Source organism: Roseomonas sp. BN140053 (assembly GCF_047690175.1).
Lineage (GTDB): Bacteria > Pseudomonadota > Alphaproteobacteria > Acetobacterales > Acetobacteraceae > Roseomonas.
Map to the genome: position 1 here is coordinate 1 of NZ_JBLLEB010000012.1, position 56,681 is coordinate 56,681.

43 protein-coding genes (1 of these 43 running past the window's edge) are annotated in these 56,681 nt (G+C 73.9%); 22 read left to right on the forward strand and 21 right to left on the reverse strand.

Annotated features, from left to right (window positions below):
* Positions 1-238 precede the first annotated feature (238 nt).
* The gene (locus ACLIBK_RS13035) at positions 239-958 is read right to left on the reverse strand and encodes a hypothetical protein (RefSeq protein ID WP_415387697.1); all 720 of its coding nucleotides are present in this window, start codon (positions 956-958) and stop codon (positions 239-241) included.
* A 383-nt stretch (positions 959-1,341) separates the two neighbouring features.
* Between ACLIBK_RS13035 and ACLIBK_RS13040 the strand changes: the two genes are divergently transcribed.
* A complete protein-coding gene (locus ACLIBK_RS13040; protein WP_415387698.1) occupies positions 1,342-2,916 on the forward strand; it encodes a winged helix-turn-helix domain-containing protein in 1,575 nt (524 codons plus the stop codon).
* Between the two features lie 210 nt (positions 2,917-3,126).
* Here ACLIBK_RS13040 and ACLIBK_RS13045 read toward each other — a convergent pair whose 3' ends face one another.
* Positions 3,127-4,884, reverse strand: coding sequence for a trigger factor (locus ACLIBK_RS13045; protein WP_415387699.1), 1,758 nt, complete (start codon positions 4,882-4,884; stop codon positions 3,127-3,129).
* 297 nt (positions 4,885-5,181) lie between these two features.
* On the opposite strand from ACLIBK_RS13045, the gene ACLIBK_RS13050 reads away from it, so the two are divergent.
* The 3 genes from ACLIBK_RS13050 (at position 5,182) to glgA (ending at position 11,766) form a co-directional block, all read left to right on the forward strand.
* Entirely contained in the window at positions 5,182-8,670 is a 3,489-nt protein-coding gene (locus ACLIBK_RS13050; RefSeq protein ID WP_415387700.1) for a PAS domain-containing protein, read from the forward strand.
* 364 nt (positions 8,671-9,034) lie between these two features.
* Positions 9,035-10,303 carry a glucose-1-phosphate adenylyltransferase gene (gene glgC / locus ACLIBK_RS13055; RefSeq protein ID WP_415387701.1) on the forward strand — a complete coding sequence of 423 codons (1,269 nt, stop codon included), beginning with the start codon at positions 9,035-9,037 and terminating at the stop codon, positions 10,301-10,303.
* Positions 10,300-11,766 (forward strand): glycogen synthase GlgA, encoded by a 1,467-nt coding sequence (glgA, locus tag ACLIBK_RS13060; protein ID WP_415387702.1) that lies wholly within the window; start codon positions 10,300-10,302, stop codon positions 11,764-11,766. Before glgC ends, glgA begins: the two co-directional genes overlap by 4 nt.
* A 28-nt stretch (positions 11,767-11,794) precedes the next feature.
* Here the strand turns inward: glgA and ACLIBK_RS13065 are convergent, their stop codons facing one another.
* Positions 11,795-12,838, reverse strand: a complete 1,044-nt coding sequence (locus ACLIBK_RS13065; RefSeq protein ID WP_415387703.1) for a Bug family tripartite tricarboxylate transporter substrate binding protein — start codon at positions 12,836-12,838, stop codon at positions 11,795-11,797.
* Positions 12,839-13,212: 374 nt separating this feature from the next.
* Between ACLIBK_RS13065 and ACLIBK_RS13070 the strand changes: the two genes are divergently transcribed.
* Positions 13,213-14,247: a ketopantoate reductase family protein gene (locus tag ACLIBK_RS13070; protein WP_415387704.1), complete on the forward strand. Its 1,035-nt coding sequence runs from the start codon at positions 13,213-13,215 to the stop codon at positions 14,245-14,247.
* 105 nt (positions 14,248-14,352) lie between these two features.
* On the opposite strand, the gene ACLIBK_RS13075 is transcribed toward ACLIBK_RS13070, so the two are convergent.
* Positions 14,353-15,684: an aspartate aminotransferase family protein gene (locus ACLIBK_RS13075; protein WP_415387705.1), complete on the reverse strand. Its 1,332-nt coding sequence runs from the start codon at positions 15,682-15,684 to the stop codon at positions 14,353-14,355.
* 420 nt (positions 15,685-16,104) lie between these two features.
* Here ACLIBK_RS13075 and ACLIBK_RS13080 point away from each other — a divergent pair, with 420 nt between their 5' ends.
* The 5 genes from ACLIBK_RS13080 to ACLIBK_RS13100 all read left to right on the forward strand — a co-directional run bounded on the left by ACLIBK_RS13080 (position 16,105) and on the right by ACLIBK_RS13100 (position 20,124).
* Positions 16,105-16,668 (forward strand): NifU family protein, encoded by a 564-nt coding sequence (locus tag ACLIBK_RS13080; RefSeq protein WP_415387706.1) that lies wholly within the window; start codon positions 16,105-16,107, stop codon positions 16,666-16,668.
* A 424-nt stretch (positions 16,669-17,092) separates the two neighbouring features.
* Positions 17,093-17,881, forward strand: coding sequence for an imidazole glycerol phosphate synthase subunit HisF (gene hisF / locus ACLIBK_RS13085; protein WP_415387797.1), 789 nt, complete (start codon positions 17,093-17,095; stop codon positions 17,879-17,881).
* A gap of 5 nt (positions 17,882-17,886) precedes the next feature.
* Positions 17,887-18,432 carry a phosphoribosyl-ATP diphosphatase gene (locus ACLIBK_RS13090; protein ID WP_415387707.1) on the forward strand — a complete coding sequence of 182 codons (546 nt, stop codon included), beginning with the start codon at positions 17,887-17,889 and terminating at the stop codon, positions 18,430-18,432.
* 435 nt (positions 18,433-18,867) lie between these two features.
* Positions 18,868-19,251, forward strand: a complete 384-nt coding sequence (locus ACLIBK_RS13095; protein ID WP_415387708.1) for a histidine triad nucleotide-binding protein — start codon at positions 18,868-18,870, stop codon at positions 19,249-19,251.
* Positions 19,252-19,266: 15 nt separating this feature from the next.
* Positions 19,267-20,124, forward strand: coding sequence for a SirB1 family protein (locus ACLIBK_RS13100; protein ID WP_415387709.1), 858 nt, complete (start codon positions 19,267-19,269; stop codon positions 20,122-20,124).
* Positions 20,125-20,198: 74 nt separating this feature from the next.
* On the opposite strand, the gene ACLIBK_RS13105 is transcribed toward ACLIBK_RS13100, so the two are convergent.
* Positions 20,199-20,858, reverse strand: coding sequence for an exopolysaccharide biosynthesis protein (locus ACLIBK_RS13105; protein ID WP_415387710.1), 660 nt, complete (start codon positions 20,856-20,858; stop codon positions 20,199-20,201).
* 181 nt (positions 20,859-21,039) lie between these two features.
* Positions 21,040-21,510, reverse strand: coding sequence for an Lrp/AsnC family transcriptional regulator (locus ACLIBK_RS13110; protein ID WP_415387711.1), 471 nt, complete (start codon positions 21,508-21,510; stop codon positions 21,040-21,042).
* Between the two features lie 110 nt (positions 21,511-21,620).
* Between ACLIBK_RS13110 and ACLIBK_RS13115 the strand changes: the two genes are divergently transcribed.
* Positions 21,621-22,616: a tripartite tricarboxylate transporter substrate binding protein gene (locus ACLIBK_RS13115; protein ID WP_415387712.1), complete on the forward strand. Its 996-nt coding sequence runs from the start codon at positions 21,621-21,623 to the stop codon at positions 22,614-22,616.
* Between the two features lie 463 nt (positions 22,617-23,079).
* Positions 23,080-25,260: a YjbH domain-containing protein gene (locus tag ACLIBK_RS13120; RefSeq protein ID WP_415387713.1), complete on the forward strand. Its 2,181-nt coding sequence runs from the start codon at positions 23,080-23,082 to the stop codon at positions 25,258-25,260.
* A gap of 403 nt (positions 25,261-25,663) precedes the next feature.
* Here ACLIBK_RS13120 and ACLIBK_RS13125 read toward each other — a convergent pair whose 3' ends face one another.
* The 4 genes from ACLIBK_RS13125 to ACLIBK_RS13140 form a co-directional block, all read right to left on the reverse strand.
* Entirely contained in the window at positions 25,664-27,694 is a 2,031-nt protein-coding gene (locus tag ACLIBK_RS13125) for an AI-2E family transporter (RefSeq protein ID WP_415387714.1), read from the reverse strand.
* A gap of 174 nt (positions 27,695-27,868) precedes the next feature.
* Positions 27,869-28,528 carry a Maf family protein gene (locus tag ACLIBK_RS13130; RefSeq protein ID WP_415387715.1) on the reverse strand — a complete coding sequence of 220 codons (660 nt, stop codon included), beginning with the start codon at positions 28,526-28,528 and terminating at the stop codon, positions 27,869-27,871.
* Positions 28,525-28,731: a hypothetical protein gene (locus tag ACLIBK_RS13135; RefSeq protein WP_415387716.1), complete on the reverse strand. Its 207-nt coding sequence runs from the start codon at positions 28,729-28,731 to the stop codon at positions 28,525-28,527. Before ACLIBK_RS13135 ends, ACLIBK_RS13130 begins: the two co-directional genes overlap by 4 nt.
* Positions 28,732-29,219: 488 nt before the next feature.
* Complete coding sequence (locus ACLIBK_RS13140; protein ID WP_415387717.1) at positions 29,220-30,119, reverse strand: pyruvate, water dikinase regulatory protein; 900 nt, start codon at positions 30,117-30,119, stop codon at positions 29,220-29,222.
* A gap of 337 nt (positions 30,120-30,456) precedes the next feature.
* Here ACLIBK_RS13140 and hemE point away from each other — a divergent pair, with 337 nt between their 5' ends.
* Positions 30,457-31,503 (forward strand): uroporphyrinogen decarboxylase, encoded by a 1,047-nt coding sequence (gene hemE / locus ACLIBK_RS13145; RefSeq protein ID WP_415387718.1) that lies wholly within the window; start codon positions 30,457-30,459, stop codon positions 31,501-31,503.
* Between the two features lie 338 nt (positions 31,504-31,841).
* Here hemE and ACLIBK_RS13150 read toward each other — a convergent pair whose 3' ends face one another.
* Positions 31,842-33,098, reverse strand: coding sequence for an alpha/beta fold hydrolase (locus tag ACLIBK_RS13150; RefSeq protein WP_415387719.1), 1,257 nt, complete (start codon positions 33,096-33,098; stop codon positions 31,842-31,844).
* A 611-nt stretch (positions 33,099-33,709) separates the two neighbouring features.
* Between ACLIBK_RS13150 and phaR the strand changes: the two genes are divergently transcribed.
* The 5 genes from phaR to holA all read left to right on the forward strand — a co-directional run bounded on the left by phaR (position 33,710) and on the right by holA (position 39,765).
* Positions 33,710-34,333, forward strand: a complete 624-nt coding sequence (gene phaR, locus ACLIBK_RS13155; RefSeq protein WP_415387720.1) for a polyhydroxyalkanoate synthesis repressor PhaR — start codon at positions 33,710-33,712, stop codon at positions 34,331-34,333.
* Between the two features lie 139 nt (positions 34,334-34,472).
* Entirely contained in the window at positions 34,473-34,937 is a 465-nt protein-coding gene (locus ACLIBK_RS13160; RefSeq protein ID WP_415387721.1) for a hypothetical protein, read from the forward strand.
* A gap of 456 nt (positions 34,938-35,393) precedes the next feature.
* Positions 35,394-37,970 carry a leucine--tRNA ligase gene (leuS, locus tag ACLIBK_RS13165; protein ID WP_415387722.1) on the forward strand — a complete coding sequence of 859 codons (2,577 nt, stop codon included), beginning with the start codon at positions 35,394-35,396 and terminating at the stop codon, positions 37,968-37,970.
* Between the two features lie 13 nt (positions 37,971-37,983).
* On the forward strand, positions 37,984-38,715 hold the full coding sequence (gene lptE, locus ACLIBK_RS13170; RefSeq protein ID WP_415387723.1) for an LPS assembly lipoprotein LptE: 732 nt from the start codon (positions 37,984-37,986) through the stop codon (positions 38,713-38,715).
* 12 nt (positions 38,716-38,727) lie between these two features.
* Complete coding sequence (gene holA / locus ACLIBK_RS13175; RefSeq protein ID WP_415387724.1) at positions 38,728-39,765, forward strand: DNA polymerase III subunit delta; 1,038 nt, start codon at positions 38,728-38,730, stop codon at positions 39,763-39,765.
* Positions 39,766-40,026: 261 nt separating this feature from the next.
* Here holA and ACLIBK_RS13180 read toward each other — a convergent pair whose 3' ends face one another.
* From ACLIBK_RS13180 to mnmE, 6 genes are all read right to left on the reverse strand, one after another.
* Complete coding sequence (locus tag ACLIBK_RS13180) at positions 40,027-40,860, reverse strand: ParB/RepB/Spo0J family partition protein (protein ID WP_415387798.1); 834 nt, start codon at positions 40,858-40,860, stop codon at positions 40,027-40,029.
* Between the two features lie 23 nt (positions 40,861-40,883).
* Positions 40,884-41,684, reverse strand: coding sequence for a ParA family protein (locus ACLIBK_RS13185; RefSeq protein ID WP_415387799.1), 801 nt, complete (start codon positions 41,682-41,684; stop codon positions 40,884-40,886).
* Positions 41,685-41,751: 67 nt separating this feature from the next.
* Positions 41,752-42,345, reverse strand: coding sequence for a 16S rRNA (guanine(527)-N(7))-methyltransferase RsmG (rsmG, locus tag ACLIBK_RS13190; protein WP_415387725.1), 594 nt, complete (start codon positions 42,343-42,345; stop codon positions 41,752-41,754).
* Positions 42,342-44,216, reverse strand: coding sequence for a tRNA uridine-5-carboxymethylaminomethyl(34) synthesis enzyme MnmG (mnmG, locus tag ACLIBK_RS13195; RefSeq protein WP_415387800.1), 1,875 nt, complete (start codon positions 44,214-44,216; stop codon positions 42,342-42,344). The genes rsmG and mnmG overlap by 4 nt, the downstream gene beginning before the upstream one ends.
* A gap of 483 nt (positions 44,217-44,699) precedes the next feature.
* Positions 44,700-45,728: an aldo/keto reductase gene (locus ACLIBK_RS13200; protein WP_415387726.1), complete on the reverse strand. Its 1,029-nt coding sequence runs from the start codon at positions 45,726-45,728 to the stop codon at positions 44,700-44,702.
* Between the two features lie 118 nt (positions 45,729-45,846).
* Complete coding sequence (gene mnmE / locus ACLIBK_RS13205; protein ID WP_415387727.1) at positions 45,847-47,163, reverse strand: tRNA uridine-5-carboxymethylaminomethyl(34) synthesis GTPase MnmE; 1,317 nt, start codon at positions 47,161-47,163, stop codon at positions 45,847-45,849.
* A 215-nt stretch (positions 47,164-47,378) separates the two neighbouring features.
* Here mnmE and ACLIBK_RS13210 point away from each other — a divergent pair, with 215 nt between their 5' ends.
* The gene (locus ACLIBK_RS13210) at positions 47,379-49,400 is read left to right on the forward strand and encodes a thioredoxin domain-containing protein (RefSeq protein ID WP_415387728.1); all 2,022 of its coding nucleotides are present in this window, start codon (positions 47,379-47,381) and stop codon (positions 49,398-49,400) included.
* 386 nt (positions 49,401-49,786) lie between these two features.
* Here the strand turns inward: ACLIBK_RS13210 and ACLIBK_RS13215 are convergent, their stop codons facing one another.
* Positions 49,787-50,821 (reverse strand): LLM class flavin-dependent oxidoreductase, encoded by a 1,035-nt coding sequence (locus ACLIBK_RS13215; RefSeq protein ID WP_415387729.1) that lies wholly within the window; start codon positions 50,819-50,821, stop codon positions 49,787-49,789.
* Between the two features lie 196 nt (positions 50,822-51,017).
* Here ACLIBK_RS13215 and ACLIBK_RS13220 point away from each other — a divergent pair, with 196 nt between their 5' ends.
* Positions 51,018-51,452 carry a CBS domain-containing protein gene (locus ACLIBK_RS13220; RefSeq protein WP_415387730.1) on the forward strand — a complete coding sequence of 145 codons (435 nt, stop codon included), beginning with the start codon at positions 51,018-51,020 and terminating at the stop codon, positions 51,450-51,452.
* Between the two features lie 118 nt (positions 51,453-51,570).
* On the opposite strand, the gene ACLIBK_RS13225 is transcribed toward ACLIBK_RS13220, so the two are convergent.
* Positions 51,571-52,095, reverse strand: coding sequence for a hypothetical protein (locus tag ACLIBK_RS13225; protein ID WP_415387731.1), 525 nt, complete (start codon positions 52,093-52,095; stop codon positions 51,571-51,573).
* A 189-nt stretch (positions 52,096-52,284) separates the two neighbouring features.
* Here ACLIBK_RS13225 and ACLIBK_RS13230 point away from each other — a divergent pair, with 189 nt between their 5' ends.
* Positions 52,285-53,718, forward strand: coding sequence for a TAXI family TRAP transporter solute-binding subunit (locus ACLIBK_RS13230; protein WP_415387732.1), 1,434 nt, complete (start codon positions 52,285-52,287; stop codon positions 53,716-53,718).
* Positions 53,719-53,847: 129 nt separating this feature from the next.
* On the forward strand, positions 53,848-54,324 hold the full coding sequence (mscL, locus tag ACLIBK_RS13235) for a large-conductance mechanosensitive channel protein MscL (RefSeq protein WP_415387733.1): 477 nt from the start codon (positions 53,848-53,850) through the stop codon (positions 54,322-54,324).
* Between the two features lie 209 nt (positions 54,325-54,533).
* On the opposite strand, the gene ACLIBK_RS13240 is transcribed toward mscL, so the two are convergent.
* A complete protein-coding gene (locus ACLIBK_RS13240) occupies positions 54,534-55,499 on the reverse strand; it encodes a Bug family tripartite tricarboxylate transporter substrate binding protein (protein ID WP_415387734.1) in 966 nt (321 codons plus the stop codon).
* A 32-nt stretch (positions 55,500-55,531) separates the two neighbouring features.
* Positions 55,532-56,681 carry the 3' portion of a CocE/NonD family hydrolase gene (locus tag ACLIBK_RS13245; RefSeq protein ID WP_415387735.1) on the reverse strand. Its footprint extends 536 nt past the window's final position, so only the last 1,150 of its 1,686 coding nucleotides appear in the window; its start codon lies off the right edge, out of view; its stop codon occupies positions 55,532-55,534.

Genomic DNA, 56,681 nt, shown 5'->3' on the forward strand with positions numbered 1-56,681 from the left:
ACCCGCGTGATCTCCTGCCCCTCCGCCAACCGCGCGAGGATGCGCGAGCTCAGCTCCGGCAACAGGGTGCGGGTCAGGATGACCTCGATGTTGCGCGCCCCACTGTCCACGTCACGGCATCGGAGGCGCTGAAGCGGCGTGCGGCATTCACTCCTGCCGCGCCGGGAGTGGCTGATCCTGTCCCCTGGCCAATGCCCGGTATGGGATCGGCCAGGCTTTCGGTGCCGACGGCGTCACACTAGTCGTCGAGGCTGTCCCAGACCTGCGCCCGTGCCCGTGCATCGAGAAGCGCCCCGCCCGCAGTCCGGAATATGCTCGTCACCGCGGGCGCAGCCCACGGGAGCGGCACCTTCGGCTTCACGCTCACGCCGTTCCGGTAAACGGCGCTCGAGGTCGAGGACCCGTGCCGGGCGTCCCGCTTTGCCCACAGAGCCAGGTTGGAAACCTGCTCTGCGGGAAGGGTGCCGGACTGGAAGAGCTCCCGAACGAGCTGCTCCCAGCTGATCTTCGTCCCCCCCATGGACAGGGCCAGCCGTTTGACGTTCAGCGGCGTCCAGATCGCACTATGCCGCTGATACACGCCTCCGGCGCTCGATCCCGCCTTGAGGACCCGAGCCACCGCCGCGGAGCAGTTCTCCCGCAGCATCCGGTACCTTTTGAACTCCGTTTTCGTGTGCTTCCATTCGGCCCGCATCGCGTCCTGGTTCAGGTTGGACAGCTTGATGACGTGGTCCGGTGCGTAGCCCTCGTTCGCCAGGTCTTTCCTGATGCACGCTTCCGTCGTCGAGCCGACCCCCGTGCCGAACAGGCCCCCGCCCGCGCCCTCGGGCCAGAAGCTGACGTAGTTGTTCTGGTTGAGCCAGGACCAGTCGTCGTCGATGCTCATCGACGCGTGCCCGGGATAGGAGTGGCCGGCGACGGTCACCATGTTGTTGTTCCAGATCAGCACGGTCGTCATCGTCACATCCCTTTGTGGCTCGGCACAGAGACTGGTGACGGTGCTTCGGGACCGTTCCGCCGTGCCGCTCTTCGGTGACGCAGTGAAACCACGGAGGCGCGCCGCAGGTCCTGAGAGAGAAACGAAATCGGCCGGAAACTTCGCCCGCCGCGCGGTTCGGAACTCGTTCGCCGGGCGCCCCTTTCCGGCGCGGGCGTGACGCCGTCCGTCCGGCGCCGGGTGCCTGCCATCACGGGCGGGGGCGATCTGCCGGGCGAAGCCGGCTCACCTACAGGGCCCCGGGAGAGTGATGGCGGCGGCGGGCCGAAGGGGGCACTCACAACGGGGTGACTTCGCGGCGGCGGCGTGCGACGGTTTTTTCGGAAGTCTTCGGAAGTCTTCGGATGGCCAGCACAGCAGCGGCGTCGGGCGGGGAGCGGGTGGTGGACGAGAGCGCCTACCACTTCGATGCTTTCCGCCTGGACCCCCGGCGCGGCGTGCTGGAAGCGGAGGACGGCACCGTCCTGCCGCTGCGGCCCCGCAGCTACGAGCTGCTGCGCCACATGCTGGACCGCCCGCACGAGCTGCTGCGGCGGGAGGCCCTGCTGGAAGCGCTGTGGCCCGGCCTGGCCGTCACCGATGACAGCCTGACCCAGTGCATCAGCGAATTGCGCCAGGCGTTCGGCAGCCGCGGCTCGGCGGTGCTGCGGACCCTGCCGCGCCGCGGCTACGTGCTGGCCGCGAATGTGCGCCGGGAAGCGCCGCCGGCCGATCCGCCCACGGCGCCGGCGGCCGCGCGCCCTACCCCCACGCTCGCTGCCGCGCCGGGCCGCGACCTGTTGGTAATCGAGGCGCTCGAGCCGGCTTCAGCGGATGCGGCGGGGCAGCAGCTGGCCCGGGCGCTGGGGGCGGAATTGCTGGTGACCCTCAGCCGGTCTGAGATCATGCGGGTGCTCACCCGGCGGCCGGTGCCGGCGCCGGCCGACTGCTACCGCCTGTGCGGCGCGATGCTGCGCGCCGGCGAGGAACCGTTGCTGTCCCTGGTGCTGGAGGATGCCGAGACCAGCCGGGTCCTCTGGGCCGACCGGGTGGCCCTGCCCGCGGGAAGCGGGCGCGACGACGCCCTGGCGGTGCTGCTCGCCCGGCTGGAGATGCACGTCACGGGCGAGGCGCTGCACCGCGCCCGGCACAAGGCGCCGGAGGCGAGGCGGCCGCACGACTTCATCCTGCTGGGGCGGGAGCTGCACGAGCGCGGCGGCGAGGCGAACACGCTGGAAGCCCGGCAGCACTTCCTGCGCGCGATCGCCATGGATCCCAGCATCGCCGTGGCGCACGCCTTTCACGCGTTCACCGTGATACGCTTCCTCACCCATGGCTGGGGTGGGGGGGACCGCGACGTGCAGTGCCGGCTGGCGCTGGACATCGCGCAGCGCGCCGTGGAGCTGGAGCCGCGCTCCGCCCTGTGCCAGTCGGCGCTGGCCTTCGCGCTGCTGCATCTCGGGCGATGGGAGGAGGCGGTGGAGGCGGCGCGGGCCTCGCTGCGGCTGAGCAGCCTGTCCGCCATCGGCACCCGCACCGCCTGCGCGGAGGTGCTGGCGGCGAGCGGCGAAGCGGCCGAGGCGGCCGCGGCGCTGCAGGCCGCCATCGCGCTGGACCCCTTCTGCCCGCCGCGGTCGCGCGCCGTGCTGGGCCGTGCCCTGCTACTGAGCGGGCGGCGCGAGGAAGCGCTGGCCGAGTTGCACCGCGCCGATGCCCGCCTGCCCGACTACGCGCCCTGCCTGCGCTCCATGGTGGTGGCGGCAGTGGAACTGGGGCGGATGGAGGAAGCGCGGGACGCGCTGGCGCGGCTGCGCCGGCTCCAGCCCAACTGGCTGCCCAACAACCGGCAGGCGCTGGCCTTCCTGCGCGACGAGCGCGACCTGGAGCGTTTCGTCGCGGCCTTCGAGGCCTGCGCCGACGCGGTGAACCCGGCCAGCTGAACGGCCCCGGCAGGTCCGCGGAGCGTCATGGCACCGGGCCGGCGTCCTGGGCCGGCGGAGCAAGAAAGGCCGGGGGAGTGAACTCCCCCAGGCCCCCTCCTTCTTTCGGGAGTTTGGGGGAGTGGAACTCCCCCAAACTCCCGAAAATAGAAGGGGGTCCGGGGGGATACTTCCCCCCGGCTTGCCGTGTCTGATCGCGCCTCGGCGGCCTCAGTCCTGCTCCATCCCGGGCAGCGCCACGCCGTTCTCGGCCAGCAGGCGGTCCAGCAGCGCGGCATGGCGGCGTTCCGGCGCGGTTTCGGCGGCCGAGGGTTCCGCGTCGCCTGGCTGGCGCAGCGCGGCCAGGAGCAGGTCGGCGCGCACCGCGCGCTCGGCGCGGGCGGGCAGGGCGGCGTGCAGCGCCTCGGGGCTGCTGTTGCGTTCCTCGGGCAGCAGTCGCCCGGCGGCGAGGCGCGCGTCCAGCGCGGCCCGCAGCGGCGCATGGGCGGCGTCCACCAGCACCTGCGGCACGGCGAAGGGGCCGGCGCGTTGCAGCAGTTCCTCCACCAGCGCCGCGCGCAGCCGGTCCGCCTGCGCGTCGCGCAGCTGCGCCGAAAGGCCGCGGCGCAGGGCGGCGAGGTCGGGATGGCCGAGCCGCCGCGCCAGAGCATCGTCGGCCGGACCGGGCTGGCGGAGCTGGCGCAGCACCGCCCGCACCCGCGCCTCGCCGCGCGGCTGGCCGGGCACGGGGGGCAGCACGGTGTCATGCACCAGCACGGCGCCGACCCGCAGCCCTTCCAGCCGTTCCAGCAGCCCGGGCGGCAGATCGGGCGAGGCCTCCGGCTCGCCCAGCCGCGCCAGCACCCGGCCGCGCCGCAGGGCGGGGTCCGGCTCGCCCTCCGCCGTGTCGCCGGCATGGCTCAGGCGGGCGCCACCCAGGCGCAGGGTGAAGGCGACCTCCCCCTCGTCGCGCGGGCGCAGCCGCAGCACGGGGTGAACGCCCGTGGTGCCCGGGGCGGCCACGGTGAACTGGGCGGCGAAGGGCTGCGCCAGCAGGGCGCCGGGGCCGGGGTTGGGCAGCATCGCCGCCAGCCGGTCCAGCAGCGTGCCATCGGCGCCACGCTGTTCCAGCACCACGGAAGCGCGCATGCCCTCGGGCAACTGGCCGGCCGGCAGGCTCCAGTAGCCTTCGAAGCGCAGCCGGTCGCCCGGTTGCGCCGGCACCTCGCCGGCCCGTTCCAGCGCCAGCTGCGGCGACACCTGGGGGGATACCCGGCCCTCGAAGCGGAAATCGACGCAGGGCAGGCCGCCTTCCACCCCGCTGCCGGCGACCCGCGCCAGCCCTTCCTTGCGCCAGGCCAGGGCCCAGCGCGCCGGCACCTGGTTGCGCGCGGCGATGGCGCCCTCGCCGTCGGGGTTGCGCAGCAGGTTTTCGGGCCGCAGCAGCCGCACCGCCGAAACCTCCAGCAGCGCGGCGTCGCCGGGGGCGGCGGCGTGGTCGGGCGGCAGCACGCGTTCCGGCGCAAAGGCGCGGCGCAGCGGCAGCAGGGCGGCGTCCAGGGCTTCCGCCATCCCCTGCCCCGCCGCGGCCGCCGCGGCGGCGAGCGCGGGGGCGAGGCCGTCCAGGGCGGGAAGCGGCACCTCGGGCAGCAGGTCGAAGGAGAAGCGGGCGCGCACCTCGTCCTCCGGCCCCGGGGGGAGGAATTCCAGCCGGGGCGGCTCGGCCGGGCGCAGCTTCTGGGTGCGGATGACCTGCTGCGCCGCGTCCAGCGCCATGGCGCGCGCCGCGGCGTCGCGGACGCCGTGCCCGAAGCGCGCAGCCAGGGCGGCGGGGTCTTCCGGCGGCGCCCCGGCGGGCAGGTTGCCGCGCAGGCGCTGCAGCTGCCGCTCGGCCGCGGCGGCGAGAACGGGGGCGGGGATCAGCAGCACGAAGCTGCGCTCCAGCCCGTTCGGGGGCAGGGGAAGAATGGTGGCGCGGGTCGGGGTCATACCGTGCTGTTCGATGGGGGCCCCGCGGCGGCGGCCGCAGCGCCGGGGCGGTGCGGCCGCCGCCGCGGGGCGGGGCTGCGGGGCCGCGCACGCGGCCCGGCGCGCCGGCGAAGCGCCGCGCATCCCGGAACCAGCGCACCCGGCAAAGATGCCGCAACGTCCCGCGTGTTCCGCTCCCCCGCAAGTCCCGGGAAGGGCCGTGGGAGCGGGACGCGCCGCGCGTTTGCGGTTATGGAGGCGGGAAGGAACCGGGCGCCGCTGGCCGGGGCCGGGTGCTGGGGATGAACAGGGCGTTCCATGCCGTTCGAGCTTGGCTCCGTCGCGACGGGTGGCGGCCCGGCTGGGCCGCCGGGGCAGGGCGTCGCCGCGCCGGGCCGAGCGGTGCTGCCGGGCGGCGGTGAGGCGCCGCCGGGTCGTGGTCATGGGCTGCCGGGTGGCAACGAAGCATTGTTGAATTGCGACGGAACGCTGCCGGGCGGCAGCGAGACGCTGCCAAGCGGCAGCGAGACGCTGCCGGGGGTGCCGACGCTGCGCGGGCGCCTGCTGCTGCTGGTCGCCTGCATCGCCATTCCCTTCGCGCTGTTTATCGCCTGGTCGCTGCAGGACGCCTACCGCCGGGACCATGCCCGCGCCGCGGCGGATCTGCTGACCACCGTGCGCGCCCTGGCAGCGGCGCCGGACGCGGAATTCGCCCTGGCCGAGGCGCGGCTGCGCGGGCTGCTCGACGTGGCGGCGCAGCTCGCGGCGGTTGGCGCCACCGCCGCCGATCCGGGCAACGGCACTGTGGCCGGTGCGGGCGACCTTTCGCGGGACGACCCTCCATCGGGCGATCTGCCCCCGGCCGATCTGCCCCCAGGCGATCCCGCGCGCTTCCTGGACCGCGCGCGGCGCGCCGGAGCGGCTTCCGGTTCCGCCATCGCCCTGTATGCCGCCGACGGGCGGGTGCTGGCCGCCACCGGGCCGCTGCCGGAGGGTGGTGCCCCGCCAGGGCGGCCGCTGCGGGCCCGGCCCACCGGGCTGGTGGATGGGCGGGTGGGGCTGTGGCTGCCGGTGCCCGGCAGCAGCGGCGCGACGCTGGGGCTGTGGCTGCCGCCGGACCGGCTGGGCGAGGCGATGCGTGAGCGGCAGCTGCCGCCGGGATGGGTGGCGGCGGTGCTGGACGCCGAGGGCCGGGTGGTCGGCCGCACCCGGCGGGCGGCCGAGCTGGTGGGCCGCCCCGCCCTGCCGGAGGTGCGCGACGGCCTGGCGCAGCGCGGCGAGGGCTTCCTGGCCGGGCTGCGCAACCAGGACAACGAGGTGTCGCTGCTGGCCTTTGCGCGGTCGCCGAACAGCGGCTACGCCGTGGTGGCTTCCGTGCCGCAGGCCCGCTTCGGCGCGGCGCTGGTGGCCGACCTGACGCGCGCCGGCGCCGTGGCGCTCACGCTGTTGCTGGGCGGGGTGGTGGGGGCGCTGGTGCTGGCGCGGCGGGTGCGCACCGCCCTGGCCGCCCTGGCCGACCAGGCGCGGGCGGGCTCGGCCGTGCCGGCGGCCACCGGGCTGCGCGAGGTCGCCACCGTGTCCGTGGCCCTGGCCGCCGCGGCGCGCGACCGGGCGGCGGCGGCGGCGGCGCTGCGGGCGCAGGAGGAGCGCTACCGCGCCCTGGTGGAAACCAGCAGCGAGTTCGTGTGGCTGGCCGACCCGGAGGGCCGGTTGCTGCCCGAAGGCGCCGCCGCCTGGGCGCGGCTGACCGGCCAGGACCCTGCCTCGCTGGTGGGGCGCGGCTGGTTCGAGGCCCTGCACCCGGAGGAGCGCGGCGTGGCGGACGCGCTGTGGCGCGCCGCGCTGCAGGCGCGGCGGCCGGTGGCGGGGGAATGGCGTGCCCGGCGCGCCGCGTCCGGCGGGAGCGGGGGCGCGGGCGGCGCGGAGGGTGCCGGGGCGGCGGGCGGCCCGGACGGGGCCGGTACCCGGGACGGGTCCGGTTTCTTGGGCGAGCCCGGCACGCCAGGCGCCGCCCGGGCCGCCGCGCCGGAGCCCGGCCCGGCGGCGGCGCCCGCCGAGGCGCCTTGGGACGGCAACGGTCCCGCCGCGCCGGCCGACCGCGTAGCTTGGCTGTCCGTGCGCGCCGTGCCGCTGTTCGACGCCGCCGGGGCGGTGCGGGAATGGATCGGCCTGTCGGCGGACGTCACGGCGGCGCGGGTCGCCTCGCGCGCCCTGGCCGAGAGCGAAACCCGGCTGCGGCTGGCGCTGGACGGCGGCGGGCTGGGCACCTGGGACTACGACCCCGTGTCCGGCCGCGGCCTCTGGTCGCCCGGCATGGCGGCGATGCTGGGCCTGCCGGCGGTGGAGCGGTTTTCCGAGCGGCGCGGCCTGGCGGCCGTGCACCCCGAGGACCGCGAGCGGCTGCGCGCGGCGCTGGCCGCCGCGGTGGAGCACGGCGACAGCCTGGCGGCCGAGCTGCGCGCCGCGCGCCCCGCCGCCGATGGCGGGCCGGTCTGGCTGGAGCTGCGCGCCCGCGTGCTGCGCGACGAGGACGGGCGCGCCACCCGGCTGGTGGGCGTGGTGCGCGACGTCACCGAGCGCGAACGCGCGGCCGAGGCGCTGCGCAACCGCGAGGCGGAGCTGGAGCGGCTGGTGGCCGAGCGCAGCGCCGCGCTGCTGGAAAGCGAGAACAAGCTGGCGCAGGCGCAGAAGATGGAAGCGCTGGGGCGGCTGGCCGGCGGCGTGGCGCACGACGTCAACAACGTGCTGCAGGCGGTGCTGGGCGGCGCCCGGCTAATCGCCGCCCGCGCCACCGACACCGAGCGCGTGGGCCGGCTGGCGGCGCTGGTGGCCGAACAGGCCGAGCGCGGCGCCGCCGTGACGCGCCGGCTGCTGGGCTTCGCCCGCCGCGGCGAGCTGCGCGCCGAGCCGCAGGAGGTCCCTGCCCTGCTGGACGGCCTGCGCGAGGTGCTGGGCCACACGCTGGGCAGCGCCGTGAGCGTGGCGGTGCAGGCGCCCGCCGAACTGCCGCCGGTGCTGGCCGACCGGGCGCAGCTGGAAACCGTGTTGGTGAACCTGGCGGTCAATGCCCGCGACGCCATGCCCGGCGGCGGCCGCGTGCTGCTGGCGGCGGAAGCGGCGCCCTTCGGCGCTTCGCCGCCGGCGGAGCTGCGCCCCGGCCGCTACCTGCGGCTGTTCGTGGCAGACACCGGCACCGGCATGGCGCCCGCCGTGCTGGCGCGCGTCACCGAGCCCTTCTTCACCACCAAGGGCGAGGGCACCGGGCTGGGCCTGGCCATGGCGCGCGGCTTCGCCGAACAGTCCGGCGGCGCGCTGGGCATCAGCAGCGCGCCGGGCAGCGGCACCACCGTGTCGCTCTGGCTGCCGGTGGCCGAGGCGGCGGCACCGGCTGCGGCGGTCACGGCCCCGGCGGGTGCGGCCGCCGCCGCGCGGCTGCTGCTGGTGGACGACGAGCCGGCGGTGCGCGCGGTGCTGGCCGGCGGGCTGGAAGAGCGCGGCCACGTCGTCAGCGTGGCGGGCAGCCCGGCCGCCGCGCTGTCCATGCTGCGCGCGGGCGTGGCGGCCGAGGTGCTGGTCACCGACCTGTCCATGCCCGGCGGCATGGACGGGCTGGGGCTGCTGGCCGCCGCGCGGGACCTGCGCCCCGGCCTGCCCGGCATCCTCGTCACCGGCTATGCCGACGAGGCCACGGGCGCCGCGGTGGACGACGCCGCGGCGACGACGCCCACCGCGCTGCTGCGCAAGCCCATCTCCTCCGAGGCGCTGGCCGCCGCCGTGGCCGGCCTGCTGGCCGCGCCGCCGCCGTGAGCCGCCGCGCGGCGCCCGGCCGGCCCCCTGCCCCGAACCTTGGCCCCAACCCTGGCCCGAGCCTTGGCCGCGGCCTTCTTGTTCGGGTCACGCAACTGCGGCCGCCCCTGGCGCGTCGGGATGGCGTGGCCGCGCTTCCGCAGAGAACCGGCCCGCACCGCGCGGCGTGCCGCCTGCCACCCTCGCGCCGGTGCCGACTGGGCGATGCGCCTCCCTCCCATCCCCGGCGCGGGGGCGGGGCGGGGCGTAGACCCCGCGCCGGGGTTCCCGGCGGGCCGGCCGTGCCGCGCCCGCCCGGGGCCGCCGCTTCGACGACCGGCCCGCGTGGCCGGAGCAACAACCCCCCGCAGGAGGTCGCCGTTCCATGTCCCTGAAGCCGCAGGCCGGCTCGCCCCTCGCCCGCTACGCCATGGCCTACGTGCTGGCCGGCGGGCGCGGTTCCCGGCTGATGGAGCTGACCGACCGCCGCGCCAAGCCGGCGGTGTTCTTCGGCGCCAAGTCGCGCATCATCGACTTCGCGCTGAGCAACGCGCTGAACTCGGGCATCCGGCGGATCGGGGTCGCGACTCAGTACAAGGCGCATTCGCTGATCCGCCACCTGCAGCGCGGCTGGAACTTCCTGCGCCCCGAGCGCAACGAGAGCTTCGACATCCTGCCGGCCAGCCAGCGCGTGTCGGAAACCGAATGGTACGCCGGCACGGCGGACGCGGTGTTCCAGAACCTCGACATCATCGAGAGCTACGGGCCGCGCTACATGGTGATCCTGGCCGGCGACCACGTGTACAAGATGGACTACGAGACCATGCTGCGGCAGCACGTCGACAGCGGCGCCGAGGTCACGGTGGGCTGCATCGAGGTGCCCCGCGCCGAGGCCAGCGCCTTCGGCGTGATGCATATCGACGAGAGCGACCGCATCCTGTCCTTCCTGGAAAAGCCGGTGGACCCGCCTTCCATGCCGGGGCGGCCGGACACCGCACTGGCCTCCATGGGCATCTACGTCTTCGACACCAAGTTCCTGGCGGCCGAGCTGCGGCGGGATGCGGCGAACCCGCACTCCTCGCGCGATTTCGGCAAGGACATCATCCCGCTGATCGTGGAGCGTGGCACGGCGGTGGCGCACCGCTTCACGGAATCCTGCGTGCGCTCGGGCGACCAGGCCGAAGCCTATTGGCGCGACGTCGGCACGGTGGACGCCTATTGGCAGGCCAACATCGACCTGACGGACGTGGTGCCGGCGCTGGACCTGTATGACCGCGACTGGCCGATCTGGACCTACAGCGAGGTGACGCCGCCGGCGAAGTTCGTGTTCGACGATGCCGACCGGCGCGGCTTCGCGGTGGATTCCCTGGTGTCGGGCGGCTGCATCGTGTCGGGCTCGCATGTCCGCCGCTCGCTGCTCTTCTCCAACGTGCGCGTGCATTCCTTCTGCGAGCTGGAAGGGGCGGTGCTGATGCCCGGGGTGGACGTCGCCCGCCACATCCGGCTGCGCAACGTGGTGGTGGACAGCGGCGTGCACCTGCCGGCCGGCCTGGTGGTGGGCGAGGACCCGGAGGAGGACGCGCGGCGCTTCCGGCGTTCCGAGAAGGGCGTCTGCCTGATCACGCAGCCGATGATCGACGCGCTGCGGGCATGACGGCGCTTCCGGTTCTCGCCGTCGCGTCGGAGGCATATCCGCTGGTCAAGACCGGCGGGCTGGCCGACGTGGTGGGCGCCCTGCCCGCGGCGCTCGCCGCCGAGGGCGTGGCGGTGCGCACGCTGCTGCCGGGCTACCCGGCGGTGCTGCGCGCGCTGCGCGACGCGGAGGTGGCGGCGGAGTTGGGGCCGCTGGCCGGCGGTCCGGCAACACTGCTGGCCGGGCGGGCCGAGGCGGAAGGCGGCGCCATGGCGCTGCTGGTGCTGGACGCGCCGCACCTCTTCGCGCGCGAGGGCGGCCCCTATGCCGGGCCGGACGGGCGGGACTGGCCGGACAACCCGCAGCGCTTCGCGGCGCTGTGCCGCGTGGCGGCGCGGATCGGCAAGGGCCTGCTGCCGAACTTCGTGCCGGAGGTGGTGCACGCGCATGACTGGCAGGCCGGGCTGGTGCCGGCCTATCTGCGCTACGGGGGCGCGGGCGCCCGCCCCGGCACGGTGGTGACGGTGCACAACCTGGCCTTCCAGGGCAGCTTCCCGCGCGCGCTGCTGGCGGAGCTGGAACTGCCGCCCGAGGCCTGGTCGATCGACGGGGTGGAGTATTACGGCGCCATCGGCTTCCTCAAGGCCGGGCTGCGCCTGGCCGACCGCGTCACTACCGTGTCCCCCACCTATGCCGCCGAGATCACCACCGCCGAGGGCGGCATGGGGCTGGAAGGTCTGCTGCGCGCCCGCGGGAGCGAGCTGTCCGGCATCCTCAACGGGCTCGACACCGCCGTGTGGGACCCGGGGCGGGACCCGCACCTCGCCGCGCCCTTCGACACCCGGCGCCTGAAGGCGCGCGAGGCGAACCGCGCGGCGCTGCGCGGCGCCTTCGGGCTGGACGACACCCCCGACGCGCCGGTGCTGGGCGTGGTCAGCCGGCTGACCTGGCAGAAGGGCATGGACCTCGTGCTGGAGGCGCTGCCCGACCTGCTCGGCCACGGCATGCGGCTAGCGCTGCTGGGCAGCGGCGACCGGGCGCTGGAAGCCGGCTTCTCCGAGGCGGCGGCCGCGCATCCCGGCCGCGTCGGCGTACGGCTGGGCTACGACGAGGCCTTGGCGCACGCCATCCAGGGCGGCTGTGACGCGCTGCTGGTGCCCTCCCGCTTCGAGCCCTGCGGCCTGACCCAGCTGTCCGCGCTGCGCTACGGCGCCCTGCCGGTGGTGGCGCGCGTCGGCGGGCTGGCCGACACGGTGATCGACTGCAACACCGTGGCGCTGGCCGCCGGCGTCGGCACCGGGCTGCAATTCGCCCCCACCACCGCCCCGGCGCTGCGGGCGGCGCTGGCCCGCTTGGCGGCGCTGTGGCGCGACCCGAAGGCGTGGCAGCGGGCGCAGCGCAACGGCATGGCCGCCGATCTCGGCTGGACACAGCCGGCCCGGCGCTACGCGGCGCTGTTCCAGGAGGTCCGCTCCGGGGGGTAGCGCCCGCGCAGCCCGGCCGCGCGGCCCGTCACTGCGGCTGGACGCCGGCCTCCCGCAGCACCACGGCCCAGCGGTCCATCTCGGCATCCACGAAGCGGCGCGCTTCGGCCGGCGTGTTGGCCAGGATCCGCTCGGCGCCGAGCTCGGCGAAGCGCTGCCGCAAGGGCCCTTCGGCCATCACGGCGGCGATCTCCCGCTGCAGCCGCTCCACGATCGGCGCCGGCGTGGCCGCGGGGGCGAGCAGGCCCTGCCACACGCTGAAGGTGGCGGCGGGGAAGCCGGCCTCGGCGATGGTGGGCACGTCCGGCATCAGCGCGGAGCGCTGCGCGGAGGACACCGCCAGCGCGCGGGCCTGCCCGGCCTGGGCGATCGGAAAGGCCGAGGGGCCGGCGGTGTAGAGCATGGCCAGGCGCCCGCTCAGCAGGTCCTGGGTCGCGTTGCCGGTGCCGCGATAGGGGATCTCCTCCATCCGCAGCCCGGAGGCGTGAAGGAACAGCAGGCTGACCAGTTGCAGCGCCCCGCCCGTGCCGGTGCTGCCATAGGCGTACTGGCCGGGCTTGGCCCGGAGCAGCTCCACGAACTCGGCCATGTTGTGGGCCGGCAGGTCGTTGGGCACCAGCAGCACCATCGGCCCCTCGGCCACGATGGTGACCGGCGCGAGGTCGCGCTGCGGGTCGTAGTCCAGGCGCGCGTAGAGGGAGCGGTTCACCGCGTGCCCGGTGTTGGTGAACAGGAAGGTGGTGCCGTCGGGGGGTGCCTTGGCCACGGCGGAAGCGCCGATGTTGCCCCCTGCGCCGGTGCGGTTCTCCACCACGAAGCGCTGCGGCAGGCGCTGCGACAGGGCCTCGCAGATCAGCCGGGCGATGATGTCCGTGGGACCGCCCGCCGCGTAGGGCATGATCACCCGCACCGGGCGGGACGGCCAATCGGCCGCCGCGGTTCCGCCCGTGGCCTGGGCGCGGGCCGGGCCGGCCGCGGCGAGAGGCCCCAGCAGGGCGGCGCCGAGCGCGGCGGAGAGCGCCGCGCGGCGCTTCGAAACCGCGAAAGGGTGCGGCGGAATGGTGGATGTCACGGGCTTCGGTTTCCTTCCCCGGCCGCCTCGCCGGCACGGGCCGGCCGGTGGCCTGTGTTCCACGCGGCAGGGCATGTCCGGCGCCGCGCCGGCCGCCGCGGGTGGAGCGCGGGCACGAGCCGGCGAGGCGTGGCCAGCCCCGGCTTGCGGCCGGGATGGCCGCGCGTCCTTGCCCGACCCGCCGCCTCCCTCGCTTGACCGAAAGCGCAACAACCTCAAACATACGTTTGATTGCGTCAAGTTTGTTCCGCCTCCGCGACCGTTCCGGGTACCGAGCCCGGGGTCGGTTCGGGCAGGAGGCGGCGCCGCGGCCGGCATCGCGGCGCCGCGACGGGGCGGGACCTCGCGGCAGGGATAGGGAAAAGGGTCCGGAAATGGCCGACACGAGGATCGCGGTGCTCGGCACCGGCGCCAATGGCAGTTGCGTGGCCGCCGACCTGTGTAATGCCGGGCTCGACGTGTCGCTCTTCGACCAGTGGCCAGCGCATGTCGAGGCGATGCGCGCCAAGGGGCTGCGGATCACCCTGCGGCAGGGCGAGGTGCATGCGGCGGTGCGCGCCCATCACCTCTGCGACCTGGCGGCGCTGAACCCGCGCTTCGACGTCGTGTTCCTGGTCACCAAGGCCTACGACACGCGCTGGCACGCCGAGCTGATCCGGCCCTATCTGAAGGAGGACGGCTTCGTGGTGGGGCTGCAGAACGCCATGACGGCGGAGGCGATCGCCGAGGTGGTCGGGCCGTCGCGGACGCTGGGCTGCGTGGTGGAGCTGTCCTCCTGGTGCTTCACCCCCGGCGAGGTGAAGCGCAACACCGCGCCCGGCAAGACCTGGTTCGGGCTGGGCAGCTTCCACCCCTCCACCGCCGGGCGGGAGGAGGAGGTGGCGGCGGTGCTGCGCCATGCCGGCAAGGTGGAGCTGGTGGAGGACGTGCTGTCGGCGAAGTTCATGAAGCTGGTGGTCAACTCCATGACGCTGGCCACCATGGCGATGATCGGCGGCGACCTGGCCGAGGCGCATCCCGCGGGCATGCGGGAGCTGATGCTGGCGCTGGGCACGGAATCCCTGGCGGTCGGCCGGGCGCTGGGCCGCCCGGTCGTGCCGATCTTCGGGCTGAGCCGCGAGCAGGTGGAAGGGTCCAACGACCTGCTGATGACGCTGGTGGAGAAGCTCAACCGCGACATCGGCCCGGGCCGCGGCGCCAACACCACCCTGCAGGACCACCTCAAAGGACGGCTGAGCGAGGTGGACATGATCAACGGGCTGATCGCCGCGGAGGGTCGCCGCCACGGCATCCCGACGCCGGCCAACGACGCCATGGTCGAGGTGACCCGGCGCATCCATGCCGGCGCGATGAAGCCGGACATGGCCAACATGGCGGTGGCGCTGGAACTGGCCGGCCTGCGCCTCTGAACCTCGCCGCGGCCTTCCCCGGACGGCCGGACGCCCGGCGGGACCGCAGCGCGCGGGCGAGCCGGGATCGTGCCCCGCACCGGCCCGCGTGGCGGTTCTCGCGGATCAGGCCGGGACGGCGCGGATCGCCTCGTCCAGCGTGCCGAAGAGCCGGTCGATCTGCGGCTTCTCCACGATCAGCGGCGGCGAGAGGGCGACGATGTCGCCGGTGACGCGCACCAGGACGCCGTTGTCGAAGCAGCGGCGGAACACCTCGGTGGCGCGGGCGCCGGGGGCACCGGGGCGGGGGGCCAGCTCGATGCCGGCGATCAGGCCGAAGTTTCGCACGTCCACCACGTCGGGGGCGGCGCGCAGGGCGTGGGCGGCGTCCTGCCAGTAAGGCTCGACCGCGCGGGCGCGGCCGGGCAGGTCCTCGGCGCGGTGCAGCTCTAGCGTGGCGATGGCGGCGGCGGAAGCGAGGGGGTGGCCGGAATAGGTGTAGCCGTGGAACAGCTCGATGCCCGCGGGCGAGCCCTCCACGATCGTGCGGAAGATCTCCTCGGAGGCCGCGACGGCGCCCATCGGCACGGCGGCGTTGGTCAGGCCCTTGGCCATGGTCAGGATGTCCGGCGTGACGCCCAGGCGTTCGGCGCCGAAGGGGGTGCCGAGGCGGCCGAAGCCGGTGATCACCTCGTCGAAGATCAGCAGGATGCCGTGCCGGGTGCAGAGCTCGCGCAGGCGTTCAAGGTAGCCCAGGGGCGGCACCAGCACGCCGGTGGAGCCGGCCACGGGTTCCACCATCACCGCCGCGATCGTGTCGGCGCCGTGCAGCGTGACCAGGGCTTCCAGGGCGTCGGCCAGTTCCGCGCCGTGGGGCGGCTGACCGCGGGAAAAGGCGTTCTGCGCCGGCAGGTGCGTGTGGGGGAGGTGGTCCACGTAGGGCAGCATGGCGCCGAACTGCTTGCGGTTGCCGCCGATGCCGCCCACGGACATGCCGCCGAAGCCGACGCCGTGATAGCCGCGCTCGCGCCCGATCAGCCGCACGCGCTGCCCCTGGCCGCGGGCGCGATGGTAGGCGAGGGCGATCTTGAGGGCAGTGTCGGCGCTCTCGCTGCCGGAATTGGTGAAGAAGATGCGGTCCATCCCCGCGGGCGTCAGCTCCGCCACGCGGGCGGCGGCCTCGAAGGCGATGGGATGGCCGAGCTGGAAGGTGGGGGCGAAGTCCAGGATGGCGGCCTGCTTCTGGATGGCTTCCGTGATCTCGCGGCGGCCGTGGCCAGCGTTGCAGCACCACAGCCCGGCGGTGCCGTCCAGGATCTCGCGCCCTTCGGGGGTGAAGTAGGACATGCCCTCGGCCCGGGCGAGCAGGCGGGGATGCGACTTGAAGTAGCGGTTGTCCGAGAAGGGCATCCAGAAGGCGTCGAGGTCGTTGGGTCGGGGAATGCGGATCTCGTTCATCGGCGGAGGCACCACGGGTTGCGGCGGCACGATGGGCGAGGGCGGGGCGGCGGGCAATGCAGCGGAGCGGCGGCGTCTCAGGAGGGGGAGAAAGAATTCTCCCCCTCCCGAACCCTCCCCCTCATCTTTTTTCGGGAGTGCTGCCGCGGTCTGGTCTGCGACGTGGAGTGCGCCGGAGGGCTTAGCCCTCCGGCGACTGAGCCCGCCTGCTCGCGGCACCGTGGAGGGGTGATTTTTTCCTCGCAGGACCGGACGTGTCCGCCACGTCCGCGGCAGCACCTCGAAAGAAGATGAGGGAGGGTACGGGAGGGAGAATGCATTCTCCCTCCCGGGCCACCCGCGCCGACCGGCGCGCATCAGCCCTGCGCCGGTTGCGCCGGCGGGGCGGCGGCGCCACATGCCCGCCGAGAGGGCCACCGAATGTTCATCGAGACCGAACCCACCCCCAATCCCGCCACCCTGAAGTTCCTGCCCGGGCAGGACGTGATGGGCAGCCGCGGCACGGCGGATTTCAGCGATGCCGCGGCCGCGATGCGCTCGCCACTGGCCGAGCGCATCTTCCAGCTGGACGGCGTGTCGCGCGTGTTCCTGGGCGCCGACTTCGTCACCGTGACCAAGTCCGAGGACGTGGAGTGGCAGTCGCTCAAGCCGATGGTGCTGGGCGCGATCATGGAGCACGCCCTGGCCGGCCGCCCCGTGCTGGCCGAGGACGCCGCCGAGGAAGCGGAGGAGGACACCGATCCCGCCGATGCCGAGGTGGTGGCGCAGATCAAGGACCTGCTCGACACCCGCGTGCGTCCGGCGGTGGCCGGCGACGGCGGCGACATCGTGTTCCGCGGCTTCCGCGACGGGGTGGTGCGGCTGCACATGCAGGGCGCTTGTTCCGGCTGCCCGTCCTCCCGCGCCACGCTGAAGCACGGGGTGGAAACGATGCTGCGCCACTACGTGCCCGAGGTGGTGTCGGTGGAGCAGGTCGAGGCCTGATCCACCCTTGCCGGGAAGGGGCGGTTGGCCCTTTTCCGGCTGCCGGCTTTTCTGGCCGGCGGCTTGCCGGGCTGGTGGCTTTCCCTGCCAGCGGTTTTCGCAGGGTCCAGCATTCGCGGCGTCCGGCTTCCCCGGCTCCTGGTTTTATCCGGCTGCCGGCGTTTCCCGCCGAGGGTTTTGGTGGTTCTGCGGGCGTCCGGCGTTCCCGGCCGTCGCCGCCCCTTGCGCCCGGCGCGGGCAGCCGCGCACCCGTGACCCTGCATCGGTGATTCCGCGGACGCTGCGCGCCGCGGGGGTCACAGCCTGCGGGATCGTGACGTTGTCCGGTTCCGCCGTGGCGGTGGAACCTTGCTTGCCTGCTTGACCCCCGGGGAAATCGAGCGCATCGCGGAAAGCCTCGAATCCCTGGTTCCCGGAGCCCGTTCTGCTCGCATTGCGTGTGATCCCCTGCCTGGACGTGAAGGACGGACGCGTCGTGAAGGGCGTGAACTTCGTGTCCCTGCGCGATGCCGGCGATCCCGTGGAACAGGCCCGGCTCTACGACGCCGAGGGCGCGGACGAGATCACCTTTCTCGACATCGGCGCGACGCATGAGAACCGCGGCACCATGCTGGACGTGGTGTCGCGCACCGCGGCGCAGGTGTTCATTCCCCTGACCGTGGGCGGCGGCGTGCGTTCGGTCGAGGATGTGCGCGGGCTGCTGCTGGCAGGGGCCGACAAGATCTCCATCAACTCCGCCGCGGTGGCCGACCCGGACCTGGTGCGCCAGGCGGCGGAAGCCTTCGGCTCGCAGGCCATCGTGGTGGCGGTGGATGCGCGCTCGGCGGGCCCCGGGCGGTGGGAAGTCTTCACCCATGGCGGGCGGCGCGGCACCGGCATCGACGCGGTGGACTGGTGCCAGCGCGTCGCCTCGCTGGGTGCGGGGGAACTGCTGCTGACCTCCATGGACCGCGACGGCACCAAGTCCGGCTTCGACCTCGACCTGCTGCGCGCGGTGCGGGCAGCGGTGCGGCTGCCCCTCGTGGCCTCCGGCGGCGTGGGGGAGGTGGGCCACTTCGTGGAGGGCGCGCGCACCGGGGCGACCGGGTTGCTGGCGGCCAGCGTGTTCCATTACGGCGAGATGCGCATCGCCGAGGCCAAGGCGGCGCTGTCCGCCGCCGGCCTGCCGGTGCGCCCCGCCACTGAAAGTCCCGGCGCGGGGGAGGCGGCCTGAGCAGCATGGCCAAGGATCTGAAGCGGGCCGGCAAGGCCACCAAGACCAAGAAGAAGGAACCCGTCGCCAAAGCTCGGGCGGTGCGGCTGCCCTTGCCCGAAGGCGTACCGGCGGTGCCGGCCAAGCCGAGCAAGCGCGCCCGCGTGGCCGAGAGCCAGCACCTGGCACCCCTGGATCTCGCGAGCGGACCGGCGGAGGCCGTCATCCTGGACCGGCTGTGGCGGACCATTGAGCAGCGCCGGCTGACCGGCGACGTCCATGTTTCGCATTCCGCCCGGCTGCTGGCGCGCGGCACCGCCAAGGTCGCCCAGAAGCTGGGCGAGGAAGCGGTGGAATGCGTGATCGAGGCGACGCTGGGCAACCGCGAGGCCACGGTGCTGGAAAGCGCCGACGTGCTGTATCACCTGCTGCTGGTCTGGGTGGATGCCGGCATCCGGCCCGAACAGGTCTGGGCAGAGCTGGTGCGGCGCGAAGGCATCAGCGGCATCGTGGAAAAAGCGTCCCGCCCCAAAGGCATCGTCCGCGCAGCGCGCACCACCAAGCTGCCCTGACCCGCGGCCAGCCCTTGGCGCCGGGCTGGGTTCTGCCGTTCGGGTGGGACGGGGGTTCTGGGTATTCGGGCCGTGGCCAAGGGGGCTCTGCCCCCTTGGAGCCCCCGCGAGGAGCTTAGGCTCCTCGACCTCATGAGTGCCTCCGGCGGGGGCGGGTTGGCCCACGTCGTCCCAGTAGACCGCCCTGTCCCAACCCGCCCCCGCCGGAGGCACTCAACGCGGGGTCCGGGGAGTTCGTAACTCCCCGGCGGGGTCCAGGGGCAGCGCCCCTGGCCAACGTCGGAAAACCAGGAATCCCCGCCCTACCGGAACGGCGAAGCCCGGCCCGAAGCCAGGGACAAGGCTGGTGGGTGGGTGGATGCGGGTGGTTCCCCCTTGCGCGGCAGCGTGGCGCGCCGCACGAAGGCGGCGCGGCTTGCGGGAGGAGTTCAGTTCATGCCGGTATCCGGCCTGCCACCCTATGACGAGGGGAACATCTTTGCCCGCATCCTGCGCGGCGAGATCCCGGCCAAGCGCGTGCACGAGGACGAGTGGGCGCTGGCCTTTCACGACATCGCGCCGCAGGCGCCGGTGCATGTGCTGGTGATCCCCAAGGGTCCCTACGTGTCGCTGGCGGATTTCACGGCCCAGGCCAGCGATGCGGAGATCGGCGGTTTCTGGCGGGCGGTGGGCAAGGTGGCCCGCGACCTCGGGCTGGAGGAGAAGGGGTTCCGCACGCTCAGCAACATGGGCTTCGATGGCGGGCAGGAAGTGCCGCACTTCCACGTCCACCTCTTCGCCGGCCGCCCGCTGGGCCGCATGGTTTCGCCGGCCGGCTGATTGCGCTCACCCAGGATGAGCGAACCTTTCACGGGCGCCGCCGAGGCGCGGGCGGCACTGGACGCGGCGGGCAAGCTGCCCGACCCGGAGCTGGACATCGCCGGCGTGGCACTGCAGTTCGCCCGGCTCGACGCGCCGGAGGCCGACTGGCTGGCCACCCGGCGCCACCTGTCCGACCTGGCGCGGGAAGCGGTGGCGGCCGCGGCGGCGGATCCGGAGGCCGATGGCGGCGACCCGCAGGCGCGGCGGGCCGTGCTGGCGCGGGTGATCCATGGCTGGGGCGGCTATGCCGGCGACACCGAGAGCTACGACGCGCCCGAGAACGCCAACCTGATCCGGGTGGTCGAGCGTCGGCGCGGCCTGCCCGTGGCGCTGGGCATCCTGTGGCTGCACGCGGCCGAGGCGGCGGGCTGGGGCGCGCACGGCATCGACTTCCCCGGGCATTTCCTGCTGGGGATCGAGGGCGCGCGAAGCCAGTCGGTGATCGACCCGTTCAGCGGCGGCACGGCACTGGCCGCGCCCGAGCTGCGGGCGCTGCTCAAGCGCGTGTCCGGCGGCCGGGCGGAGCTGCGGCCCGGCCTGCTGGCGCCGATGGACCGGCGCTCCGTGCTGCTGCGGCTGCAAACCAACATCCGCCTGCGCCGGATGTCGGGGGGAGATCTTGCGGGCGCGCTGACCTGCACGGAGGACATGCTGCGCCTGGCGCCGGATGCCTCCGGCCTGTGGCGCGAGGCAGGGATCATGAACCAGCGCTTGGACCGGATCGGGGCGGCGCTGAACTGCCTCAACCGGTTCCTGGAATTGGTGCCGAGTGGTGCGACGGCCGAGCAGGTTCGCGAGCTGATCGAGGAACTGCGGCAGCGGCTGAACTAGCGCTTCCGGCCAAACTCCCGAAGAAGGACGGGGGTCCGGGGGAATTCCTTCCCCCGGCTTTCTTTCCCCCTTCCTCAAAGCACGTAGTTCAACCCTTGCCAGCCCAGCCACACCATGCACAGCAGCATGGCGGTGCCGATCGCGCAGCCCAGCGCGGTGAGGGCGATGCCCCAGCCGATGACCTTGTTGTCGTGCTCCACCACGCCGAGCGCCATGACGATGCAGCCGAAGGCGGGCGGGCCGTTGGTGCCGGGGCCGGGCAGGATCAGCAGCAGCGCGACGTAGACCGCCAGCCAGCCCACGATGCGGTCCCCGGCGCGGGAAGCGAACCAGCCCGGGCGCGGCCGCACGTAGCGCTCGATGCGGCCCAGCCAGCGGGAGGAGCCGCTGGCCAGGCGCAGCAGGTCTGTCCGCTTCATGGACTGCCGCGCCATGAAGTCCGGCAGGGTCGGGGTGCGCCGCCCCAGGCCCATCTGCAGCCCCAGCAGCAGGATCGGCAGGCCGAACACCACCGAGGCCGCGGGCAGCAGCGCCGGCAGGCAGAGCATCAGCAGCAGCAGGCCGAAGGCGCGGTCGTCGAAGGCGGCGGCCATCTCGCCCAGGGTGATGCGCTCGCCCGGGCAGGTGGCGGCGACCTCGGCCACGAGGCGGGAGATCGGGGCGCCGGCCTGGTGCTCGGGGGTGACCGCGGCGGGCAGGGGGGCCGAAAGCACGGAAGGGCGGGAACCATCCATCCTGGGCGGGATCTCCTCGGCTGGGTCGCGGCGGGAAGCCTGGCCGCGGGGGAGCGACGGCGGATGGAGCGCGCACACAGGCGCCGAACGGGGTCGCTCGGCCAGATCGGTACCCTAGTAGCTTGAATCCCGGTGAGGGAGCGTGGAATCGGGCAACCAAGTGTTTCGCGGGGGAAGCGGGTCAGATCGGCAGGGCGGTGGTGGCCTTGACCCGTTCCATGGCGAAGCGGCCGGTGACCTTGCGCAGGGAGGGCACGGCGGCGACGAAGCGGCGGTAGAACTCGTCGTAGGCAGCCATGTCCGGCACCACCACGCGCAGCAGGTAGTCCACGTCGCCGCCCAGGCGCCAGCATTCCGCCACCTCCGGCATGTCCGCCACCACGCGGGCGAAGCGCCCGATCCATTCGGCGGAATGCTCGCCGGTTTCCAGCGCCACGAAGACCGAGACGCCCAGGCCCACCCGCGCCGGGTCCAGCAAGGCGACGCGGGCGGTGATCACGCCCTCCGCCTCCATGCGGCGGATGCGCTTCCAGCAGGGGGTGGCGGTGAGCCCGACCTGGGCGGCGATCTCGGCCAGGGACAGCGAGGCGTCAGCCTGCAGCAGCCGCAGGATGGCGCGGTCGAGATGGTCCAGCTCGGGCGTCGCGGTCATCCAGCAGGTTCCTTTCCGTTCCCGCCGGTCCTGTAGCATGGTTTTCTTTCGCTTGCGCGATATCGCGGGCTGGGGAGAAAACCTTGCCAAAATCCCGGGAATCCCTGCTCATGCCCGCCTTGCTTCGACGATCCCTGCTCGCCGCCCTGCTGCCCGCCGCGCTGCCGCCGCTGCTGCCCGCCCGCGCCGCCCTGGCCCAGCCCGAGGCTGCCTGGCCGGACCGGCCGGTGCGGCTGATCATCCCCGTGGCGCCGGGCGGCAGCCTGGACATCGTGGGCCGCGTGCTGGCCAAGCGGCTCACCGCCACGCTCGGCCATCCCGTGGTGGCGGAGAACATGGCGGGGGCGGGCAGCAACCTCGCCTTCGAATACGTCGCCCGCGCCCGGCCGGACGGCTACACGCTGCTGGTCGGCTCCGACGTGCTGGCGATCAACCCGGCGCTGTACCCGCGCGTCGGCTATGACCCCGCCCGCGACTTCGTCGGCGTGGCCGAGGCGGTGCGCGCGCCGCAGGTGCTGGTGGTGCGCGACGGGCTGGAAGCGCGCGACCTCGGCGGCTTCCTGGCGCTGGCGCGGGAAGCCGAAGGGCGGATCACGATGGCCTCGCAGGGCAATGGCAGCCTCGGCCACCTCGCGGGGGCGCTGCTGAGCCGTGCCTCGGGGGCGGGCTGGACGCATGTGCCCTATCGCGGCGGCGGGCCGGCGGTGGTGGACCTGGTGGGCGGCCACGTGGACGCGCTGCTGGTGACGCTGCCGGCGGCGATCGAGCAGATCCGCGCCGGCCGCATCCGCGCCCTGGCCGTGACCTCCGCCGCGCGCGACCCGGCCCTGCCGGGCGTGCCGACGGTGGCCGAGAGCGGCTTTCCCGGCTTCGAGGTGGTGACCTGGCAGGGCATCGTCGCCCCCGCCGGCACGCCGGCGCCGATCGTGTCGCGGCTGGCGGCGGAGATCGCCCGGGCGCTGGCGCTGCCGGAGGTGGGCGACCAGCTGCGTGCCCAGGCCCTCCAGGTGACCGGCACGGGCGCCGACGCCTTCACGGCGCTGATCCGCGCCGAGGCGGCGCGCTGGCCGGAGGTGGTGCGCGCGTCCGGGGCGCGGGTGGACTGAGGCGGGGACGCCGGTCGCCGGGAGGGGGAGAAGGAATTCTCCCCCTCCCGGACCCTCCCCCTCATCTTTTTTCGGGAGGCTGCCGCCGTCGGGGTTGAGACGTCGGGTGCGCCGGAGGGCTGGGCCCTCCGGCGACGGCGATGGCAGCCCGTGCAGCGTGCAATGAACGTTTTTTTGGCTTGAAGCGCCCCACGTCTCAACCCCGACGGCGGCAGCCTCCTGAAATAAGATGAGGGTGGGTCCGGGAGAGAGAATTCCTTCTCCCTCCCGGTGCCGCCCGCGCTCAGCGGCCCGGCGCGGGGGCGGACCGTGACATGATGAGCGCATCGGTGGGCGAGCCGTTCCTCGCGGTTCTGGACAGAGCTTGTGTTCGGCCGTCACCCATGCGGGACTTCGCCGCAACCTGTTCCCGGCGCACGTGCTCCCTCGCATCCTCCTTCCCGCCCTCCTGCTCGGAGGCTGCTTGGGCCTGCGCCCCGCGCTGGCGGAGGAGGTGCCGGCCACGGGCAGCGATTTCGGCGGCGTCGGGCTGATCGAGACCCGCAACGCCCGGCTGCGGGAGGACGGCACGCTGGAAGCGGGCGCGTCGCTGCGCCACCAGCGGCGCTTCTTCTTCCTCAACTTCCAGGCCCTCCCTTTCCTGGAGGGCACCTTCCGCCTCAGCGAGCGGCTGAACGGCACCACCGGCAGCGGCACCACCACCGACCGCGCGCTGGACCTGAAGCTGCGGCTGCTGGCGGAGGGCGAGTGGAACCCGGCGCTCGCGATCGGGCTGCAGGACCTGATCGGCACCGGCATCTATGCCGGGGAATACCTCGTGGCCTCCAAGCGGTGGAACCGCTTCGACCTCAGCCTCGGGCTGGGCTGGGGGCGGCTGGGCACGGGGGAGGACCTGCGCAACCCGCTGGCCGCCCTGTCGGGGCGGTTCGAGGACCGCCGGCGCTCGGTGGGGCGGGGCGGCACGCTGCGGACGGACCTGTTCGGCGGCGGCTCGGTGTCGCTGTTCGGGGGGGTGGAATACTCGATCCCCGCGCTGGACACGCCCTTCGGGGTGGTGGACGGGCTGCGCGCCAAGCTGGAATGGTCGGGCGACGACCTGCGCGACGAGCGCGGCGGCTACCCGGCCCGCACCGAGGGGCTGCGCGGCCGGGCGGCGACGCGGCTGAACGCCGGGCTGCAATGGTCGAACGACACCATCGATGCCGGGGTCAGCTTCGTGCACGGCACGGACCTGCTGTTCCGCGTGTCGTTCCGCCTGGACCCCGCCGACCCGCCGCGCGTGCCGCGCCCGCCGCCGCCGGCGCTCGCCGCCCAGCCCGTGGCGGCGGGGCAGGGCAGGCCGTCCGGGTCCGCTGGGGGCTACGGGCAGGCAGGCCTGTCCGGGCTGTCAGGGCCGGTCGCGGGGGGCACGCTCGTTCCCGGCCGCGCCGCGGCGGAAGCCGGCGCCGAGGCCACCCTGCCGCAGCGCCTGTTCGCGGCGCTGACGGCGGCCGGCTTCCGCCCGCTCGCCGTGGCGCTGGACGGGGCGGAAGCGCGCATCGCCGTGGCGGACGGGCCGTTCCGCACCCTGGCGCAGGTCGCCGCCCGGGTGGCGCGCGCCGCCGAGCCGATCCTGCCGCCGCAGGCGCGGGCGCTGCGGGTGTCCTGGTGGCTGGGCGGTGCCGAGGTCGCCCAGGTGCTGGCGCCGCGCGACAGCCTGCTGGGCCCGGCGCGCGGCACCGGCAGCCCGGAGGAAGCCTTCGCCGACACCGTGCTGCTGCCCGCCACCGGCGAAGGCTGGCCCGGCGAGGTGCGAGCGCCCGACACCGCCTTCACCTACGCCCTGGAACCGCGGCTGGCGCTGATCCTGGGCGACCCGTCCCGCACCATGCGTTGGCAGGCCGGGGCGGCGGCGGGGGCGCGGCTGCAGTTGGGCGCCGGCTTCGGCCTGGCGGGGGCGGTGCAGCAGGTGCTGGCCGGCAACCTGGACGAGGGCCTGCCCTCCGACAGCCGGTTGCCGCACGTGCGCAGCGACTACGCGCTCTATGCCCGCGACGGGAAGACTTCGATCCCCGCCCTGTATGCCGAGCGGATCTGGAACCTCGCCCCGGATGTCTTCGCCCGCGCCACTGCCGGGCTGCTGGAGCCGATGTTCGGCGGCGTTTCGACCGAGGCGCTGTGGCGCCCGAGCGGTGCCTCCTGGGCGGTGGGGCTGGACCTGAACTGGGTGCGGCAGCGCGACACGGACGGGCGCTTCGGCTTCCGGAACTATTCCGTCACCACCGGGCACGCCTCGCTCTACGCCGACCTGCCGGTGTGGAACCTCTACGCCGTGCTGCGCGCCGGCCGCTACCTGGCCGGGGACTGGGGCGCCACGCTGGAACTGGGCCGGCGCTTCGACAGCGGCATCGAGGTCGGCGGCTTCGCCACCCTGACGGACGTGCCGTTTTCCCGCTTCGGCGAAGGCTCCTTCGACAAGGGGATCTATGTCCGCTTCCCGCTGGACCTGCTGGGCGCCAACAGCCGCGCCGTGGGCCAGGCGCTGATCCGCCCGGTGCAGCGCGACGGCGGCCAGCGCCTGGCGGTGGACAACCCGCTGTGGACCGTCACCCGCGACGGCCGCGCCGACGCCCTGCGCCGCGGTGTGTCCGGCTTTGCGGAGTGATGCGCCCGCCGGACGCGAACCCCCGCCGGGCCGGCCTGCCGCGGGACGCCGTGGTTGCTGTGCCGGGGAGTGGGTTCGCGTTCGGGGTGGCTTCGGTGGAGCCTGGCTGTTCGGGCCTGGGCCAGAGGGGCCCTGCCCCTCTGGACACCCCGCGAGGAGCTTAGGCTCCTCGACCTCATGAGTGCCTCCGGCGGGGGCGGGCTCGGACAAGGTTTGTCCGGGTGGCCTAACCTCGGCCATCCCCCGCCCCCGCCGGAGGCACTCAACGTGGGGTCCGGGGAGTTTAAACTCCCCGGCGGGGTCCAGGGGCAGCGCCCCTGGCCAACGTCGGAACACCCAGGACCAACCAGGGCCACCCGAACGCGAACCCACCCCCCGGTACAAGGACCGCAGCGGAACCGCGTCAGGCCGGCGACCAGGCGGAGCCCGCGTCCGGCAGGGTGGAGCGCGGCTCCGGGACCGGCTCGGGCGCCGGGGCCGGGGCGGGTTGCGGGGCGTCGGCGCGGGCGGTGGTCAGCCAGGCTTCGGCGGCGTCGCGCAGGGAGGTGACGCAGTGGTCGGGGGCTTCGCCGTCGCACAGGGCAGAGAGCAGGGGGCCGCCGCGGTCGCCGCCCCAGGCGCCCACCATCAGCACGGCGCCGGGGAAGCGGCGGCGCAGGCGGCGCAGGGCATAGCGGGCGCTGGCGGCGCTGCTGCCGCCTTCCAGCAGGGACAGGCAGACGCCGCGCACGGCCGCCCCGCCGCGGGTGGCCAGGGCGGGGTCGCGCAGGGCCTCGTTGGGCAGCACGGCGGTGCCGAGCCCGTGCTGCGCCAGCACCTGCGCCAGCATGGCGGCGGCCTGGGCGTCGAAGCGGCCGCGCCCGGCCAGGCACAGCACTGCGCCGGGCTGCTGCCAGGACGGGGCAGGGCCGACCGGCGGGGCCGCGACGCCGCGCATCTCCGAGGGGTCGCCGGGCTCGGGGGCCACGGGGCCCTCGCCCAGCACCGGCTCCGCCACGTCCTCGTGCTCGGACAGCTCGTCCAGCAGGTTGTCCACGCGCTCGCGCACCGCGTCCATGCGGGCCTGGTCCAGCGCGTCGCGCGCGGCGTCGGCCTGCGCCAGGGCGAGGCCGGGCAGCGCGACCTCGTCGTAATAGGCGGCCAGGGGGGCGGCGCGCAGCTGGGTTTCGGCCTGCTCGGTCAAACCGTCGCCGTCGCCGGCCAGGGCGCGCTGATAGAAGGCTTCGGGCGGTTTCAGGGCTTCGCGGTCGCCCAGCATCACGTCGAGGAATTCCAGCTGGTCGACGTGGCGGCCCAGCACCACCAGCCCCACGGTCAGCGGGGTCGCCAGCAGCATGCCCAGCGGGCCCCAAAGCCAGGCCCAGAAGGCGGTGGCCAGCAGCACCGCCACGGGGGACAGGCCGGTGCTGTGGCCGTAGATCATCGGCTCCACCGCGTTGCCCATCAGCGGCTCGGCCACCAGGAACAGCGCCAGGGTCCAGAGCAGCGTGGTCCAGCCGGGGTCCACCGCCATGGCCAGCAGGATGGGGAAGGCCGCGGCGATGAAGCCGCCCACGAAGGGCACGAAGCGCATCAGCCCGGCCAGGATGCCCCAGAGCAGCGGCGAGGGGATGCCGATCAGCCACAGGCCCAGCGTGATCCCCAGGCCGAAGCCGGTGTTCACCACCGTTTGCGCCAGGAAGTAGCGGCTGAGCCGGTCGGCCGCGTCGTCCAGCGCCGCGGTGGTGCGCTGCAGGTCGCGCGAGCCCATCAGCTTGATCAGCCGGTCGCGCATGTCTTCCCGGTACAGCAGTAGGAAGATCACGAAGACGATCACGATGCCCAGCTTGGCCACCGGGCCGAGCAGCGGCTCGATCACGCGCTGCAGCAGTTCCAGCGTGCCGGGGTCGGGCTGGCGGACCTCCACGGGAAAGGGCCGCGCCTCGTTGGCGGGCAGGGCCGGTAGGGCTTCGGGCTGTTCCCGCTGCGACAGGCTCTGGCCGAGGTCGTGCAGCAGGTTGGCGAAGCGCCCGACCATGCCCGAGCCGCCGGTGAGGTCGTCGATCTTGCGGCTCACCGTGGCCTGGTAGCGCGGCAGCTCCATGGCCAGTTCGGCCATCTGCTTGCCCATTACCAGCCCGATCGCTGCCAGCAGCCCGAAGGCCAGCGCTGCCGTGACCAGCACCGCCGCCACCCGCGGCACGTGCACCCGCCGCAGCTGCCGCACCGCCGGGGCCAGCACGAAGCAGAGCAGCGCCGCCAGCACCAGCGGCACCAGCAGTTCTCGCGCGAAGTACAGCACCGCCACCACGGCGGCCGCGGCGTAAAGCACGCCGAAGCCCGAGCCGGGCACGCCGGCGGGGGACACGTGCACCTGGGAGTTCAGCTTCACGCGCCGCAGGCTGACGGGAAAGGGCATCGGGGTCCTGCGGCTGGCGTCCGGGAAGCGGGGCATGCGGGGGGGTCCTGGGCGCCGGGCAATCCCCACCATGCACCGCGGGCACCGGGGCCCACGGCGAATGGTCAACGCAAGCTGCCGTGAGGAAGTTCCGGCCCGGGTGTCACGCCGCTTCGCGCAGGGGCGCGCCGCCCGCCCTGCGGCGAAGGGCGCCGCTACCGCGGCCGTTCCTCAGCGCAGCAGCACGCCGTGCTGGCGGAGGAAGTCCAGCAGGGGCAGCAGCGGCAGGCCGAGGATGGCGGCCTGCTCACCCTCCACGCGGTTGAACAGTTGCGCGCCCAGCCCTTCCAGCCGGTAGGCGCCGACGGAATGCAGCAGCGCCTCACCCTCGGCCTCCAGGTAGCGGTCCAGGAAGGCGTCGGAGAAGTCGCGCATCACCAGCCGCGGCGTGGCGAGGTGGTGCCAGATCCGGGCGCCGTTGCGCCAGCACAGCAGCGCCGTGTGCAGCCGGTGCTCCCGGTTGCGCAGGGTCTGCAGGTGCGCCCGGGCTTCGGCGAGGTCGCGCGGCTTGTCGAACCAGCGCTCCTCGCCGTCGACCTGGCAGGTGAGGAGCTGGTCGGCGCCGATCACCAGCGCGTCCTCCGCGCCGTTGCGCGCCAGCCGGTCGGCGATCCGGCGGGCCTTGGCCTCCGCCAGCAGCAGGGCGGCCTCGCCGGAGGGGAAGCCCTCGGCGCGGGCGCTGGCCTTGAGGCTTTCCTCGTCCACCGCGGCCGGCAGTGCCTCGAAGCGCAGGCCGGCGGCGCGCAGCACCGCCGTCCGCGCGGCGGAGGCGCTGGCCAGCACCAGCGCCGGCCGTTCTGCCTGCACCGGCGGGACCGCTGCGCCGCTCACCCCTGCGGCTGCACCGTCGGGGGATTGGCCGGGTGCGGCGTGCTCGGCGCCACCTCGGGCGGCGAGGCCGGGCTGTCCGGCAGGGTGCCCGGGCGCGGGTCGGAGGGGATCTGCGGGGTCGGCGCCGGCGGGCTGGCCGGCGGGATCTCGGGCGCCGTGGGGCTGTTGGGGATGGTCGGGGTCGGCTGAGTCGGGTCGGACATGCGGCCTGCGCTCCTGCTGGCGGGCGGTGCAACACACACCCGCCCGCGCCTGCCGGTTCAAGCCCCGGCGTGCCACGAGGTTGCGCACCCCCCGCCCAACCCATGCCCCCGGACACCCTCCCGCCCCGGGCGGATCACCGCCGTCCTGGGTGCCGCTGCTTCGCCGGGGCTGGGTGAGACGGGTGGTCCTGAAGTGTTCGGGCCTGGGCCAGAGGGGCTCTGCCCCTCTGAACACCCCGCCAGGAGCTTAGGCTCCTGGACCTTATGGGTGCCTCCGGCGGGGGCGGGTTGGACAGTGCTGTCCATCATGGCTGCCGTCGGCCATCCCGCCCCCGCCGGAGGCACTCAAAGTGGGGTCCGGGGAGTTTAAACTCCCCGGCGGGGTCCAGGGGCAGCGCCCCTGGCCAACGTCCGAACACCCAGGAACCGACCGACACCCACCGGCCCGAGCGAAGCAGCGGCACCCGGAACGGCGATGGCCGACCGGGTCAGGGGGAGTCGGGCTGGGCCAGGGCGGTGGCGGCCGGGTCGCGGGGCGGGGTGAGGGTGGCGGGGCGGGCGCGGCGGGCGTGCCAAGCTTCCTTGAGTTGGAGGACGGTGGCGGCGGTTTCCTCGATGGAGCGGCGGGTGACGTCGATCACGGGCCAGCCATGGGCGGTGCAGAGACGGCGGGCGGCCAGGATCTCGGCCTTCACTGCATCCTGGTCGACGTAGTCGGTGGCGTCCTGGCGCATGCCGACGGCGCCGATCAGGCGCAGGCGGTGGCGGCGGATCTCGATCAGGGCGGCGACGTCGATGGTCAGGCCCACCACCGGGCAGGGCGGGTCCTCCAGCTCGGTGGGCAGGGGAGCACCGGGGACGATGGGGACGTTGGCTGCCTTGATGCCGCGGTTGGCCAGATAGAAGCAGGTCGGCGTCTTGGAGGAGCGGGACACGCCGACGATGCAGACATCGGCCTCGTGGATGCCGGCGGTGCCCTGGCCGTCGTCGTGCGCCAGGACGTAGTGCATGGCGTCGATGCGGCGGAAATAGTCGGCGTCCAGCACGTGCTGGGCGCCGCGCTTCTCCTTGGCGCTCTCGCCGATCTCGGCCTGCAGCAGGTCCAGCATGGGGTCCAGCACCGACAGCGAGCGTACCCCGAGTTTGCCGATGAACTCCTCCAGGGAATGCCGGATCGAGCGGTCGGCGATGGTGTAGAGCACCGGCCCCGGCTCCGCCTGAATGCCTTCCAGCACCTGTTCCAGCTGGAAGCGCGAGCGCACCAGGAACCACCGATGCTGGATGGCGTGCGGGTCCTCGAAGCGGGCGAGGGTGGCGCGCGTCATGGAGCTGAGCGTTTCCCCGGTGCTGTCGGACACGAGGTGCAGGTTGATGGCGCGTGGGGGCATGGCGGTGTCCTGGCGGTTCCCGGGGGCAGGATAGGCTGGGGAGGATAACGGGGAAGACTGGGGGAGTCGGGGAAAACTCCGGGGCCTGACTCCGGGCCTGGGAGAGTCGGGGACGGTGAGTCACCTGCCGTTCCATCCGGGAGAACCGGCGGCGTGACTCAGGCCGATGCGGGGGCTGAGTCAGGGACTCGCTGACTCCGCGCCGAGTCACGGCATTTCCCGATCTGTGGATAACCCGGGTCTGAGTCTGTGGGCGGGCTGCGTCCTCGTTATCCACAGGCCCCCTTAACCACCACAGACTCTTCTCTGACTCATATCTTTGAGTGAGAAGGGCGCCATGGACACGCCGGACAAGCCGATCCTTCGTACCCTTGCCGGTGAGTCCGTGTGGCCGCCACCGATGTGGCTGATGCGCCAGGCCGGGCGGTACCTGCCCGAATACCGTGAGGTGCGCGCCCAAGCGGGGGACTTCATCGCCCTGTGCACTAACCCGGAACTGGCGGCGGAGGTGACTCTGCAGCCCCTGCGCCGCTACGGCTTCGACGCGGCCATCCTGTTCTCCGACATCCTGATGGTGCCCTGGGCCATGGGCCAGCCGCTGCGCTTCGCCGAAGGCGAGGGGCCGTTGCTGGAACCCGTGCGCGACGCGGCCAGCATTGGGGCGCTGCGGGTGACGGGAGTCGCGGAACGCGCGGCGCCGATCTTCGAGACCGTGGCCCGGGTGCGCGCCCTGCTGGACGTGCAGCACCAGCGCAGCGCCCTGATCGGCTTCGCCGGATCGCCCTGGACGGTGGCCTGCTACATGGTGGAGGGGCGCGGCGGCGGCGAGTTCGCGCAGGCCCGGCGGCTGGCCTACAGCGACCCTGCCCTGTTCGGCCGACTCATCCGCTCGCTCACCGACGCCACGGCGGAATACCTGCTGGGCCAGGTGGAGGCCGGCGCCGAGGTGCTGATGCTGTTCGACAGCTGGGCCGGGCTGCTGCCGCCGGCGCAGTTCCGCCGCTGGGTGATCGAGCCCACGGCCGAGCTGGTGCGCCGGCTGCGCAAGCGGCTGCCGGCGGGCTTCCCGATCATCGGCTTTCCCCGGCTCGCCGGGCCGCTGCTGGTGGAATACGCCCAGCGCACGGGCGTGCAGGCGGTGGGGCTGGACACCGCCATGGACCCGCGCTGGGCCGCCGCCAACCTGCCGCCCAACCTGGCGCTGCAGGGCAACCTGGACCCCCAGGCCCTGGTGTCCGGCGGCCCCGCCCTGGAAGCCGAGGCGCGCGCCCTGCTCGCCGCGCTGCGCGGCCGCCCGTTCATCTTCAACCTCGGCCACGGCATCGTCCCGCCGACTCCCCCCGAGCACGTCGCCGCCCTGGTCCGCCTCGTGCGGACCGGCTGAGGCGGCGGCGCGGGAGGCTTTCCGGGACTGGAAGCCGCGGCTTCGGGGGGCGGTGCGCTAAGTGGCCCGCAGGGGGCGCCGCCCCCTGCACCCCAGGCAAAGGCGAAGCCTTTGCCCGCGCCGGGGACCTCGTAGGTCCCCGTACCCCGCCGTGAGTTGGAGTTGGTGGACAGGTGGGGCACTTCGCGGGCGCAGCCGCCGCGAAGTGCCCCACCTGTCCACCAACTCCGTTCTTTTACGAATGGGAGGTCCAGGAACATCAGTTTCCCGGCGGGGGAGCGCGAGGGGGCAGAGCCCCCTCGTGAGCCACCCAGAGCCACGCCCCCGAAGCCACGGCGTCAGCCCTGCGGAGACTCCCGGGACACCGCCGTGGCCCAGGCCAGCAGGGGTTGCCAGAGGGCGGTTTCGGCGGTGGAGCCGGCGGCCATGCCGATGTGGCCGGCGGGGGCGTCGTGCAGGACGGCGCGGGGCAGGCGGGCGGCCAGGGCGCGGGCGCTGTCGGGGGGGACGATGCGGTCGCGGTGGGGAATGGCCAGGAAGCTGGGGCCGGGCCAGTCGGCGGGGTCCACGACGCGGCCGGCGACGCGCCAGCGCAGGCGGGCGGGGGTGTTCTCGCCGTACCAGCCGGCCAGGGTTTCGCGGGCCACGGGGGCGGGCAGGGGGATGCCGTCGTTGAGCCAGTCCTCCAGCGCCACGAACAGGGTTGTGCGAGGAGAAGCCGGGTCCAGGCGGGGGAAGCCACGGAACTTGCGCGACACGCCGAAGGGGTCGAGGCCGGAAAACAGCGCCTGCAGCGCTTCCACGGGCAGGGTGCCGGTGGCGGCCAGGGCGGGCTCCAGCGCGGGCAGCAGGGCGGCCAGGGCGCGCGAGCGGGCCTCGGCGCCGTCGGCCCAGAAGTCCCAGGGGGTGGCGAGCAGGGCCAGGCCGCGCACCAGCTCGGGGCGGCGGATCGCCGCGGCCAGGGTCAGCAGCCCGCCCATGCAGTAGCCGGCCAGGATCACCGGCCCGCCCGTGGCGGCCTGGGCGGCAGCCAGGGCGCGTTCCAGCCGGCCGGCGATGAAGCCGGTCAGGTCCATGCCGCGCTCGGCCTCGCCGGGGCTGTCCCAATCCAGCAGCAGGGGGTGCGTGCCCTGGGCGGCGAACCAGCGCAGCAGGGAATGGCCGGGCAGCAGGTCCAGCACCCGCGCCCGGTTCACCAGGGACGGCACGAAGAGGATCGCCGGGCCGGTGGCGCCGGAAGCATGGTCCAGCAGGCGGGTCGTGCCTTCCGCCCAGAGGGTCGGGGGCGCAGGCGGCGGCGGGGGGCCTTCGGGGTGGCGGCGATAGGCGGCGATGCCGGCGATCAGGGCCGCGTTGTCGGCGCCCAGGCGGCGGCTGACCGCCTCGCGCAGTTCAGCGGCGCTTGAGCCGGACGCGTCGAGCCGGGCGAGCAGGCGCTGCGCTTCCGCCCGTCCTGCCCTCGAGATCGGCCAGCCGGCGCTCCAGCTCGGCCAAGCGGCGGAGGAGGGCGGCAGGCTCGCCAGCGCCGCCCAGCCCCGCAGCCCCGCCAGGCCCAGGTGCAGCGGCAGCGGGCGGGGTCCGCGACGCGGGGTCATGCGCCCCCGCCTCCGGCGCGGCGGCCCAGGGGGCAGGGCCCGGGGGAGAAGCGGGGTGAAATGGGCCAGGAAAGGCGCCAGCAGGCGGGGCGGGCGGGAAGCCGGCAAAGGCACCGGGGGTAAATTCCGGGAACGGCCCCGCGGCGGTGCCGGGGAAGGCGCCTGGAAAGGCGCCGGGGAAGCCGGCAGGAAAGGTGCCCGGCGGCCAGGGCGAGGGCGGCAGGCCGGCGGCGGGCTGCGCCGCAGCGGCCGCGGCCAGGGCGGGAGCGGCCGCCCAGGCGTTCAACAGCCGCAGCAGCTCGGGGTCCGCCGCCCATCCCGCGATCTCCGACTGCCACAGCGCGATCCAATCTTCCGCCAAACGATCCAGCGTGCCGTCGGGCGCGCCATCTCCCGGGACCTCCGCCATGTCGCTCCTTCCGCAGCGTGAGTCTTTCGCAGTGCGGCAAGGGAGGGCTAGCATGATCCCGCAACGGCAGGGAGGCCGTCCCATGGCGGACAACACGAAGGTGACGCCGACCCCTGGGGCGACGCCCGGGACGACGGCGGACGCGACCCCCGGGGCAACCTCCGGATCGGGCCCCAACGCGGCTTCCGGGGCCGGGACGGGGATGGCTGGCGGAACGGAGGGTGCCGAGGCCACCCCCGCCGGTCCGCCGGTGGTGGTAAAGAAATACGCCAACCGCCGCCTCTACAACACCGAGAGCAGCTCCTACGTCACGCTGGACGACCTGGCGGGGATGATTCGGCGCGGCCGCGACTTCGTGGTGTTCGACGCCAAGTCCGGCGACGACATCACGCGTTCCGTGCTGACGCAGATCATCGTCGAGGAGGAGAGCAAGGGCCGCAACCTGCTGCCGACCTCCTTTCTGCGGCAGCTGATCGGGCTGTACGGCGACAGCCTGCAGTCGGTGGTGCCGCGCTACCTGGAAATGGCGATGGGCGGCTTCGCGCAGCAGCAGGAACAGATGCGCAAATCCGCCGCGGCGCTGGGGGTGGGCGGGCTCAACCCCTTCGTGGCGGCGGCGGCGCCCTTTTCCAACCTGGAGGAGCTGGGCAAGCAGAACATGGCGATGATGGAACGCGCCATGAGCCTGTTCAGCCCCTTTCCCGCCGCCGCATCCCCCAGCCGCCCGGAGGAGCCCGCCCCACCCACCGAGGTGGAGTTGCTGCGCGAGGAGCTGGACATGCTCAAGCGCGAGTTGGCCGGGCTGCGCAAGACCGGCAAGGGCTGAAGGCGGGAGCGCGGGACCCGCCGCCACGGGCCGGGAGGGCCGCACCGCGGCGGATTGGCCGGATGCTGCTGCCGGGGGAGCCTGGAACGATGCGCGGCCGAGATGGCTTCGCTGCGGCCGGTGTTGCGGGGGAGTGGGCATGGAGGACGACGCCGCTCTCATCATCGCCCTCACGATGATGTTTGCCGTGATCCCGCTTTCCGGCGGGTTGGCGCTGTGGCTGATCCTGCGGGCACGGCGGAAGTCGGATGCGCCGCCCTCGCGCGAGATGGACGGCACCGTCACCTTTCCCGTGCGCGGCCTGCTGCGCGGCGGCCGCTTCCTCGGCTACAGCAAGAACAACCTGAGCGCGCGCTTCGCGGTGGCGCCCGACGGGTTGCGCTTCAAGATATTCCGCTTCGACCACTGGCCCTTTGCCGAAATCGCGCAGGTGGACGCGCCCTGGAACCCCTTCTCCACCCGCATCGCCTTTCATGCGCGCAGCGGCGCGACGCTGTTCGTGGACGTGGCGGGCGAGGCCCGGGGGCGCGAACTGCTGCGGCTGCTGCCGGCGGGCCTGGTGCTGACACCGCGCGCCCTCGCGCTGCGGGACAGCGGGCCGTGAAGCGGGGAGCGCACCCTGGGCCGGTACGCGAAGCGATGGGCATGATGGATGGAAGCCCGATCCGGGTGGCTGCCCAGGAGGGAGAGAAAGAATTCTCCCCCTCCCGGACCCTCCCCCTCATCTTTCTTCGTCCTCGCTGCCGCGGTCGGGACTGACACCTCGGGCGCGCCGGAGGGCCGTGCCCTCCGGCGACGGCGGCATCAGCGCGCGCTGACAGCTCAAAATCTCTCCTGGCCGCAGGGCGGCGGAGGTATCCACCCCGACCCGGCAGCTCCCGAAAAAAGATGAGGGTGGGTTCGGGAGGGAGAATTCCTTCTCCCTCCCGGAGCAACGCGCGCCGCCTTACCCGGCCGGTCGCGCAGGGCGGCGCATGCGGCCCCCGCGCCTGCGCCCTTCCCAGCCACCCCCGCGCGGCCTAATTCTGGCCGGAAACGCTTTCCTCAGCCGAACCGAGTGATGAACGACACCATCCCGCCTGCCCGCTACGATTTCGCCGAGGCCGAGCCGCGCTGGCAGGCCGAGTGGGAGCGGCGCGCCTGCTTCGCCGTGCCCGACGTGCCCGACGGCAGCAAGCCCAAGAGCTACGTGCTGGAGATGTTTCCCTACCCCTCCGGCAAGATCCACATGGGGCATGTGCGCAACTACACGCTGGGCGACGTGATCGCGCGGCATAAGCGCGCCACCGGGCATCTGGTGATGCACCCGATGGGCTGGGACGCCTTCGGCCTGCCGGCGGAGAACGCGGCGCGCGAGCGCGGCGTGCATCCAGGGAAGTGGACCTACGACAACATCGCCGCGATGCGCGCCGAGCTGAAGCGCATGGGGCTGAGCATCGAGTGGGCGCGCGAGTTCGCCACCTGCGACCCGGAATACTACGGGCAGCAGCAGTCGCTGTTCCTGGACTTCTGGGCGGCCGGGTTGGTGGAGCGCAAGGAGAGCTGGGTCAACTGGGACCCGGTGGACGGCACGGTGCTGGCCAACGAGCAGGTGATCGACGGCCGCGGCTGGCGCTCCGGCGCGCCGGTCGAGAAGAAGTCGCTGAGCCAGTGGTTCCTGAGCATCACCAAGTTTGCGCCCGAGCTGCTGGAAGCGCTGAACGGCTTGGACCGCTGGCCCGAGCGCGTGCGCACCATGCAGGCCAATTGGATCGGCCGTTCCGAGGGCGCGCGGGTGCGCTTCCCGCTGGTCGAAGCGGTGGACGGCCTCGACGAGGTGGAGGTCTTCACCACTCGCCCCGACACGCTGTTCGGCATGAGCTTCCTGGCCGTCGCCGCCGAGCACCCGCTGGCCGCGGCCGCGGCGGCGCGCAGCGAGGACGCCGCGACCTTCGTGGCGGAGTGCCGGGCGATGGGCACTTCCGAGGCCAATATCGAGCAGGCGGAGAAGCGCGGCTTCGACACCGGCTTCCGCGTCGCGCATCCCTTCATCGAGGGTGCCAGCTTCCCGGTCTGGATCGCCAACTTCGTGCTGATGGAATACGGCACCGGCTCTCTGTTCGGCTGCCCCGCGCACGACCAGCGCGACCTGGACTTCGCGCGCAAGTACGGGCTGCCCGTGCCGCCCGTGGTGCTGCCCGCCGGCGCCGATCCCGCCAACTTCGCCGTCGGCGACACGGCTTTCACCGAGGACGGCACGCTGTTCAACTCGCGCTTCCTGGACGGGCTGGACGTGGCGAGCGGCAAGCGCGCGGCGATCGAGGCGCTGGAGGGCAAGGGCGCCGGCACGGGGGTGGTGAACTGGCGCCTGCGCGACTGGGGCGTGTCGCGCCAGCGCTACTGGGGCTGCCCGATCCCGGCGATCCACTGCGAGGCCTGCGGCGTAGTGCCGGTGCCCAAGGAGCAGCTGCCGGTGAAGCTGCCCGACGACGTGGACTTTTCGCGTCCCGGCAACCCGCTGGACCACCACCCGACGTGGAAGCACGTGGACTGCCCGCGCTGCGGCGCGGCGGCGCGGCGGGAAACCGACACCTTCGACACCTTCGTGGACAGTTCCTGGTACTACGCGCGCTTCTGCTCGCCGCGTGCCGACGTGCCCGTGGTGAAGGCGGCGGTGGATGCCTGGCTGCCGGTGGACCAGTATATCGGCGGCATCGAGCACGCGATCCTGCACCTGCTGTATTCGCGCTTCTTCGCCCGCGCCATGCGCGAGACCGGGCACCTGTCGGTGTCCGAGCCCTTCGCCGGGCTGTTCACCCAGGGGATGGTGCAGCACGCCTCGTACAAGGGGGCCGACGGGCGCTGGCTCTACCCGGAGGAGGTGGAGTTCCGCGACGGCGGCGCCGTGCACCGCACCACCGGCGAGGCCGTGACCACCGGCCGCGTCGAGGCGATGTCCAAGAGCAAGCGCAACACCATCGACCCCGGCGCCATCATCGGCCGCTACGGCGCCGACACGGCGCGCTGGTTCATCCTGTCCGACAACCCGCCGGAGCGGGACATGGAATGGTCGGAGAACGGCGTCGCCGGCGCCCACCGCTTCGTGCAGCGGCTGTGGCGGCTGGTGCAGGGTGCGCTGCCGACGCTGGGCGAGGGCGCGGGCTTCACCGAGGCGGGACGGCCGCTGCGGCAGGCGACGCACCGCACGATCGCCGCGGTCACGGAAGCGCTGGGCTCCTTCGCCTTCAACGTCGCCGTGGCGCGGCTGCACGAGCTGGCCAACGCCGTGGAGGAAGCGCGCGACGCCGACCCGGCGGCGCGGCGCGAGGCGCTGGAGATGCTGGCGCGGCTGATCGCCCCGGCCATGCCGCACCTGGCGGAGGAGCTGTGGTCCCTGCTGCGGCCCGGCAGCGACCGGCTGGTGGCGGAGCTGGACTGGCCGGAGGCGGATCCCGCGCTGCTGGTCGTGGACAGCGTGACGATCGCCGTGCAGGTGCTGGGCAAGCTGCGCGCCACCATCTCCGTGCCCGCCGGCGCCGACGAGGCCACGGTGCTGGCCATCGCGGAAGCGGAGGAGAACGTGCAGCGCGCCCTGGCCGGCAAGACCGTCCGCAAGCGCATCCACGTGCCGGGGCGCGTGGTCAACTTCGTCGTCTGAGGGAGGGCGTGGCATGAGCGAGCCGGTGCGCGGAGCCGTAGGGCGGGGATACGGGGCGCGGGGGCGGGACGCCTGGGCGCGCCGCGGCCTGCTGGCGGTGCTGGCGGTGTCCGTCGCGGGCTGCGGCTTCCAGCCGCTGCACGCGCCCGGCGGCGGCGGTGAGCGCAGCGCGGCCGCCGGCGTCGCCTCGGCCGACCTGGCGGCGGTGCGGGTGGGGCTGATCCCCGAGCGCAACGGCCAGCTGCTGCGCCGCGCCCTGCAGCAGCAGCTGGAAAGCGGCGGAACCGGCACGGCGGCGCGCTACAGCCTCAGCGCCAGCCTGCAGGCCGGGGTGGAGATGCAGGGCTTCCTGCGCAGCGGCACGCCCACCCGGCAGCGCATCACCTTCACCGCGCCCTGGTCGCTCTCCACGCTGTCGGTGCCGCCGGTGGTGGTGGCCAGCGGCACGGAGCGCGCCTTCGACGCCGCCAACATCCCCGACAACCAGTTCTTCGCCGCCGATGTCAGCACGGAAGCGGCGCAGCAGCGGCTGGTGCAGCAGCTCGCGGCCGACATCGTGGAGAAGGTGGCGGTGGCCCTGTCCGCCGCCCCGGCAGCGCCGCAGGCCGCCGCCGTGCCGCAGCCGGTCCCCGGGGGTGCGGCCCCGCGCGCTGCGCCCGGCAGCGCCGCGCCGCGCGCCGCCGCCGATGGCGCCCCCGCCGCGCCGGCGGGTGGCCCCGCGCTGCCCGGCCGCGGGCCGGCCTGACCGCGCCGCGGCGTGCCGAAGCTGGAGCCGCGGCGACTCGCGGCCTTCCTGCGCGACCCTGGTAAGGCGCGGCTGGTGCTGTTCTTCGGCGATGATCCCGGCCTGGCGCGCGAGCGGGCCGACGCGCTGCGCGCCGCCGTGGTGGGCAGCGACGACCCGTTCCGCGTCGCCGACCTGGCGCGCGACCAGGCGCAGCGCCCGGGCGTGCTGGCCGGCGAGGCCGCCGCCCTGGCGATGACCGGCGGCCGCCGCTTCGTGCGGGTGCGCGATGCCACGGACGCCCTGGCCCCTGCGGCGCGCGAGGTGCTGGCCGGCCCCGGCGAAGCGCTGGTGGTGCTGGAAGCGGGCGAGTTGCCGCGGACCTCCAAGCTGCGCGCCCTGGCGGAAGGTCCGGGCGATGCCGTGGCGGTGGAGTGCTGGCGCGAGCGCGGTGCCGAGCTGGGGGTCAGCATCGCCGCCATCCTGCGCGAGCAGGGGGTGGAGCGGGTGGAACCCGCGGCGCTGGAATGGCTGGTGGAGCATGGCGGCGAGGACCGCCGCATGCTGCGCCGGGAGCTGGAGAAGCTGGCGCTCTACGTCGGCGCCGGCAATGCGGTGGGCGAGGAGGACGTGCTCGCCTGCCTGGACGACAGCGAGAGCGGCGACCTCGGCACCGCGCTGATGGCGGCCACCACCGGCGACCTGTCCCGCACCGACCGTGCCCTGCAGGCCGCCTTCACCGAGGGCACCCACCCCGTGGCCGCCCTGCGCGGCGCGCTGCGCCACGTCCAGCGCCTGCACTTGGCCGCCCTGGCCGTGGCGCAGGGGCAGCCCCCCGGCACCGCCATGCAGGCGCTGCGCCCGCCCGTGTTCTTCCGCGACAAGCCCGCCTTCGAGCGCGCCCTGCGCCTGTGGCGCCCCGACGCCCTGGCCGAGGCCGGCGCCGCCCTGCTGCGCACCGAGGTGCGCGTGAAGTCCGGCGGCACCGGCAAGCCCGTCCCCGACGTCGCCGTGGCGCGCGAGGCGCTGATGGCACTGGCACGTCGGGCGGCGGTGTTGGGGCGGCGGTAGCGCTGGTGGCCCGCAGGGGGCGCCGCCCCCTGCACCCCAGGCAAAGGCGGAGCCTTTGCCCGCGCCGGGGACCTCGTAGGTCCCCGGACCCCGCCGTGAGTTGGCGCTGGTGGATGGGGAGTGCTCCACGACGGCGAAGCCGCGTCGTGGAGCACTCCCCATCCACCAGCGCCACACTTTTACGAATGGGAGGTCCAGGAACATCAGGTTCCTGGCGGGGGAGCGCGAGGGGGCAGAGCCCCCTCGTGAGGCCACCCGGCGCTACGCCTTCCAACGCACCGGCGCGACCGGCGGCATCAGCAGCTGCACGAGGCCGTCGAGCTGGTCGAGGTCGCGCCAGGACACCACGAGCTGGCCGCCGCGGCCGGCGCGTTTGAGGACGACGCGCAGGCCGAGGCGTTCGGAGAGTTGCCTCTCCAGGTCACGGGTTTCCGGGTCCTGGGCACGGGCGGCGGCGGGCTTGGCGGCGGCGGCGGCCAGGGCCTCGGTCTGGCGGACGTTGAGGCCGCGGGTGATGACCTGCTCGGCCAGCTTGAGCGGGTTTTCGGCGGTGAGCAGGGCGCGGGCATGGCCGGCGGACAGGCTGCCGCGGGACAGCAGGTCGCGCACGCGCGGCGGCAGGTTGAGCAGGCGCAGCGTGTTGGCGACGTGGGAGCGGCTCTTGCCCACGGCCTGGCCCAGGGCTTCCTGGCGCAGGCCGAACTCCTCCGTCAGGCGGTGGTACCCTTGGGCCTCCTCCAGCGGATTGAGGTCCTCGCGCTGCAGGTTCTCCACCAGGCCCGCGGCCATGGCGGCGCGGTCGTCGAGGTCGCGTACTACCACGGGGACCTCGTGCAGCTTGGCCTGCTGCGCGGCGCGCCAGCGGCGCTCGCCGCCGATGATCTGCCAGGTGCCGGCCCCGCCCGGCTTGGGGCGCACCAGGATGGGCTGCAGGACGCCGTGCTCGCGGATGGAGGCGGCGAGCTCGGCCAGGGCTTCGGGCTCCATCGGGCCGCGCGGCTGGAAGGGGCCGGGCTCCAGCGCCTCGATCGGCAGGTTGCGCTGGCTGTCGGCGGCGGTGGTGGGGGCCTCGCCCAGCAGAGCGGAGAGCCCCATGCCGAGGCGGGAGGGCTTCTTGCTCACGGGGCGTCCTTCCTGGCTTTCGGCGTCTTGGGACGGCGGGCGCGCTCGCGCTTCAGCAGTTCGGCGGCGAGGCGGATATAGGCCTGCGCGCCGGCCGAGCGCACGTCGTAGAGGATCACGGGCTGGCCGTGCGAGGGCGCCTCGCTGACGCGGACGTTGCGGGGGATGGTGGTGTCGAAGACGCGGTCCTTGAAGAAGGCGCGCACGTCGGCCGACACCAGCTCCGACAGGTTGTTGCGGCGGTCCACCATGGTCAGCACGATGCCCTCCAGCTCCAGGCCGGGGTTGAGGGAGCGGCGGACGCGGTCCAGCGTGCGCGAGATCTGCGATACGCCTTCGAGGGCGAAGAACTCCGCCTGCAGCGGCACCAGCACGGCGTGGGCGGCCACCAGGGCGTTGAGCGTCAGCAGGCCCAGCGAGGGCGGGCAGTCCACCAGCACGCGGTCGAAGCGCGACAGCACCTCGCCCTCGCCGGCGGCCAGCGCGTCGGCGAGGCGGTGCTCGCGGCGGTCCTCCGACACCAGCTCGATCTCGGCCCCTGCGAGGTCGGCATCCGCCGCCAGGAGGTGGAGGTTGGGCACGGCGGTCGGGCGCACCACCTCGGCCAGCTCGCGCTGGCCGGTGAGCAGGGCGTAGGAGCCGTCGCCGCGGCCGGCGCGCGGCACGCCCAGGCCGGTGGACGCGTTGCCCTGCGGGTCGAGGTCGATCAGCAGCACGCGCTCGGTGGAGGCCAGCGCCGTGGCCAGGTTCACCGCGGTGGTGGTCTTGCCGACGCCGCCTTTCTGGTTGGCCAGCACGAGGCGGCGGGCTGGCGGGCGACCGCGGGCGGCGGGTTTCGCGCCGGCTTCGGCCGAAGGGGAAAGGTCAGGTCCCGGCACGGCGTATCCCGGTGATGCGGAGGAGGGTGGCGGACGGATCGGTCCGGCTGGGGAAGCGTTCGACCTGCATGGTCCATGCCGCCGCGGCCTCGGTCAACTCGGCGCCGGCGTTGCGGCCCTTGGGGAAGACCGCAACGCCCGAAGGGGCCAGGAAGCGTTCGGCGAAAGGCAGGAGCGTCGTGAGCGGCGCCAGGGCGCGCGCGGTGAGGAGGGCGAGGGGCGGCAGCGTGGTGTCCTCGATTCGGCTGCTGTGCACAGCGACGTTGGTGGCGCCGAGTTCCGCGGCGGCGGTGCGCAGGAAGGCGGATTTGCGCTTGTCGGCTTCCACGAGATGCCAGGGACGCCCGGGCTCGCACAGGGCGAGCACGAGGCCGGGCAACCCGCCTCCCGAGCCGAGGTCGGCGGCCGGCCCGGTGCCCGCCGGCAGCAGCGGCAGCAGTTGCAGCGAGTCCTCGACGTGGCGCTGGCGGAAGGCAGCGGCGTCGCCCGGGGCGATCAGGTTGATGCGGGCATTCCAGCGCAGCAGCAGGGCGGCGTAGCCGTCCAGCCGCGCCGCTGTTTCACGTGAAACACCGCTCATGCCGGGACGGGCTGGCGCGGGTTGGCGAGGCGGCGGAGATGGCCCGCCAGGGCAGCGAGGCCGGCGGGGGTGATGCCGGGCACGCGGCCGGCGCTGCCCAGCGTGGCGGGGCGGGCGGCGTCGAGGCGCTGGCGCATCTCGGTGGAAAGGCCTGGCACGGCGTCGAAGTCCAGCCCATCGGGGATGCGCAGGCGCTCCTCGCGTTCCAGGAGGAGCATCTCGGCTTCCTGGCGGCGAAGATAGGGCGCGTAGAGCGCTTCCGCCTCCAGCTGCGCCAGCACGCCGCGCGGCAGGTCGCGCAGCCAGGGAAAAGCGTCGGCCGCGGCGGGGCCGGCCAGGGCCAGCACCTCCAGCACGTCGCGGCGGCGACCGTCGCGGTTCACGGCGATGCCGGAGGCGGCGAGGCTCTCGGGCGTGCCGGTCTCGGCACGGGCGCGGGCCAGGGCGTCGGACACGGCGGCGGCGAAGGCGCGGTGCCGGGCGGCGCGCTCGGGGCCGACGCAGTTCCAGCGCAGGCCGGTGTCGGTCAGGCGCAGCCCGGCATTGTCGGCGCGCAGCGACAGCCGGTGCTCGGCGCGGGCGGTGAGCATGCGGTAGGGCTCGGAAACGCCCTGGGTGGTGAGGTCGTCCACCAGCACGCCGAGATAGGCGTCCGAGCGCAGCAGGGTGCGCTCCTCCGTGCTGCCCGAGGCGCGCCAGGCGGCGTTGACCCCGGCCAGGATGCCTTGCGCCGCGGCTTCCTCGTAGCCGGTGGTGCCGTTCACCTGGCCGGCCAGGAACAGCCGCGGCACGGCGCGGGCTTCCAGCGTGGGGCGCAGCGCGCGGGGGTCGAGGTGGTCGTATTCCACCGCGTAGCCCGGGCGCAGGATGGCCGCGCGTTCCAGCCCGGGGATGGTGTGCACCATGGCGGCCTGCAGCGCCGCGGGCAGGCTGGTCGAGATGCCGTTGGGGTAGACGGTGGGGTCGTCCAGCCCCTCGGGCTCCAGGAAGATCTGGTGCCGCTCGCGCTCGGCGAAGCGCACCACCTTGTCCTCGATGGAGGGGCAGTAGCGCGGGCCGCGACCGGTGATCTGGCCGGAATGGATCGGTGCCTGGTCGAGGTTGGCGCGGATCAGCGCGTGGGTGGCGGGCGTGGTGGCGGTGATGCCGCAGCTGACCTGCGGGTTGGTGATGCCCTCCGTCAGCCAGGAAAGGGGTTCGGGCACGGCGTCGCCCGGCTGCATCTCCAGCCCGGCCCAGTCGATCGTGCGGCCGTCCAGCCGCGGCGGTGTGCCGGTCTTCAGCCGCGCCGTGGGCAGGCCGAGGGAGGCCAGCGCCAGGGCGAGACCGAGGGCAGGGGGATCGCCCACCCGGCCGGCGGGGCTGCGCTCGGGGCCGACATGGATTTCGCCGCGCAGGAAGGTGCCGGCGGTGATCACCAGGGCGCCGCAGCGCAGCAGCTCGCCGTCGGCCAGCCGCACGCCGCCGATGCCGCCCTCGGCGTCGCGCTCCAGCCCTTCCACCGCGGCGGCGCGCAAGGTCAGGCCGGGCGTTTCCGCCAGCAGCCGCTGCACGGCGCGGCGGAACAGCGCGCGGTCCGCCTGCAGGCGCGGGCCGCGCACGGCCGGGCCCTTGCTGGCGTTGAGCAGCTTGAAGTGGATGCCGGCCGCATCCGCCGCGCGGGCGATCACGCCGTCCAGCGCGTCGACCTCGCGCACCAGGTGGCCCTTGCCGACGCCACCGATCGCGGGGTTGCACGACATCTCGCCGATGCGGTCCAGCCGGTGGGTCAGCAGCAGCGTGCGCGCCCCGCACCGGGCCGCCGCAGCCGCGGCCTCCGTGCCGGCATGCCCGCCGCCCACCACGATCACGTCCCAGATCAGCCCGTCCATGCCGCGCATATAGCGCCGCCCCCCACCGCGGCGGAATGCCACCCGCGCGGATCACCGCCCTTCCCGGCGTCCGATCCGTGCTGCGGTGGCTGCCGTGCTGTGGCTGGGGCGGGGGGCTGCGGGTGATTCCTGGGTGTTCTAGCCGAGGCCAAGGGGGCTCTGCCCCCTTGGAGCCTCCGCGAGGAGCTTAAGCTCCTCGACCTCATGAGCGCTCCGCGAGGAGGGGCTCCGGGACAGGTCAGTCCCGTGGTGCGACGGTGGTCCTAAGCCCCTCCTCGCAGAGCGCCAAACGTGGGGTCCGGGGAGTTTAAACTCCCCGGCTCGGGACAAAGGCTGCGCCTTTGCCCTGGGGTCCAGGGGCAGCGCCCCTGGCCAACGCAGAACACCCAGGACCAACCCGCAGCCACATGCCCTAGCTACTGCACAGCGGCCACCGCGGGACTGAGCGGGCGCCGTGCGGGCAGGGTGACCGGGCGGGTTGTGTCAGGCGACCGGCGGCGGGTTACGTTCAGCGAAGCCGCGCTGGTGCCAGTACGGGTAGGGCAGGGGGCGGTCGCTGGCAGCGTCGAGGCGAGCGAGTTGTTCGGGCGTCAGGGACCAGCCGACGGCGCCGAGGTTTTGGCGCAGCTGTTCCTCGTTGCGGGCGCCGATGATGACGCTGGACACGGTGGGGCGGGTCAACAGCCAGTTCAGCGCGATCTGCGGCACGGTTTTGCCGGTCTCCTCCGCCACGGCGTCCAGCGCGTCCACGACGCGGTAGAGGTATTCGTCCTCCACCTGGGGGCCGCGCTCGGCGGTGACGTGCAGGCGGCTCGTGGCGGGCAAGGGCTGGCCGCGGCGCAGCTTGCCGGTCAGGCGGCCCCAGCCCAGCGGGCTCCAGACCACCGCGCCGACACCCTGGTCCAGGCCGAGGGGCATCAGTTCCGCCTCGTAGTCGCGGCCCACCAGGGAGTAGTAGGCCTGGTGCGCGACGTAGCGGGGCAGGTTGTGGCGGTCGGCCACGGCCAGCGACTTCATCAGGTGCCAGCCGGAGAAGTTGGAGCAGCCGACGTAGCGGATCTTGCCGGCGCGCACGAGCACGTCGAGCGTCGAGAGCACCTCCTCCACGGGGGTCAGCGCGTCGAAGCCGTGCAGCTGGAACAGGTCGATGTGGTCGGTCTGAAGGCGGCGCAGCGCGGCGTCCACCGCCTCGATCAGGTGGAAGCGGGAGGAGCCGACGTCGTTGGGACCGTCGCCGACGCGGAAGGTTGCCTTGGTGGAGATCAGGACGCGGTTGCGGCGGCCCTTGACCGCGGCGCCCAGCACCTCCTCCGCCACGCCACCGGAGTAACTATCGGCGCTGTCGAACAGGGTCAGCCCGGCGTCGAGACAGATGTCGATCAGGCGGCTGGCCTCCGCCACGTCGGTGTTGCCCCAGGCGCCGAAGAACTCGCCCTTGCCGCCGAAGGTGCCGGTGCCGAAGGAGAGCACGGGAACCCTGAAGCCGGATCCGCCGAGGCGCCGATATTCCATGGTGCAGGACCTTTCACGGGAAACGCGCGCCCGGGCGCGCGGAAACAGGGAGGGAGCGTGCCCGCCACCCCGGCGGTTGCTCCTGGGGGAGATGTTATAGGCGGCGCGGGCGTCGGCCTCACTTGCCGATGCAGAATTCCCGGAATACCGCGTCCAGCACCGCTTCCACGCCCACGGCGCCGGTTAGCCGCCCCAGGGCGCGCGAGGCCTGACGCAGCGCTTCCGACACCAGTTCCGCCACCGGCGCCTCGCCGGCCTCGGCCAGCCAGCGCGCCGCTTCCTCCAGCGCCGCGCGGTGGCGCGGGCGGGTGAGCAGCCCGCCGTCGCCGGCCCGGCTGGCCGCTTCCGCTTCCAGCCGGGCGCGCAGCGCCGCCATGCCGTCGCCGGTGCGGGCGGATACGGCCAGCGGCGGCTGGTCCCCGTGGAGGGGCGCGGGGGTGGCGAGGTCGCAGCGGTTGGCCACGGCGACGCAGTCCCGCCGCGCCAGCAGCGCCAGCGTGTCGGGGTCGGGGGGCGCGTCGGCGGCGAAGACCGCCAGCACGATGTCGGCCGCCTCGCCGCGGTGGCGGGCGCGGCGGATGCCCTCGGCCTCGATCTCCTCCGCCGCGTCGCGCAGCCCGGCGGTGTCGGCCAGCACGGCGGGCACGCCGGCCAGCACGGTGCGTGCTTCCACCACGTCGCGGGTGGTGCCGGCGCGGGCGGAAACGATGGCGGCGTCGCGCCCCACCAGGGCGTTCAGCAGCGAGGACTTGCCGACATTGGGCGCGCCCAGGATCGCCACCTGCAGCCCTTCGCGCAGCCGCTCGCCGCGGCCACCGTCCTCGGCCAGGGCGTGGCGGATTTCCGCGGCCAGGGTGGCGGCGCCGGCGCGTACGGCGTCGCCCAATTCGGAGGGCAGGTCTTCCTCGGCGAACTCGATGGCGGCTTCGTTCTGCGCCAGCAGGCGGGTCAGGCGCCCGGCCCAGCCGGCGGCCAGGCGGCCCAGCGCGCCGCCAGCCTGCTGCAAGGCCTGCCGGCGCTGGGCCTCGGTCTCGGCCTCCACCAGCTCGGCGATGCCCTCGGCGGCGGTGAGGTCCAGCTTGCCGTGCAGGAAGGCGCGGCGGGAGAATTCGCCGGGTTCGGCAGGGCGGGCGCCGGCGGCGGTCAGGGCGGCGGATACGGCGGCGATCACGGCGCGGCCGCCATGCAGGTGCAGCTCCGCGGAGTCCTCGCCGGTAAAGGAGGCGGGGCCGGGGAACCACAGCACCAGGGCGCGGTCGAGCACCTCGCCGGTGCCGTCGCGCAGGGGGCGCAGCGTGGCGCGGCGCGGTTCCGGGCGACGGCCGGCGAGGCGGTCCAGCACGGCGCCGCTGTCGGGGCCGGATAGGCGCAGCACGGCTACGGCGGCGCGGCCGGCGCCGGAGGCCAGGGCGAAGATGGTGTCGGCGGTGGTCATGCCGGGACGGGCGCCGGCGCCGCGCGGCGGCGGACATGGCGGGGTAGCCGGGGATCCGGGCCGCGGCACGGGCGGCCAGCCCGACGGTGGCGCGGCGTGGTGGGAGATGAGCACGCACGGCGGCGCGCGGAGTTCTGCATGGTGTTCGGCCTCGCCTGCCCTGCGGCGTGTCCCCATGTAGGGGCCCCGCCGCCGCTTCCGCCAGGGATGCGCCCATGCTCGACACTGCCCCGGACTTTCCCGCGCGCAACCTGCTGGGGGAGGAAGCCAGCCCCTACCTGCTGCAGCACGCCGACAACCCCGTGCACTGGCGCCCCTGGGGCGCCGCCGCCCTGGCCGAGGCGCAGGCGACGGGCAAGCCGGTCCTGCTCTCGGTGGGTTATGCCGCCTGCCACTGGTGCCACGTCATGGCGCACGAGTCCTTCGAGGACCCGGCGGTGGCAGCGTTGATGAACCAGCACTTCGTCAACGTGAAGGTGGACCGCGAGGAACGGCCGGAGATCGACCAGGCCTACATGAACGCGCTGCACCTGATGGGCGAGCAGGGCGGCTGGCCGCTGACCATGTTCTTGACCCCGGCGGGCGAGCCCTTCTTCGGCGGCACCTATTTCCCGCCCGAGCCGCGCTGGGGCCGTCCCTCCTTCGCGCAGCTGTTGCGCGGCGTCGCGGCCGGCTACCGGCAGGACCCCGCACGGGTGGCCAAGGACGGCGCCGCGCTGCGCGGCGGCCTGGCCCGGCTGGCCGCCGCGCATCCTGGCGCGCTGCCTGCCCGCGACGTGCTGGACGCGGTGGCGCAGGCAATCCTGGGAGTGCAGGACGGGGTGGCGGGCGGCATGCGCGGGGCGCCGAAATTCCCCAGCCCACCGATCTACCGCTTCCTGCTGCAGATGGCGCAGCGCTTGGCCGACCCGGCCTGCGCCGAGGCCGCGGAGCTGCTGCTGCGCCGGATGTGCCAGGGCGGCATCTGGGACCATCTCGGCGGCGGCTTCGCCCGCTACAGCACGGATGCCGCGTGGCTGGTGCCGCATTTCGAGAAGATGCTCTACGACAACGCCCAGCTGCTGGAGCTGCTGGCCCTGGCCTATGCCCGGCAGCACGACGTGCTGTTCGCCACCCGCGCCGAGGAGCTGGTGGGCTGGCTGGAGCGCGAGATGCTGGCCGAGGGCGGCGCCTACGCCGCCTCGCTGGACGCGGACAGCGAGGGCGAGGAAGGCCGCTTCTACGTCTGGACCGCGGCGGAGGTCAGGGCCGCCCTGGGCCCGGAGGCCGCGCTCTTCGCCACGGCCTACGACGTGACGGCGGAGGGCAACTGGGAAGGGCGCAACGTGCTCAACCGCAGCCGCCGGCCCGACCCGCTGCCGGAGGTGGCGGAGCAGGCCCTGGGCGAGCTGCGCGCCCGGATGCTGGCGGTGCGGGAGGGCCGCGTGCGTCCCGCCCGCGACGACAAGGTGCTGGCGGACTGGAACGGGCTGGCGGTGGCGGCGCTGGCACGGGCCGCGGCGGTGTTCGACCGCCCGGATTGGCTGATCCTGGCCCGGCGCGTCTTCACTGCGGTGGTGGCGCAGATGGCCGCCCCGGACGGCCGGCTGCACCACGCCTTCCGCGCCGGCCGCCCGCGCGCGGCGGGGCTGCTGGAGGACCACGCCGCCCTGGCCCGCGCCGCGCTGGCGCTGCACGAAGCTACGGGGGAGGCGGGGTTCCTCGACCAGGCGGTGGGTTGGGCGGAGGCCTGCGAGCGGCATTTCGCCAGCCCGGAGGGCGGCTATTTCAGCAGTGCCGACGACGCGGCCGACGTGCCCTTCCGCGTGCGCAGCGCCGTGGACAACGCCACCCCCTCCGGCAACGGCCTGCTGGCCGAGGTGCAGGCCCGCCTGTTCCACCTGACCGGGGAGGACCACTGGGCGCGGCGGGCCGAGCGCACCGTTTCCGCCTTCACCGGCCAGGAAGAGGCGCTGACGATCATGCCGACCCTGCTGGCCGCCGCCGACCTGCTGCAGGAAGGCGCCAGCGTGGCCGTGGCCGGGGAGCCCGCCGGACCCCTGCGCCAGGCCGCCCTACGCGCGCCCGATCCCGCCGTCGCCGTGCTGCGCGCCGGCCCCGACCTGCCGCCCAGCCACCCCGCCGCTGGCAAGGGCCCGGTGGACGGCCGCGCCGCCGCCTACCTGTGCCGCACCGGCCGCTGCGGCCTGCCCGTCACCGAGCCGCGCGACCTCCTGCGCCAACTGCGCGACGCCTGACGCGGCCAAGACTGCCGGGTGCGTGACTTCGGGCGTGGTCGCGGGTACTGAGTGGTATGGGTTGGTCCTGAAGTGTTCGGACCGGGGCCAGAGGGGCTCTGCCCCTCTGGACACCCCGCGAGGAGCTTAGGCTCCTCGACCTCATGAGTGCCTCCGGCGGGGGCGGGATGGCCGAGGGTGCCCGCCATGACCGACGTGGATCATCCCGCCCCCGCCGGAGGCACTCAACGCGGGGTCCGGGGAGTTCGTAACTCCCCGGCTCGGGACAAAGGCTTCGCCTTTGCCCTGGGGTCCAGGGGCAGCGCCCCTGGCCACGGCTCGAACACTTCAGGACCAACCGACGCTACCTGGACCCGCGACCATGCCCGAAGTCGCGCACTCCGGAGTCAGGCGGCGGCGCTGTGGTCCGTCAGGTTGGCCGTGAGGCCGGCGGCTTCGGCGAGCAGGGTGTAGGAGCGGCGGCGGGCGGCGGCGTCGTGGCAGGCGGTCAGCACGGCCAGTTCCTGGACGCCCAGTTCGGCGGCCAGGGCGTGGAGCTGGTCGCGCACTTGCGCGCCGGTGCCGACGATGGCGCGGGCGCGGCGGCGTTCCACCTGCGCCTGCTCCGCGGCGTTGTAGGGGTAGCGCTCGGCGGTCTCGACGCTGGGCAGGGGTACGAAGCGGCCGCTGTCGCGCAGCACACGGGCCAGCTCGCGGGAGCGGAACAGGCGCCAGGCTTCGGCCTCCGTGTCGGCGGCCAGGGCGAAGACGCAGGCGGAGGCGTGCGGGGCGGGGATCAGGCCAGGGCGGAAGCCGTCGCGGTACAGGGCGAGGGCCTCGGCGGCGCCGCGGCCCTCGGTGATGAAATGGGCGAAGCAGTAGGGCAGGCCGAAATAGGCCGCGACCTGAGCGCCGTAGTCGCTGCTGCCGAGGACCCAGACCTCGGGCCGGGTCGGCACGGCGGGCTGGGCGCGCACGGCGGCGAAGCGATGGCCCTCGGGCAGGCTGTCGCCCAGCCAGCCCAGCAGGTCGCGCAGCTGCTCGGGAAATCGGTCGGCGGCCTGGGCGGCCTCGGGGTTGAGGGCAAAGGCGGTGCGGCCGTCCGAACCGGGCGCGCGGCCGACGCCGAGGTCGATGCGGCCAGGGGCGATGCCTTCCAGCACGCGGAACTGCTCGGCGACCTTGAGGGCGCTGTAGTGCGGCAGCATTACCCCGGCCGAACCGACGCGGATGCGCCGCGTGGTGGCCGCCACGGCGGAAATCAGGATTTCCGGCGCCGGGCCGGCCAGGGCCTCGGTGTTGTGGTGCTCGGCCAGCCAGTAGCGGTGGAAGCCCAGCTCGTCCGCCAGCCGCGCCAGGGCCAGGGTTTCGCCGATGGCGTCGGCGGCATTGCGGCCTTCGGACACGGGGGACTGGTCGAGGATGGAGAGCCGAGGTGCCATGAGGCCCTAGTTGGGCAGCGGCAGGCAGGACGGAAAGGGCAACTCGCCGCTGCGATACGCTTGCGTGAGGCCGCCCGAGATTCCTTGCCGCGCCGTAATCCAGGGTGGCAGCATCGCCCCGGCAAGAACGGCGAAGGAGCCAGGGGCGGTTCAACCGCGCCGGGAACCCTGCCGGATCGAGGAGGAGAGCGGACCCATGACCATCGCCAGCATCCTGCGCCACAAGGGCGATCAGGTCGTCGCCGTGTCGCCCCACGATGATGCCGCCAGCATCGCCCGCACCCTGGCGCAGCATCGCATCGGGGCCGTGCTGGTGCGCGACGCGTCGGGCGGGGTGATGGGCATCATCAGCGAGCGCGACATCGTGCGCGCCATGGCCCGGGCCGGGGAGGGCACGGCGGCGCTGCTGGCGGAAGCGCTGATGACGCGGGAACTGTCCACGGTGTCGCCGCGGACCACCATCACGGACGCTCTGGCGATGATGACGGACCGGCGCATCCGCCATCTGCCCGTGCTGGACGAGGGCCGGCTGGCGGGCATGGTGTCGATCGGGGACCTGGTGAAGGCGCGCATCGCCCAGGCCGAGGACGAGGCGGAGTCGCTGCGGACCTACGTCGCCACGGGAGGCTGAGAGCGGGGCGGGACACGCCGCGAAGGCGCGGCGGGGCACCGGCGCCATCCCGGACAGGCCGGGGTGGCGAGGTGGTGGCGCGGCAGGGGGTTCCCGCCGCGCCACCGGGTCGGCCGGTTCAGTTGACCGGGCGCATCGTGCCGTCGGGCGCACGCTCCATCACCATGCCGCCGCCCATGTAGGCGGCGTCGCTGCCGGAAGCGGCGCGACCGCGGCGGGGTGCCGCGGCGGCGGCGGCACGGCGGGCGGGACGGTCCGCGGCGTCCACGGCCGGGGCGGGCGCGGACACGGTGTTGCGGCGGCCGCGCGGGCGGGCCTCAAGGTTCAGGCTGCCGCTATCCGTCACGCTGTTGCTGGTGCTGTAGGGCGTGGCGCCGATGCCCGGGCGGGTGGTCGCCGGGGCGGAGCCGGGCTGCGGCCGCATGCTGTCGGTGACGCTGCGGCTGGTGCTGGGCGGGGTGGCGCCGGGGGTGTTGCGGCTCACCGGCGGGGCGGAGCCGGGCAGCGGGCGCATGCTGTCCGTGGCGCTGTTGTTGTTGCCGCCGAAGGCCGGACCCTGGCCGGGCTGCAGCTGCGCCATGGCGCCGGTTGAAACACCCAGCGCCAGTGCCAGGGCGGCGATTGCCGCGGTGTTGCGAGCCATGTGACGGTTCTCCGGTCTCGGGTTCAAAGCCTGCTCGGCACGCTCCGAATCGGGGCGACCCAGGTTCTGCCGAGGGCAACGCGGGGATGCTAGCCCTGGTTTCGCCGCGGTTGAAACCGTTGATCCTCGCACCTCGTTGCGGTCGGCATGTGGGCTGCCATCACTGCCTTTGTTCGGACCTGGGGGCTGGTGGTCCTGCTGACCGCCGCGGGGCTGGCGCTGGCCTATCGCTTCGTGGCGCCGGCGCCGCCCACGGTGGTGCGCTTCGCCACCTCCGCCGACCCCGACAGCGCCTATGCGGCCGCGGTGGAAGCCTATGCGCGCGGGCTGGAGGCGGAAGGCTTCCACGTGCTGCGCCGGCCCAGCGCCGGCTCGGTGGAGAACATCGCGCTGCTGGAGCGGGGCGAGGTGGACCTCGCCCTGGTGCAGGGCGGCGTGGCCGACCGTCGCCGCGACCCGCAGCTGGTGTCGCTGGGCGGGGTGTTCTTCGAGCCGGCCTGGTTTTTTATCCGCCGCGGCGACGGCACGCCCGTTTCGGTGAACCGGCTGCGCGGCCGACCCGTGGCCATCGGCCCCGAGGGCAGCGGCACTCGGGCGCTGGCGCTGGCGCTGCTGGCCGCCAACGGCCTGCCGGCGGACAGCATCCGCGCGGTGCCGCTGAGCGGCACGGAGGCGGCGCAGGCGTTGCTGGACGGCACGGTGGACGCCGCCTTCCTGGTGAACGGTATCCCCACCGCCCCCATCGCCCGGCTGCTGCGCGCGGGCGAGCAGGCGGAGCTGGTGAACTTCCGCTCCCGCGCCGACGCCTATGCCTCGCTACTGCCCTATCTCAGCCCGGTGCGGCTGCCGCGGGCGGCGGTGAGCCTGCCGGAGGACCTGCCGCCCGACGACGTGACCCTGCTGGCGCCCACGGCCTCCGTGCTGGCGCGGGAGGACATCCATCCGCAGGTGGTGTCGCTGCTGCTGCGGCTGATGCGCGACACCCACAGCCGCCGGGCGCTGTTCAACACGGAAGGCCGCTTCCCCACGCCGCTGAACCCCGACGTGCCGCTGCAGCCCGATGCCGCACGCTTCTACCAGAGCGGGGTGAGCTTCCTGCAGTCCTACCTGCCCTTCTGGGTGGCCGTGACCATCGAGCGCATGTGGGTGCTGCTGATCCCGCTGTTCACGCTGTTGCTGCCGCTGATGCGCATCGCGCCGCCGCTCTACACCTGGCAGATGGAGCGCAAGATCTGGCGGCTCTACAACAAGCTGCACCGCATCGAGGCGGAGGGCGCGGTGCCCGCGAAGCTGGACGCGCTGGAGCGTGAGGCTGCGGCGCTGAACCTGCCGGAAAGCTATTTCAGCCAGCTCTACACGCTGCGCCGGCACATTGCCTGGCTGCGCGACGGCAAGCCCGCCCCGCTGGACCCGCCCGGCGCGGTTCTGCCGGGCGCCCTTCCGGAGGCGCGGGGCGGAGCCGACGCCCCGGCTGCCGCGTCCCGGACGGCGCCCGCCCCGGCCAGCGTGGCATCGCGCGCCCGGGAGGAGCCGTCCTGGGCCGACCTGGGGGCACCCGAAACGCCCCGCCCCCTTTCCGGCGCGTCCCGCCCCGCCGCGGCGGGCAGCCTGCCCCCGGCCTGAGGCGTCCTGCCCCGCGGCGCTGCGGCGAGGCCAGCGCCGGTTTTCGTTGTTTCGCGTGGGCGGGAAGTCGGAAGCTGTCGCCGCGCCCGCGCCGCGGCGATGTCCGCTCACGTACCGAGGAGGCCACACATGCTGCCGTCCATTCCGCTCCGGGAGCCGACCTGGGTGCAGGAGTTCAAAGCCTTCGTCACCCGCGGCAACGTCATCGACCTCGCGGTGGGCGTGGTGATCGGGGCCGCCTTCACCACCATCGTGTCCAGCCTGGTGGAGGACCTGATCAACCCGCTGATCGGCCTGATGGTGGGCGGGATCGACTTCTCCAACGTTTTCGTGGTGCTGTCGGGCGAGCGGGCGGCCTCGCTGGAAGCGACGCGCAACGGCGGCGCCGCGGTGCTGGCGCTGGGCAAGTTCATCAACGCCGTGATCAAGTTCGCCATCGTGGCGCTGGCGATCTTCTGGATGCTCAAGCTGCTGGCCCGCTTCCGACTCACCGGCGAGAAGAAGGCCGCCCCTACCGCCTCCGAAGTGCTGCTGACCGAGATCCGCGACGAACTCCGCGCCGCCCGCCGCGCCGAACCCGCCGTGCCCGGCACGCCCGCGGCCTGATTCGGGGAACGGTCATCGCTGGCGGCGGCCGTGCAGAAAGCCTCGGCTTCGCCCCGCCACCTGGACGAGCCCGCCACCGGCAGGACCGTGGCGGCGGGGCTTGCTGGCACGGGGGCAGGGGATGGCAGCCCCCGCCACCCGCGGCGCTCGGTTCCGCCCTGACCTTCGCGATGGTGGGCCGTGGCGGGAATCGCGGGACCCCGATGTCACTACTGCGGCTCGATACCCGCTGCACGGGTCAGCGCAGCGAACTTGCGCACCTCGCTGCCGACCTTGGCCGCCAAAACTTCCGGGTCGCTGGCCACGACACGGTTGCCCTGTTCTTCCAGCTGTGCCCGCACCTCCGGTACCCGGGTCGCGGTGCGAAACTCCTCCACGAGCCGGGTGACGATGGCGGCTGGCAGGGCGGGTGGGCCGTAGAGGGCGTTCCACCCGCCTTCCATCTCGTAGCCGGGCACCCCGCCCTCGGCCACCGTGGGCAGCTCCGGCAGCTTGTCGAAGCGTTCGCGGCTGCTGACCGCGATGGCGCGCACGCGGCCCTCGTTGATCACCGGCAGGGCGGCGAGCGGGTTGAGGAACATGCAATCCACTTGTCCCGTCACCACCGCTTCCAGTGCCTGGGTGGCACCGCGGAAGGGCACGTGCACCATGCTGACGCCGGCGAGCTGGTTGATCCCTTCCGCCGCCATGTGGATGGAATTGCCCACGCCCGGGGAGCCGAAAGTCACCTGCCCCGCGCGGGCGCGCGCCACGAGGTCGGCGACGCTGCGCACCGGCAGCTCGTTGTTGACCACCAGGATATAGGCGGGCGCCACCAGCAGCAGCGAGATGGGGGTGAAATCCGCTTCCGTGTCGTAGGGCAGGCGGCGGTACAGGCTCGGGTTGATGGCGTGCGAGCCGGTCGTGTAGAGCAGGTTGTACCCGTCGGGCCGTGCCTTCGCGACCATCTCGCTGGCGATGATGCCGTTGGCGCCCGTGCGGTTCTCGATCACGACGCCCTGGCCGAGCTGGATGCTCACCTGGCGCGCCATGATGCGGGCCGCCACGTCCGGCGCGCCGCCGGCGCTGAACGGCACCAGCAGGCGGATCGGCCGGTCGGGATATTCCGCCGCGCGTGCCGCGCCCGGCAGCAGCGTCGCTCCGGCGGCTGCGGCGAGAAATGCCCTGCGTCGCATCGTGTTCTCCGTGTTCTGGAACTTGCCGGGGGCTAGTCCGGGATGAGCGGCAGGAGCAGGAAGGAGTCGTGCTCCGGCCCCGTCAGCACCGTGCTGCGGCCCGCGAAGCGGGGGTGCCCGCGATCGGCGGGGTGGTCGTGCAGGATGCGGCCGGGCGTGCCGGGAAGCTGGAAGTCGCGCCCTGCCAGCGTCAGCACCAGCCGGTAACCGGCGGGGCAGACGATGCTGGTCGGCCAGATCTCCACCTCAACCGCCGTAGGCTCGCCGGGCACCAGCGGCTCGCGGCGGTCGTGGCCGTGCCAGGGCCGCCAGGGCAGCGAGCGCTCGGGGTCGGTGCGGCGGTGCGACGCGCGCAGCCAGCCGCGCGCCACCGGCGTCGGCTCATGGGCACCGGCGAACACCACCTCCTCGCCCGCGGGGTCGATCAGTCGCAGCGTGGCGAAGATGTCGGCGTCCTCGGTGCTGGAGGCGATCCAGAGCCGGGCCATGAGGGAGCCGGTGAACTCCGTATCCGCCGCGAAGGGCGCGGTGGAGAAGTGCAGGCCCTCGCCCAGGGCGTCATATTCGGCGCACCCCGCCGTTGCCGGCGTGTCCGGACGCAGCGTCACCGACCCGGCATCGAGGTGCTGGCGGGTCCAGCGCGTGCCCGAGAGCGGCCAGCTCGTGTCCGTGCGGAACCCGGCACCGTCCACGCGGCGCACCGCCACCTGCACGCGGGGCTCCTCCTCCCACCCGTTCTCGATGCCCTTCAGGTAGCGCTCGAAGAAGCGCCGCTGTAGGGCGATGCCCTCGGGCAGGTAGAAGCTCTCGAAATGCGTGCCGAGATGCATGGTGAGCCATTTCTGCGCCGAGCCCGCGCCGGTGAAGCCCTCGATGTTGCCGCGCAGGTGGACGCCTGGACCGCCCCAGTTGCCGCAGGACAGCACCGGCACCTCGATGCGGGACAGGTCCGGTCGGCGCTCCCGGTAGAAGGCGTCGTCCATGGTGTGCCGCAGGATGGTGCCGCCGTAGTCCACGCGGTTGGCGGCCAGCATCTCTTCCGACAATGGTTCGCCGGTGGTGGGCAGGCCGGTGTCGCGGTCGCGGTGCCGCGTGGCGCCGTTGCCGTTCTGGTTCACCAGCACCTGCCGTTCCAGCCAGTTGCTCGTGAAGCTGTTGCTGAAAATGCCGCCGTGATGCGTG

Coding starts and splice junctions, on each gene's coding strand:
- ACLIBK_RS13035 (WP_415387697.1), bottom strand. CDS start 958: ATGACGACCGTGCTGATCTGGAACAACAACATGGTGACCGTCGCCGGC.
- ACLIBK_RS13040 (WP_415387698.1), top strand. CDS start 1,342: ATGGCCAGCACAGCAGCGGCGTCGGGCGGGGAGCGGGTGGTGGACGAG.
- ACLIBK_RS13045 (WP_415387699.1), bottom strand. CDS start 4,884: ATGACCCCGACCCGCGCCACCATTCTTCCCCTGCCCCCGAACGGGCTG.
- ACLIBK_RS13050 (WP_415387700.1), top strand. CDS start 5,182: ATGCCGTTCGAGCTTGGCTCCGTCGCGACGGGTGGCGGCCCGGCTGGG.
- glgC (WP_415387701.1), top strand. CDS start 9,035: ATGTCCCTGAAGCCGCAGGCCGGCTCGCCCCTCGCCCGCTACGCCATG.
- glgA (WP_415387702.1), top strand. CDS start 10,300: ATGACGGCGCTTCCGGTTCTCGCCGTCGCGTCGGAGGCATATCCGCTG.
- ACLIBK_RS13070 (WP_415387704.1), top strand. CDS start 13,213: ATGGCCGACACGAGGATCGCGGTGCTCGGCACCGGCGCCAATGGCAGT.
- ACLIBK_RS13075 (WP_415387705.1), bottom strand. CDS start 15,684: ATGAACGAGATCCGCATTCCCCGACCCAACGACCTCGACGCCTTCTGG.
- ACLIBK_RS13080 (WP_415387706.1), top strand. CDS start 16,105: ATGTTCATCGAGACCGAACCCACCCCCAATCCCGCCACCCTGAAGTTC.
- ACLIBK_RS13090 (WP_415387707.1), top strand. CDS start 17,887: ATGGCCAAGGATCTGAAGCGGGCCGGCAAGGCCACCAAGACCAAGAAG.
- ACLIBK_RS13095 (WP_415387708.1), top strand. CDS start 18,868: ATGCCGGTATCCGGCCTGCCACCCTATGACGAGGGGAACATCTTTGCC.
- ACLIBK_RS13100 (WP_415387709.1), top strand. CDS start 19,267: ATGAGCGAACCTTTCACGGGCGCCGCCGAGGCGCGGGCGGCACTGGAC.
- ACLIBK_RS13105 (WP_415387710.1), bottom strand. CDS start 20,858: ATGGATGGTTCCCGCCCTTCCGTGCTTTCGGCCCCCCTGCCCGCCGCG.
- ACLIBK_RS13110 (WP_415387711.1), bottom strand. CDS start 21,510: ATGACCGCGACGCCCGAGCTGGACCATCTCGACCGCGCCATCCTGCGG.
- ACLIBK_RS13115 (WP_415387712.1), top strand. CDS start 21,621: ATGCCCGCCTTGCTTCGACGATCCCTGCTCGCCGCCCTGCTGCCCGCC.
- ACLIBK_RS13125 (WP_415387714.1), bottom strand. CDS start 27,694: ATGCCCCGCTTCCCGGACGCCAGCCGCAGGACCCCGATGCCCTTTCCC.
- ACLIBK_RS13135 (WP_415387716.1), bottom strand. CDS start 28,731: ATGTCCGACCCGACTCAGCCGACCCCGACCATCCCCAACAGCCCCACG.
- ACLIBK_RS13140 (WP_415387717.1), bottom strand. CDS start 30,119: ATGCCCCCACGCGCCATCAACCTGCACCTCGTGTCCGACAGCACCGGG.
- hemE (WP_415387718.1), top strand. CDS start 30,457: ATGGACACGCCGGACAAGCCGATCCTTCGTACCCTTGCCGGTGAGTCC.
- ACLIBK_RS13150 (WP_415387719.1), bottom strand. CDS start 33,098: ATGACCCCGCGTCGCGGACCCCGCCCGCTGCCGCTGCACCTGGGCCTG.
- phaR (WP_415387720.1), top strand. CDS start 33,710: ATGGCTGGCGGAACGGAGGGTGCCGAGGCCACCCCCGCCGGTCCGCCG.
- ACLIBK_RS13160 (WP_415387721.1), top strand. CDS start 34,473: ATGGAGGACGACGCCGCTCTCATCATCGCCCTCACGATGATGTTTGCC.
- leuS (WP_415387722.1), top strand. CDS start 35,394: ATGAACGACACCATCCCGCCTGCCCGCTACGATTTCGCCGAGGCCGAG.
- lptE (WP_415387723.1), top strand. CDS start 37,984: ATGAGCGAGCCGGTGCGCGGAGCCGTAGGGCGGGGATACGGGGCGCGG.
- ACLIBK_RS13180 (WP_415387798.1), bottom strand. CDS start 40,860: ATGGGGCTCTCCGCTCTGCTGGGCGAGGCCCCCACCACCGCCGCCGAC.
- rsmG (WP_415387725.1), bottom strand. CDS start 42,345: ATGAGCGGTGTTTCACGTGAAACAGCGGCGCGGCTGGACGGCTACGCC.
- mnmG (WP_415387800.1), bottom strand. CDS start 44,216: ATGGACGGGCTGATCTGGGACGTGATCGTGGTGGGCGGCGGGCATGCC.
- ACLIBK_RS13200 (WP_415387726.1), bottom strand. CDS start 45,728: ATGGAATATCGGCGCCTCGGCGGATCCGGCTTCAGGGTTCCCGTGCTC.
- mnmE (WP_415387727.1), bottom strand. CDS start 47,163: ATGACCACCGCCGACACCATCTTCGCCCTGGCCTCCGGCGCCGGCCGC.
- ACLIBK_RS13210 (WP_415387728.1), top strand. CDS start 47,379: ATGCTCGACACTGCCCCGGACTTTCCCGCGCGCAACCTGCTGGGGGAG.
- ACLIBK_RS13215 (WP_415387729.1), bottom strand. CDS start 50,821: ATGGCACCTCGGCTCTCCATCCTCGACCAGTCCCCCGTGTCCGAAGGC.
- ACLIBK_RS13220 (WP_415387730.1), top strand. CDS start 51,018: ATGACCATCGCCAGCATCCTGCGCCACAAGGGCGATCAGGTCGTCGCC.
- ACLIBK_RS13225 (WP_415387731.1), bottom strand. CDS start 52,095: ATGGCTCGCAACACCGCGGCAATCGCCGCCCTGGCACTGGCGCTGGGT.
- mscL (WP_415387733.1), top strand. CDS start 53,848: ATGCTGCCGTCCATTCCGCTCCGGGAGCCGACCTGGGTGCAGGAGTTC.
- ACLIBK_RS13240 (WP_415387734.1), bottom strand. CDS start 55,499: ATGCGACGCAGGGCATTTCTCGCCGCAGCCGCCGGAGCGACGCTGCTG.